Annotated in this window: 55 protein-coding genes and 1 tRNA gene (2 of these 56 cut by a window edge); 10 read left to right on the forward strand and 46 right to left on the reverse strand. The window is 63.6% G+C overall.

The window, feature by feature from the left end:
- The 12 genes from KZO83_RS07190 to def form a co-directional block, all read right to left on the reverse strand.
- Positions 1–575, reverse strand: partial view of a LysE family translocator gene (locus KZO83_RS07190; protein WP_247620288.1) — the 5' portion only. Its footprint begins 139 nt before the window's first position; only the first 575 of its 714 coding nucleotides appear in the window; the start codon lies at positions 573–575; the stop codon falls past the left edge of the window.
- Positions 576–641: 66 nt separating this feature from the next.
- Positions 642–1,232, reverse strand: a complete 591-nt coding sequence (locus KZO83_RS07195; protein ID WP_247620289.1) for a SagB/ThcOx family dehydrogenase — start codon at positions 1,230–1,232, stop codon at positions 642–644.
- A 128-nt stretch (positions 1,233–1,360) separates the two neighbouring features.
- On the reverse strand, positions 1,361–2,518 hold the full coding sequence (locus tag KZO83_RS07200; protein ID WP_247620290.1) for a GGDEF domain-containing protein: 1,158 nt from the start codon (positions 2,516–2,518) through the stop codon (positions 1,361–1,363).
- A 309-nt stretch (positions 2,519–2,827) separates the two neighbouring features.
- The gene (locus KZO83_RS07205) at positions 2,828–4,042 is read right to left on the reverse strand and encodes a TraB/GumN family protein (protein WP_247620291.1); all 1,215 of its coding nucleotides are present in this window, start codon (positions 4,040–4,042) and stop codon (positions 2,828–2,830) included.
- A 109-nt stretch (positions 4,043–4,151) separates the two neighbouring features.
- On the reverse strand, positions 4,152–5,363 hold the full coding sequence (gene sstT, locus KZO83_RS07210) for a serine/threonine transporter SstT (RefSeq protein ID WP_247620292.1): 1,212 nt from the start codon (positions 5,361–5,363) through the stop codon (positions 4,152–4,154).
- A 220-nt stretch (positions 5,364–5,583) separates the two neighbouring features.
- Positions 5,584–7,032 carry a TrkH family potassium uptake protein gene (locus KZO83_RS07215; RefSeq protein WP_247620293.1) on the reverse strand — a complete coding sequence of 483 codons (1,449 nt, stop codon included), beginning with the start codon at positions 7,030–7,032 and terminating at the stop codon, positions 5,584–5,586.
- Between the two features lie 46 nt (positions 7,033–7,078).
- Positions 7,079–8,452: a Trk system potassium transporter TrkA gene (gene trkA, locus KZO83_RS07220; protein ID WP_247620294.1), complete on the reverse strand. Its 1,374-nt coding sequence runs from the start codon at positions 8,450–8,452 to the stop codon at positions 7,079–7,081.
- A gap of 100 nt (positions 8,453–8,552) precedes the next feature.
- Positions 8,553–8,759: a dodecin gene (locus KZO83_RS07225; RefSeq protein ID WP_040242962.1), complete on the reverse strand. Its 207-nt coding sequence runs from the start codon at positions 8,757–8,759 to the stop codon at positions 8,553–8,555.
- Between the two features lie 36 nt (positions 8,760–8,795).
- Entirely contained in the window at positions 8,796–9,443 is a 648-nt protein-coding gene (locus tag KZO83_RS07230) for a nicotinamidase (protein WP_247620295.1), read from the reverse strand.
- An 82-nt stretch (positions 9,444–9,525) separates the two neighbouring features.
- Entirely contained in the window at positions 9,526–10,842 is a 1,317-nt protein-coding gene (rsmB, locus tag KZO83_RS07235) for a 16S rRNA (cytosine(967)-C(5))-methyltransferase RsmB (protein ID WP_247620296.1), read from the reverse strand.
- On the reverse strand, positions 10,839–11,813 hold the full coding sequence (gene fmt, locus KZO83_RS07240; RefSeq protein ID WP_247620297.1) for a methionyl-tRNA formyltransferase: 975 nt from the start codon (positions 11,811–11,813) through the stop codon (positions 10,839–10,841). Before fmt ends, rsmB begins: the two co-directional genes overlap by 4 nt.
- A gap of 99 nt (positions 11,814–11,912) precedes the next feature.
- Positions 11,913–12,425, reverse strand: coding sequence for a peptide deformylase (gene def / locus KZO83_RS07245; RefSeq protein WP_040242959.1), 513 nt, complete (start codon positions 12,423–12,425; stop codon positions 11,913–11,915).
- Between the two features lie 250 nt (positions 12,426–12,675).
- Here def and KZO83_RS07250 point away from each other — a divergent pair, with 250 nt between their 5' ends.
- The 5 genes from KZO83_RS07250 to aroE all read left to right on the forward strand — a co-directional run bounded on the left by KZO83_RS07250 (position 12,676) and on the right by aroE (position 17,203).
- Positions 12,676–13,578, forward strand: a complete 903-nt coding sequence (locus tag KZO83_RS07250) for a peptidoglycan-binding protein (RefSeq protein WP_247620298.1) — start codon at positions 12,676–12,678, stop codon at positions 13,576–13,578.
- A gap of 11 nt (positions 13,579–13,589) precedes the next feature.
- A complete protein-coding gene (gene dprA, locus KZO83_RS07255) occupies positions 13,590–14,729 on the forward strand; it encodes a DNA-processing protein DprA (protein ID WP_083632685.1) in 1,140 nt (379 codons plus the stop codon).
- 87 nt (positions 14,730–14,816) lie between these two features.
- Positions 14,817–15,374, forward strand: coding sequence for an L-threonylcarbamoyladenylate synthase type 1 TsaC (gene tsaC / locus KZO83_RS07260; protein ID WP_247620299.1), 558 nt, complete (start codon positions 14,817–14,819; stop codon positions 15,372–15,374).
- An 81-nt stretch (positions 15,375–15,455) separates the two neighbouring features.
- Positions 15,456–16,376, forward strand: a complete 921-nt coding sequence (hemF, locus tag KZO83_RS07265; protein WP_040243329.1) for an oxygen-dependent coproporphyrinogen oxidase — start codon at positions 15,456–15,458, stop codon at positions 16,374–16,376.
- Positions 16,373–17,203 (forward strand): shikimate dehydrogenase, encoded by an 831-nt coding sequence (gene aroE, locus KZO83_RS07270; protein ID WP_075368335.1) that lies wholly within the window; start codon positions 16,373–16,375, stop codon positions 17,201–17,203. The genes hemF and aroE overlap by 4 nt, the downstream gene beginning before the upstream one ends.
- 111 nt (positions 17,204–17,314) lie before the next feature.
- Here the strand turns inward: aroE and KZO83_RS07275 are convergent, their stop codons facing one another.
- Positions 17,315–18,130, reverse strand: a complete 816-nt coding sequence (locus KZO83_RS07275; RefSeq protein WP_075368334.1) for a M48 family metallopeptidase — start codon at positions 18,128–18,130, stop codon at positions 17,315–17,317.
- A gap of 123 nt (positions 18,131–18,253) precedes the next feature.
- Between KZO83_RS07275 and KZO83_RS07280 the strand changes: the two genes are divergently transcribed.
- A complete protein-coding gene (locus tag KZO83_RS07280; RefSeq protein ID WP_075368333.1) occupies positions 18,254–19,123 on the forward strand; it encodes an ATP-binding protein in 870 nt (289 codons plus the stop codon).
- A gap of 44 nt (positions 19,124–19,167) precedes the next feature.
- Positions 19,168–20,784: a diguanylate cyclase gene (locus tag KZO83_RS07285; protein ID WP_247620300.1), complete on the forward strand. Its 1,617-nt coding sequence runs from the start codon at positions 19,168–19,170 to the stop codon at positions 20,782–20,784.
- A gap of 6 nt (positions 20,785–20,790) precedes the next feature.
- Here the strand turns inward: KZO83_RS07285 and der are convergent, their stop codons facing one another.
- The 13 genes from der to KZO83_RS07350 form a co-directional block, all read right to left on the reverse strand.
- Positions 20,791–22,194: a ribosome biogenesis GTPase Der gene (gene der, locus KZO83_RS07290; RefSeq protein WP_075368330.1), complete on the reverse strand. Its 1,404-nt coding sequence runs from the start codon at positions 22,192–22,194 to the stop codon at positions 20,791–20,793.
- A gap of 190 nt (positions 22,195–22,384) precedes the next feature.
- The gene (bamB, locus tag KZO83_RS07295; RefSeq protein WP_247620301.1) at positions 22,385–23,548 is read right to left on the reverse strand and encodes an outer membrane protein assembly factor BamB; all 1,164 of its coding nucleotides are present in this window, start codon (positions 23,546–23,548) and stop codon (positions 22,385–22,387) included.
- Positions 23,548–24,207 (reverse strand): YfgM family protein, encoded by a 660-nt coding sequence (locus KZO83_RS07300; protein WP_247620302.1) that lies wholly within the window; start codon positions 24,205–24,207, stop codon positions 23,548–23,550. Before KZO83_RS07300 ends, bamB begins: the two co-directional genes overlap by 1 nt.
- Before the next feature lie 60 nt (positions 24,208–24,267).
- The gene (hisS, locus tag KZO83_RS07305; protein ID WP_247620303.1) at positions 24,268–25,554 is read right to left on the reverse strand and encodes a histidine--tRNA ligase; all 1,287 of its coding nucleotides are present in this window, start codon (positions 25,552–25,554) and stop codon (positions 24,268–24,270) included.
- A 40-nt stretch (positions 25,555–25,594) separates the two neighbouring features.
- The gene (gene ispG / locus KZO83_RS07310) at positions 25,595–26,710 is read right to left on the reverse strand and encodes a flavodoxin-dependent (E)-4-hydroxy-3-methylbut-2-enyl-diphosphate synthase (protein ID WP_247620304.1); all 1,116 of its coding nucleotides are present in this window, start codon (positions 26,708–26,710) and stop codon (positions 25,595–25,597) included.
- A 7-nt stretch (positions 26,711–26,717) separates the two neighbouring features.
- The gene (locus KZO83_RS07315; protein ID WP_247620305.1) at positions 26,718–27,797 is read right to left on the reverse strand and encodes a RodZ domain-containing protein; all 1,080 of its coding nucleotides are present in this window, start codon (positions 27,795–27,797) and stop codon (positions 26,718–26,720) included.
- 41 nt (positions 27,798–27,838) lie between these two features.
- Positions 27,839–28,579: a type IV pilus biogenesis/stability protein PilW gene (pilW, locus tag KZO83_RS07320; RefSeq protein WP_247620306.1), complete on the reverse strand. Its 741-nt coding sequence runs from the start codon at positions 28,577–28,579 to the stop codon at positions 27,839–27,841.
- A gap of 104 nt (positions 28,580–28,683) precedes the next feature.
- On the reverse strand, positions 28,684–29,808 hold the full coding sequence (gene rlmN / locus KZO83_RS07325; protein ID WP_247620307.1) for a dual-specificity RNA methyltransferase RlmN: 1,125 nt from the start codon (positions 29,806–29,808) through the stop codon (positions 28,684–28,686).
- A 60-nt stretch (positions 29,809–29,868) separates the two neighbouring features.
- Entirely contained in the window at positions 29,869–30,294 is a 426-nt protein-coding gene (ndk, locus tag KZO83_RS07330; RefSeq protein ID WP_040242939.1) for a nucleoside-diphosphate kinase, read from the reverse strand.
- Between the two features lie 156 nt (positions 30,295–30,450).
- Positions 30,451–30,777, reverse strand: coding sequence for a HesB/IscA family protein (locus tag KZO83_RS07335; protein WP_040242937.1), 327 nt, complete (start codon positions 30,775–30,777; stop codon positions 30,451–30,453).
- A gap of 47 nt (positions 30,778–30,824) precedes the next feature.
- The gene (locus KZO83_RS07340; RefSeq protein ID WP_247620308.1) at positions 30,825–31,973 is read right to left on the reverse strand and encodes an aminotransferase class V-fold PLP-dependent enzyme; all 1,149 of its coding nucleotides are present in this window, start codon (positions 31,971–31,973) and stop codon (positions 30,825–30,827) included.
- A 46-nt stretch (positions 31,974–32,019) separates the two neighbouring features.
- Positions 32,020–32,502, reverse strand: coding sequence for a Fe-S cluster assembly transcriptional regulator IscR (gene iscR / locus KZO83_RS07345; protein ID WP_178999640.1), 483 nt, complete (start codon positions 32,500–32,502; stop codon positions 32,020–32,022).
- A 113-nt stretch (positions 32,503–32,615) separates the two neighbouring features.
- Entirely contained in the window at positions 32,616–33,392 is a 777-nt protein-coding gene (locus KZO83_RS07350; protein WP_247620309.1) for an RNA methyltransferase, read from the reverse strand.
- A 133-nt stretch (positions 33,393–33,525) separates the two neighbouring features.
- Between KZO83_RS07350 and KZO83_RS07355 the strand changes: the two genes are divergently transcribed.
- Positions 33,526–34,320, forward strand: a complete 795-nt coding sequence (locus KZO83_RS07355) for an inositol monophosphatase family protein (RefSeq protein WP_246940041.1) — start codon at positions 33,526–33,528, stop codon at positions 34,318–34,320.
- Between the two features lie 80 nt (positions 34,321–34,400).
- On the opposite strand, the gene KZO83_RS07360 is transcribed toward KZO83_RS07355, so the two are convergent.
- The 7 genes from KZO83_RS07360 to speB all read right to left on the reverse strand — a co-directional run bounded on the left by KZO83_RS07360 (position 34,401) and on the right by speB (position 42,830).
- Positions 34,401–35,849, reverse strand: coding sequence for an aldehyde dehydrogenase family protein (locus KZO83_RS07360; protein WP_247620310.1), 1,449 nt, complete (start codon positions 35,847–35,849; stop codon positions 34,401–34,403).
- Positions 35,850–35,859: 10 nt separating this feature from the next.
- A complete protein-coding gene (locus tag KZO83_RS07365; RefSeq protein ID WP_247620311.1) occupies positions 35,860–36,603 on the reverse strand; it encodes an MBL fold metallo-hydrolase in 744 nt (247 codons plus the stop codon).
- Positions 36,600–37,382 (reverse strand): carbon-nitrogen hydrolase family protein, encoded by a 783-nt coding sequence (locus tag KZO83_RS07370; RefSeq protein ID WP_247620670.1) that lies wholly within the window; start codon positions 37,380–37,382, stop codon positions 36,600–36,602. Before KZO83_RS07370 ends, KZO83_RS07365 begins: the two co-directional genes overlap by 4 nt.
- A 5-nt stretch (positions 37,383–37,387) precedes the next feature.
- A complete protein-coding gene (locus KZO83_RS07375) occupies positions 37,388–38,722 on the reverse strand; it encodes a purine-cytosine permease family protein (protein WP_247620312.1) in 1,335 nt (444 codons plus the stop codon).
- 68 nt (positions 38,723–38,790) lie between these two features.
- Positions 38,791–40,413, reverse strand: coding sequence for a 5-guanidino-2-oxopentanoate decarboxylase (locus tag KZO83_RS07380; protein ID WP_247620313.1), 1,623 nt, complete (start codon positions 40,411–40,413; stop codon positions 38,791–38,793).
- Positions 40,414–40,423: 10 nt separating this feature from the next.
- Positions 40,424–41,818, reverse strand: coding sequence for a YjiH family protein (locus KZO83_RS07385; protein WP_247620314.1), 1,395 nt, complete (start codon positions 41,816–41,818; stop codon positions 40,424–40,426).
- Between the two features lie 49 nt (positions 41,819–41,867).
- The gene (gene speB / locus KZO83_RS07390; protein WP_247620315.1) at positions 41,868–42,830 is read right to left on the reverse strand and encodes an agmatinase; all 963 of its coding nucleotides are present in this window, start codon (positions 42,828–42,830) and stop codon (positions 41,868–41,870) included.
- Between the two features lie 194 nt (positions 42,831–43,024).
- Between speB and KZO83_RS07395 the strand changes: the two genes are divergently transcribed.
- On the forward strand, positions 43,025–44,440 hold the full coding sequence (locus tag KZO83_RS07395) for a sigma-54 interaction domain-containing protein (RefSeq protein WP_178999610.1): 1,416 nt from the start codon (positions 43,025–43,027) through the stop codon (positions 44,438–44,440).
- 85 nt (positions 44,441–44,525) lie between these two features.
- Here the strand turns inward: KZO83_RS07395 and secF are convergent, their stop codons facing one another.
- The 5 genes from secF to queA all read right to left on the reverse strand — a co-directional run bounded on the left by secF (position 44,526) and on the right by queA (position 50,052).
- On the reverse strand, positions 44,526–45,434 hold the full coding sequence (gene secF, locus KZO83_RS07400; protein WP_247620316.1) for a protein translocase subunit SecF: 909 nt from the start codon (positions 45,432–45,434) through the stop codon (positions 44,526–44,528).
- A 12-nt stretch (positions 45,435–45,446) separates the two neighbouring features.
- On the reverse strand, positions 45,447–47,297 hold the full coding sequence (secD, locus tag KZO83_RS07405; protein ID WP_246940062.1) for a protein translocase subunit SecD: 1,851 nt from the start codon (positions 47,295–47,297) through the stop codon (positions 45,447–45,449).
- 100 nt (positions 47,298–47,397) lie between these two features.
- A complete protein-coding gene (gene yajC / locus KZO83_RS07410; RefSeq protein ID WP_040242920.1) occupies positions 47,398–47,727 on the reverse strand; it encodes a preprotein translocase subunit YajC in 330 nt (109 codons plus the stop codon).
- Between the two features lie 69 nt (positions 47,728–47,796).
- Positions 47,797–48,915, reverse strand: a complete 1,119-nt coding sequence (gene tgt, locus KZO83_RS07415) for a tRNA guanosine(34) transglycosylase Tgt (RefSeq protein WP_247620671.1) — start codon at positions 48,913–48,915, stop codon at positions 47,797–47,799.
- Between the two features lie 66 nt (positions 48,916–48,981).
- Positions 48,982–50,052, reverse strand: coding sequence for a tRNA preQ1(34) S-adenosylmethionine ribosyltransferase-isomerase QueA (gene queA / locus KZO83_RS07420; protein WP_247620317.1), 1,071 nt, complete (start codon positions 50,050–50,052; stop codon positions 48,982–48,984).
- Between the two features lie 159 nt (positions 50,053–50,211).
- Between queA and KZO83_RS07425 the strand changes: the two genes are divergently transcribed.
- Positions 50,212–50,298, forward strand: a tRNA-Leu gene (locus KZO83_RS07425).
- 52 nt (positions 50,299–50,350) lie between these two features.
- On the opposite strand, the gene KZO83_RS07430 is transcribed toward KZO83_RS07425, so the two are convergent.
- The 8 genes from KZO83_RS07430 to rdgC all read right to left on the reverse strand — a co-directional run.
- Positions 50,351–51,127: a site-specific integrase gene (locus KZO83_RS07430; protein WP_247620318.1), complete on the reverse strand. Its 777-nt coding sequence runs from the start codon at positions 51,125–51,127 to the stop codon at positions 50,351–50,353.
- An 89-nt stretch (positions 51,128–51,216) separates the two neighbouring features.
- A complete protein-coding gene (locus tag KZO83_RS07435) occupies positions 51,217–51,549 on the reverse strand; it encodes a helix-turn-helix domain-containing protein (RefSeq protein ID WP_247620319.1) in 333 nt (110 codons plus the stop codon).
- Positions 51,550–51,592: 43 nt separating this feature from the next.
- Positions 51,593–52,102 (reverse strand): hypothetical protein, encoded by a 510-nt coding sequence (locus tag KZO83_RS07440; RefSeq protein ID WP_247620320.1) that lies wholly within the window; start codon positions 52,100–52,102, stop codon positions 51,593–51,595.
- Positions 52,099–52,740 carry a hypothetical protein gene (locus tag KZO83_RS07445; RefSeq protein WP_247620321.1) on the reverse strand — a complete coding sequence of 214 codons (642 nt, stop codon included), beginning with the start codon at positions 52,738–52,740 and terminating at the stop codon, positions 52,099–52,101. The genes KZO83_RS07440 and KZO83_RS07445 overlap by 4 nt, the downstream gene beginning before the upstream one ends.
- 27 nt (positions 52,741–52,767) lie before the next feature.
- Entirely contained in the window at positions 52,768–54,489 is a 1,722-nt protein-coding gene (locus KZO83_RS07450) for a DNA cytosine methyltransferase (RefSeq protein ID WP_247620322.1), read from the reverse strand.
- Between the two features lie 59 nt (positions 54,490–54,548).
- Entirely contained in the window at positions 54,549–54,824 is a 276-nt protein-coding gene (locus KZO83_RS07455) for an ArsR/SmtB family transcription factor (protein WP_247620323.1), read from the reverse strand.
- A 54-nt stretch (positions 54,825–54,878) separates the two neighbouring features.
- Positions 54,879–55,505: a hypothetical protein gene (locus tag KZO83_RS07460; RefSeq protein ID WP_247620324.1), complete on the reverse strand. Its 627-nt coding sequence runs from the start codon at positions 55,503–55,505 to the stop codon at positions 54,879–54,881.
- A 17-nt stretch (positions 55,506–55,522) separates the two neighbouring features.
- A protein-coding gene (gene rdgC, locus KZO83_RS07470; RefSeq protein ID WP_336296571.1) for a recombination-associated protein RdgC crosses the window boundary here: on the reverse strand, positions 55,523–56,167 show its 3' portion. It continues 573 nt past the right edge of the window; 645 of the gene's 1,218 nt are visible here — the last part of the coding sequence; the start codon falls outside the window, past its right edge — the gene reads right to left on this strand; its stop codon occupies positions 55,523–55,525.

Genomic DNA, 56,167 nt, shown 5'->3' on the forward strand with positions numbered 1-56,167 from the left:
GCGCAAACGAACTCGATCAAGATATAAGCCAGCCCCGCCAGCATGATGGCCGGTGCGAACGAGACGCTATCGGCATGCAAAAACTGCGGCAGGAAGAGCGCAAACAGCACATATGCCTTGGGGTTGGAGAATGCGACCAGCGCTTCCCGGCGTAGCAGCGGCCAGGCCTGTGCGGCCTCGATGTTCTCGCTCGGCGCTACCGCTTTGGGCTTCCAGGCCGTTAGCAATGACCGCACTCCGAGATATGACAGATACGCCACGCCAATCCACTTGAGCACGTTGAAGAAGATCGCCGACGTTGCCAGCCAATGCCCCAGCCCTACGGCGACACCGATCACCATGAGCACGAAGGCCGCGAACCGCCCGCAGGCCGCCGTCATGGCAGGCGCGACACCGACATGGAAACCATTGGAAAGCGATAAGAGCTGATTGGCGCCAGGCGTTAAAGCCATGACTATGGACGCACCGATCAGTAGCGCCCAGTCGATGGAGGTAACCGCACCCGGGAACGCCTGTGTCATGACCACGATGATCAGCGCCATCAGGCCACTGCAGAATAATGGGACGCGGATCATGGTCACTCCTTCCTTGGTGGAAAACTGTCAGTGGCTCTCGGACATCGTTTATTCCGTCGGGACCCGTTACTGCTTAGCAGCCGGCCAACCGAAGCACAAATGGATTAGCGGCGTTACAGGCGCTTCGAGGGCCAGTGCTTCTAGCGTAGCCTCGTCGCGGAAACCGGCGACGAGCACGCTGCCCAGTCCCTCGGCCGTTGCCTGCAACTGAATGTTTTGAGCTGCGGCGCCTGCCTCGATCCAGGCGTAGCGTTGGCCGCGTGATCCATAGGGCGGTTGATCGGCGAATGTTTGGGTTGCGACGCTCATGTCGGCACAGATCGTGATAATGCCGGCCGCCTGGCCGATCCAGGGTTGATCCTCGAGTGCCGTGTGCTGGAGTGCCTCGCGTATGTCGTGGTCGAGGTGCGTTTTCAGCCTGCAGCTTTCGGGATCGAAGATGTAGGTCGCCGCGTCCAGGTCGCGAATGCGCCCGGCTATCGCTAACAGCTTGAGGGGGTAGAGAGAACTCGCCGAAGGCACGCTGCGTTTGCCATCGGCATGGGTAATTCCCTGAGCGGTCTTCAGCAGTCTGTCGAGGAGTGCGCGAGGAACCGTTTGCGGGCTGAAATCACGACAGCTATAACGCGACCGGATGGTGTGCTCGAACGAGGCCACATTTCTCTCCTTGGTTTGCATGGATTAGGCGATGTGCAGCTCTGCCCGAGGGTGATGCCGACAGTTCGGATCGTCCAAGACTAATAGCCGAATATGTCGGATCGCTAGGTCAGGGCACTTTTGCTGGCTCAGGCCTGCTCGGTCAGTTCCTGAAAGCATCCCTTGCCTTGCCGCTTGGCTTGGTAGAGGGATTGATCCGCCTGGGCGACCAGGCGCTCCAGACGGTCGCGATCCATGCCTCGCCAATCCTGGCAATGCACGAGTCCGATGCTCAGCCCTATTCCCGGATAGGCGTGCCCGATGTCGGCGATGGTGTCGACCAGTCGCTGCGCGATCATGCGACTCGCCTCTGGACCGGTGCCCGGCAGCAGAATCACGAATTCATCGCCGCCCCAGCGCGCGAGAATGTCGTCGTGGCGCAGGATCTCGCTCATGGCGGTGGCTACGTGGCGCAGAAGATCATCGCCTGCCATGTGGCCGTAGGTGTCGTTGATGTACTTGAAACCGTCGAGATCCGAAAAGAGCAGGCTGACGGGAAGTGGCGCGCGCCCCGGTCCACGAATCGACAGGGCCTCGCGGAACCAGCCTTCCCGGTTGAACAGCTCGGTCAGCGGGTCGAGGCTGGCCCGTCGCTGACTGTAATACTCGCCGAGCAGGGCTTGAATCGACATGTCGTCGAGAGCGCGAATGATCCTGTACAACCCCATCCAGAAGAAGGGACCTTGCAACACGAATATCCAGAACCAGGGTTCGGGCTGGAAGGGGACCGCGAGCTTGAGCGGTAGATCCAGTAGTAGGACCTGCAGCATGGCATAGCGAGGCGTGCCATGAGAAAAGCACGCGGCGAGGGAGGCAAAGACGACCATTGAGGGAATGACCAGCACTTGCAGGACGGTGTCGCCGCTGAGCAGGCAAAGCGCGGTTCCCAGCCCGGTCGTGGCACACCAGAGCAGGTTGACCAAGTAAATCTGGTCGGCGGGGTTGGCGATGCGTTGGCGCCATTGTTGCCGGATCTGATAATGCAGCCCAACTCGGTAAATCGTGAGCGTGAGGGTGACCAGAAACCAGAGCCAGAATAACGGTGTTGGATGACGATAGAGCCCGACCAGCGTGAGCAGGAGTGTCGAGAGCGTCCCGGACCACATGGTGGCTGTCTGAATATTGGGGCCCGAGATCAAGCGTCGCTGAATTTGTAGGGGCAGGCGTTCGTTGCAGAGAAGCCAGCGAAAGAAACGCCAGCTCGGAATGGAATACGTGTTGTGGTGCATGTAACGCTTGTCTGGCATACGGGCTGCCCTCATCGGTAAAACGGCCTTGCGTGGCGACGGGGCTACCGCATGCTGCAAAACGTCGCCGCTTTCGTCATCAAGGCCGAGCGTGCCTGCGTTATGTTCGAGACTCCAATAATTTTATCGGCAAGGAACGCGATTTTCGTAGGCCATGTCCGGATGATGCCTACGCGTTCGTCTAACCCGTGCATGCGCTTGTTGATGTGTTAGACGGAGCGGGGTGACTCATGGTGGATGACCGGCCGGCCATCGGCCGGTCGAGGTGCCCCGCGAGCAGTGCCTGTGGGCAATGGGGTGGAAGTGTCCTTACCCGAACAGTTGCCCGGCGATACGCAGCCCGGCGATCCAGGTGCCGGCGGCGGAACCCAGCGTGGCAAGCAAAAAGACCAGCAGCGTACGGGCGACACGGTTCTTCCACCAGCCGCGCGGTGAGCTGACGTCGCGGCGCAGGCGCGAGAAGTCACCCACCGTGGGGCGGCGCAGGGCCAGTTCGACGCCGGCGGCGACAAAACCGGCGCCGATGGTCGGGTTGAGCGACGTCAAGGGCGCGGCGATGAAGGTCGCGATGATGGTCAGTGGATGGGCCAGTGCAATGGCGGTGCCCAGTGCCGAGAGCGCGCCGTTGATCAGGAACCATTCACCGACCAGCGACCAGCCGAGGCCGGTATCGCGGGAAAAGCCGATGGCGAAGCCGGTCAGTACCAGCGCGACGATGACCCACGGCAGCACCTTCCAAAGCTTGGGGCGGGCCGGGGTGACTTCCAGTGAGCGCCGCTCCTCGTCGATGGCTTCGGCATCGGGCGGTTGTTGCCCCAGCGTTTGGAGATGCTCTCCCAGCCCCTTCATGTGACCGGCGCCGACGACCACCAGGATATGCCGTGGCGCTTTCCCGGCGACTTCCTCGCGTAGGCGCAGCGCCATGTAGCGATCGCGCTCGCGGATCAACGGCGTGTACAGCGACTCCGACTGTTCGGCGAACTCGGCGAAGGTCGATTCGAGTACATCGCCTTCCTTGAGGCGCTCGATCTCCTCGCTGGAGACTTTCTTGCGCGAGACCACGCTGCCCAGCAGCCCTGAAATCAGGCTCATGCGTTGCCACCAAGGCACGTTGTGATAGATGCGCTTGAGGGTCACGCCGATTTCGCGATCGACGAGATATAGCGGCAAGTCCGCACGCTGGGTCTCCTTGATCGCCATCTGCATCTCGGCCCCCGGCGTCACGCCGGACTGCTCGGCGACGCGTTGCTGGAAAGCACCCAGTGCGAGGCTGGCGGCGACCATGCCAGCCTTGCCCTGGCGCAGGACCTGGAAGAGATCCATCTTGGCCATGGCGTCGGGCTGAGTGGCGCTCTGGTGGCGCGTGGGGCACAACTCGATGGCGACGGCGTCGAAGTCGCCGGAGCGGATCAGCTCGCGGACCTCATCGGCGCTGGCGCGCGAGACGTGGGCGGTACCCAGGAGGGTATAACGGGTCTCGCCCTGATCGATGACCTGGCGAGGGCCGGCGGGAGTATCGGGCATGCGGCGTTTCGCTTCGGTGGCGGAAAAGCTCGATTATCCACGATGGCAGGGGGCGGGCCAAACCCGGCCCCGCTCGATGATGCGGCGAGCGGGGCGTCGAGTGCACGAATCAGCGCTTGGCACGGCACGCCGCGGCGGTGAACAACACGTCGGTGGACGAGTTCAACGCGGTCTCCGTGGCGTCCTGCACGACGCTGATGACGAAGCCGATGGCGACGACCTGCATGGCCACGTCATTGGATATGCCGAAGAGGCTGGCGGCCATCGGGATGAGCAGCAGAGAACCGCCGGCTACACCGGAAACGCCGCAGGCAGCGAGCGAGGCGACGATACACAGCAACAGGGCCGAGGCGAAGTCTACGCCGATCCCTAAGGTATGGGCGGCTGCCAAGGTGATCACCGAGATGGTGATGGCGGCGCCGGCCATGTTGATGGTCGCGCCTAGCGGAATCGAGATCGAATAGGTGTCGGCGTCCAGGTCGAGGCGCTCGCAAAGCTCCATATTGACGGGAATGTTGGCGGCGCTGCTGCGTGTGAAAAACGCCGTGATGGCACTGCCACGTAGGCAAGCGAACACCAGTGGGTAGGGGTTGCGTCGGGTGGCCAGGAACACGATCAAGGGATTGGTGATCAATGCCACGAATACCATGCAGCCGACGATGACGGCGAGCAGGTGGGCGTAGTCGAGCAGGGCATTCATGCCGGTATCCGCGAGCGTGCCTGCGACCAGCCCGAAGATGCCCAGCGGTGCGCAGCGGATCACCAAGCGTACGATGTTGGAGACAGCATCGGAAAAGGCGTTGAGCATCCCGAGCGTGGTCTCCGAGGAGCCGCGCAGCATCATGCCCAGCCCGATCGCCCAGGCCAGAATACCCACGAAGTTGGCATTCATCAGCGCATGGATGGGATTGTCCACGACGTTGAGCAGCAGGTTGCGCAGGATCTCGGCGATACCGCCCGGCGGTTCGCCGCTCGCCTGGGGCGCGTCGATGATCAACGTGGTGGGAAGTGCGAAACTGGCGACGACGGCCACCAAGGCAGCGCACAGGGTGCCGACCACGTATAGCAGCAGCACGCCGCGAATATGCGTGGGCTGACCGCGGCGATGATTGGCAATGGCCGCCATGACCAGCAGGAAAACCAGCACTGGTGCCACTGCTTTCAGGGCGGAGATGAACACCTCACCCAGAAGCGATATCGAGGTGGCGACATCGGGCCAGGTGGTGGCCACGACGATGCCAAGCACGATACCGATGATGATTTGTGGGATGAGCCCTAGGCGGGCTACCGCACGTATAGGGCTTGCGAGGCTGGTAGACATGACGCTTTCTCGAGGCTGAATAACGGATAAAGGCCCGTCGCGGTGGGCCGGGAAGCGCGCATGGTAGCATTGCCACCATCGCGATACCCGACGAATCGGCCTCGTTGTTCTTAGTCTTTAGTGAAGAGAGGGTGTGAAATGTCGCCCTTCTAGCATGAATAGTGGGGATTTCGACAATTCATGGTGAATAGTAATTCATGGTGAAGAGTGCCGTATTGGCTCAGCGTCGCCAGAAGGCGGGCGTGAACAGCACCAGGATGGTGAAGATTTCCAGGCGCCCAAACATCATCGCCATCACCAGGGTCCACTTGGCGAGATCCGGCATGTCACCGTAGTGTGTGGCCACGCCGCCCAGCCCTGGGCCTAGGTTGTTGAGGGCCGAGCCCACCGCCGACCAAGCCGTCACCTGATCCAACCCGGTGGCGAGCAGAATCAACAGCATCAGCACGAAAAGCAGCATATAGGCGGAGAAGAATCCCCATACCGCTTCGGCCACCCCCCCGGAGATACGCATCTTGCCGACCTTGACCGAAAACACCGCATTGGGGTGAATCAGGCGGTGAATCTCGCGCAGGCCCTGTTTGAGGATCAACAGGATGCGGATCACCTTCATGCCCCCGCCGGCGGAGCCTGAGCAGGCACCGACGAAAGCGGCGATGAACAGCATGAACGGCAAAACCCCCGGCCACGCAGTGAAGTCGGCGACCCCGAAACCGGTGGTGGTAGCCACCGACACCACCTCGAACAAGCCATGGCGCAATCCCAGGGTGTCGTCGTAGGTACCGCTCAGCATGAGCGTGGCGATGGTGACGCTGACCAGCAGCGCGAGGAAGATCACGAAAAAGCGGAATTCGGGATCGAGCAAATAATGGCTCAGACGCTTCTCGCGCCACACCGCGAAGTGGAGCCCGAAGCTCAGCGACGAGACGATCATGAAGAACACGCAAATCAGCTCGATGGTCGCGCTGTCGAAATAACCGATGCTGGCGTCGTGGGTCGAGAAGCCACCGACGGCGACGGTCGAGAAGCTGTGCCCGATGGCGTCGAACCAGCTCATGCCCGCCAGCCAATACGCCAAGAAACACGTCAGGGTCAGGGCGGCATAGATGTACCACAGGGCCTTGGCGGTTTCGGTGATACGCGGCGTCAGCTTGGAGTCCTTGAGCGGTCCGGGAATCTCGGTGCGGTAAAGCTGCATGCCACCGATGCCCAGCGTCGGCAGGATCGCCACCGCCAGCACTACGATCCCCATGCCGCCTAGCCATTGCAGCTGCTGGCGATAGAAGCGGATCGACTCGGGCAGCAGGTCGATGCCGGTGAGGATGGTGGCACCGGTAGTGGTGAGGCCGGAAAACGATTCGAATACGGCGTCGGTGAACGATAGTGACGGGTCTGCGGCAAGCATCAGCGGCAGCGAACCGAACAGCCCCAGTACGCTCCAGAACATCACGGTGATCAAAAAACCATCGCGGGTACGCAGTTCGCGGCGCGCATTGCGCGCAGGCCAGTAAAGCAGCGCTCCGGTAAGGAAGGTGATGCCTAGCCCGATGACGAAGGCATCCCAGGTGGCGTCGTCGAAAATCAACGAAATCACCACCGGTGGCACCATGGTCAGGCTGAACAGCATGAGCAATAGCCCGACGATCCTCAGGATCACCAGAAAGCTCATGGTAGTCGCCTTGTAGAAACGGAAGCCGTGGGTAACCGGTTACTCATCAGAAGAACGTCAGCCCTACCTGGAAAAGGCGTTCGACGTCGCGGATGCGGCGCTTGTCGATGACGAAGAGAATCACGTGGTCGCCGCTTTCCACCACGACATCGTCGTGGGCGATGAGGACCTCCTTACCGCGCACGATAGCGCCGATGGTGGTGCCGTTGGGCAAGTCGATCTCGTCGATGGTGCGTCCCACCACCTTGGAGGAACGCGAATCGCCGTGGGCGATGGCCTCGATGGCCTCGGCGGCACCACGCCGCAGTGAGTGCACGTTGACGATGTCGCCGCGCCGCACATGCGTGAGCAAACCACCGATGGTGGCCTGCTGCGGCGAGATGGCGATATCGATCTCGCCGCCCTGGACGAGATCCACGTAGGCGGCATTGTTGATCAGCGTCAGTACTTTCTTGGCCCCCAGGCGTTTGGCCAGCATCGACGACATGATGTTGACCTCGTCATCGTTGGTCAGCGCGCAGAAAATATCGCAGTCCTCGATGTTCTCTTCCAGCAACAAGCGCTTGCTGGTCGCGCTGCCGTGCAGGACCACGGTGCGGTCGAGACGTTCCGAGAGCACCGTGCAGCGTTCCAGCTCATGCTCGATGATTTTCACCTGATGGCTGTGCTCGAGCGTCTCGGCAAGGCGTTCGCCGATGTTGCCGCCACCGGCGATGATTACCCGACGGAAGTCACGGTCGACCTTGCGCAACTCGCTCATCACCGCGCGAATATCCTTGCGCGCGGCGATGAAGAACACCTCGTCGTCGGCCTCGATGACGGTGTCGCCGTGAGGAATGAGTGCTCGGTTGCGGCGGTAGATCGCCGCCACGCGGGTATCCACGTTGGGCATGTGACGGCGCAGGAAGCCCAGTTCCTGACCCACCAACGGTCCACCGTAGTAAGCCTTGACCGCCACCAACTGGGCTAGGCTGCCGGCGAAGTCGAGCACCTGCAGGGCGCCGGGATATTCGATCAAGCGGCGAATATGGTCGGTAACGACCTGTTCGGGACTGATCAGCACATCGACGGGAATCGCATCGTGGGAAAACAGCCCCTTGCGCGTCAGATAGGCGGTGGCGCGGACGCGGGCGATCTTGGTCGGCGTGCGAAACAGCGTATGCGCGACCTGGCAGGCGATCATGTTGACTTCGTCGGAGTTGGTCACCGCGATCAGCATGTCGGCGTCCTCGCCCCCGGCCTGGCGTAGCACCATGGGGTAGGAGGCCGTGCCGACGACCGTGCGGATATCCAGACGGTTGTGCAGCTCGCGCAGACGCTTGGTATCGATATCGACGACGGTGATGTCGTTTTCTTCGCTGGCCAGGTGTTCGGCCAGTGTGCCGCCGACCTGGCCGGCGCCGAGTATGATGATCTTCATGCGAGGGAATCCGCGCTCAATGACTGGCGCGTAGCATAAACCAGGCGGCGCCTCCAATGACAGGGGCGCCAAGGCGTCGTGCCATGGCGCCCGGTGACGTTCAATCGAGGGCTAGGCCAACCTTGAGCGTGACCTGCCAGTGGCCCACGCGTCCGTCCTCGAGATGGCCGCGAGTATCGGTGATCTCGAACCAGCGCATGCCGTGCAGCGTCTCGCGGGCCTTTTCCAAAGCATTGTTCACGGCTTGCTCGATGCCGTGCGGCGAGGAGCCGGTCAGCTCGATGTGCTTGTAGACGTGATCGCTCATGGCGTTCTCCTTACGCTTGTCGTGCGATGGGTTGGCTCAAGCGCCGATGATCTCGACGCCGAGCCGAGTGAGACGCTGCCGCGTGGCGGCGTCCGTGTCGTGGGTGACCGGGCGAGTCAGCGGCCACAGAAAGCATGTCTTGAACCCCGCGGCGACGGCATCCTCGGCGCTCCACAACACGCATACGTCACGCGCCAGGCCGCAGAGATAGACGCTGTCGACGCCGCGTTCGCGTAGCCAACCGGCTAGCCCCGTGGTGGGGCGTGTGCCATCGGGCGCCAGGTTGTTGCGAAAGGCGCTGTAGGAATCGATACGGGGGTCGCATCCCTTGCGCACGATGAGATCCACCGGTGCCCAGTCGAGCTCGGGATGCAGCCGGGCGCCGGGTGTGTTCTGCACGCAGTGATCGGGCCACAGGGTCTGCGGCTCGCCGTAGAGGTCGAGAGTGTCGAAGGGTTGATAGCCCGCATGCTCGCTGGCGAAAGAGACGTGCCGAGCGGGATGCCAGTCCTGGGTCGCCACGACGTGCGCGAATCGTCGCTCGCTGAGCAATTGGCTCAACCCCGGCAGGATGGCATCGCCATCGGCGCAGGCTAGCGCCCCGCCAGGCATGAAGTCGCCTTGCACGTCGACGACGAGCAGGGCACAACGCGTATCGATGATCTCGAGGGCATCCTGCAACACGAGGGCTCCACACGTGGGTGAGATACCCTCAGTATCGAAGTCTCCGGCGCCCCTGGCAAGGGGCGCCGATGGGGGGGGCGGGTTACGTGGACTGCTTGCGCAAACGGGCGTAGAAGAAGCCATCGTGGCCGTCGATGCGTGGCAGAAGCTGGCGTCCGGCGCCGGCGGGGCGGCCCCAGTCGACGTCGAGTTTGTCGGCGCTGGCGTCCGGGGTGCGGGCAAGGAAGGCCGCGACCTGATCCACATTCTCTTCGGGCATTACCGAGCAGGTGGCATAGAGCAACGTGCCGCCAGGGGCGAGGGTGGTCCACAGCGTGTCGAGCAGGCGGGCCTGCAGCGCGGCGAGTTCGCGGATATCGTTGGGACGACGCAGGCGCTTGATATCCGGGTGGCGACGAATGACACCAGTGCCCGAGCAGGGCGCGTCGAGCAGCACGGCATCGAAAGTGTGTTCATCCCACCACTCGAGGCGGCTGGCGTCGGCGGTCAACGTGGTGGCCTCGAGCCCGAGGCGCGCCAGGGTGGCGTCGACGCGGCTGAGTCGCTCGGCATCGCTATCCAACGCGGTGAGTTCGAGATCGAAGGCTTCGAGCAGGTGCGCGGTCTTGCCGCCGGGAGCGCTGCAGGCATCCAGCACACGAGCGCCGGGCGTCGTGGCCAGAGCCGGTGCGAGTAATGGTGCGGTCAACTGGGCGGCCTCGTCCTGCACGCTCACCGCGCCCTCACTGAAGCCGGGTAGGGCGCGAACGTCGCAGGCTTCGTGCAAGGTCACGCCATCCGGCGCGTACGGCGTAGGGTCGGCGGCCAGCCCGGCATCCCGCAAGCGGGCCAAGTACGTTTCGCGATCTACGTGGCGACGATTGACGCGCAGGGTCATGGGGCCGGGCTGATTGTTGGCCTTGGCCAGCTCGCGCCAGTCGTCGGGCCAGGCCTCGCGCCAACGCGTGAGCATCCATTCGGGATGCAGCAGCGCGATGCTCGGGTCACGATCGACCTGCGCTTGAAGCGTCTGAGTATCGCGCTGAAAGCGGCGCAGGCAGCCATTGAGCACACGCGTGGCCCAGCCCTTGCCCAGCGCGCGGGCGGCCCCGGCGGTTTCCCCCACGGCGGCGTGCGCGGGGACACGCATGTACAAGAGCTGATAGAGGCCGAGCAACAACAACGCCTGGATGTCCTGGTCGCGGCGCTTGAAGGACTGGCGCAGTAGAATCTTGGACAGCGCCTCGAGGCGCGGCAACGTGCGGCAGACACCGAAACACAGCGCCTTGGCCAGGCCGCGATCGCGACCCTCGACGCCAGCGGATTCCAAGATGCTATCGAGCGCGTTCAGCGATCCCTTGCCGTCGAGCACGGGGGCCAGAGCGGAGGCGCAGACGGCGCGAATGTCCGGTGTGCTCATGAGGTGGTCTCCTGACCCAGTAGCTGTCCCGGAGCAAAGCGCTCGCCACGGGCGTTGAGCAGATCGCGCACCGCGAGCGGCTTGCCGCCGGGCAGTTGGGCGCGGGTGATGCGCAGCACCTGGGTGCCATCGGGGCCGCAGGCGATGCGCAGCGCATCCGGGGCGCTCTCCAGCAGGGTGCCGGGGGCCGTGGCGGTATCGGACTCAGCGTCGGGCTCGGCCAGCCACAGGCGCAGTGTGTCGCCCGCGAGGCGCGTCCAGGCCACGGGCCAGGGGTTGAAGGCACGCACACGGGTGGCGAGTTCGGCGGCGGGGCACGTGAAATCGAGCTCGGCCTCGGCCTTGCTGAGCTTGGTGGCGTAGGTGATGCCCTCTGCCGGTTGGGGGGTCGCTGTCAGGCCCGTGTCCGCCAGGGCATCGAGCGCCTCGACGATGGCCTTTCCGCCCAATGTGGCAAGGCGGTCGTGCAGCTCGCCGCTGGTGGTCGTCGCGGTGATCGGCGTGTCGCGTACCAGCAGCATGTCGCCGGTATCGAGGCCGGCGTCCATCTGCATGATGGTCACTCCGCTACGCGTGTCGCCGGCTTCGATGGCGCGCTGAATGGGCGCCGCGCCGCGCCAACGGGGCAACAGCGAGGCATGCACGTTGAGGCAACCCAGGCGCGGGATATCCAGTACTGCTTGCGGGAGTATCAATCCATAGGCGACCACGACCAGTACGTCGGCGTTGTCATCGGTGAGTGCCTGACGGGCGACGGGGTCCTTGAGCGTGGTCGGCTGATGGACGGGCAGCGCGTGTTCGAGCGCCAGTGCCTTGACCGGGCTGGGCGTGAGCTTGCGCCCGCGTCCCGCGCCACGGTCGGGCTGGGTATGCACCGAGACCACTTCGTGGCGGCTTTCGAGCAGCGCCGCGAGGCTGGCGGCGGCGAAATCGGGCGTGCCGGCGAATGCGACGCGCAGAGACTGGGACATCGGGCGGACTTCCGTAACGGCTTGCGGGACCTGGATGAATGCCACGGACCGGCAAGTGCCGGCCCGTTTGGCGAGTGCGAGGCGAGAGGGGGCGTAGCCTCAGGCGTCCTGCATGGCCTTGTGGCGTTTCTGCATCTTTTTCATGATTCGGTCGCGCTTGAGCGGCGAGAGATAGTCGACGAACAGCGTGCCTTCGAGATGATCGCACTCATGCTGGATGCAGTGGGCGAGCAGGCCATCGGCCTCCAATTCGTAAGGCGTGCCATCGCGATCCAGCGCCTTGAGCGATACCCGCAACGCACGCGGCACCTCGGCGTAATGGTCGGGAATCGACAAGCAGCCTTCCTGCATGGGCTCGCGCTCGTCACCCAGGGGGGTGTATTCGGGGTTGATCAGTACGCGGGGCTGCGAGCGATCGTCACTGACATCCATGACGATGACGCGGCGGTGCACGTCGACCTGGGTCGCGGCCAGGCCGATGCCCTGGGCGTCGTACATGGTGTCGAGCATGTCGTCGACCAGCGTACGGATCTCGTCGTCGACGGTCTCGACGGGCGCCGCCTTGTTGCGCAGGCGTCCATCGGGAAATTCGAGAATGGTCAGCTTGGCCATGGCGTTAAGAAAACCGTTATGCTGTCACGTGAAATTTGTCCGCTAGTGTAATGCGCCGCTGGCGGGAACGGAACCGAAAGGACGCCGATGCCCCCGATAGCGAATCACTAGGCGGTGCGCCGCCGGCAGCGTTAAAGCAGGGCGACGGAACATGTGAATAGTATAGCAGTGCGTCCTGACGCATGCCGAGGGCCCAGGGCATCGGTGCGGTGGCACGTTGACGTGCGAGCAATCAGAAGAAGAGACGATCATGAGGGCAGGATATGGTGGGAGCGCTGCCGGGTGGTGGCGCGGCGGTATGCGAGTAGGACTCGGGCTGGCACTGGTCGCTATTGTCGGCGCGGTCTATGCCGCCGAGGAACCGCGTGAGGTCGTGCATTTGTCCCCACGTGTGCGTGAACTGCCGCCGAGCGAAGCGGCTCCCACCCTCGAGCGCCAGACGGTGGCGCCCTTCATGAACGAATATCGCCTCATCGACTCGCGAGCCGCGCTGGACGATACGCCCTACGTCGTTGCGGGCGAGGAGGGGCATCAATTGGTTGGGAGTGGCGACCGGATTTATGTCCGTACAGGCGAGGAGGCCGCACGCTCGCGTGACGCGCGGCGCGTCATCTATCGCCCCGGCACGATCTACCATGATCCGGACAGCGACGCGTTGCTGGGCATCGAGCTGCGTGCCGTGGGCGAGGCCCGCTGGGTGAAGCGCGAAGGCGACCTGGATGTCTTCGAGGTGCGCCGGGCGCGTCAGGAAATACGCCCCGGCGATCGCCTGCTGCCGTATCGTGAAGAGCCGCTTTCCCTGACGTTGTCCCCTCATGTGCCAGACCATGCCGTCGATGGCGAAATTCTGGGCGTGCCCGAGGGTGTGAGCTATGTCGGCCGGCACAGCATCGTGGCGATCGACCTGGGGCGCAGGAATGACGTGACGCCGGGGACCGTACTGGCCTTGGATGCCCCGCCGGTGCAGGTGAATGATCCACTCGAAGGTGGCACCTTACGTTTGCCGGGTGAGCCCGGCGGCATGGCAATGGTGTTCGAGAGTTTCGAGCGGGTCAGCTACGCGCTGGTCATTAAGGCCTCGCGGCCGCTGGAAGTGGGCGATGGCGTGAGCACGGCCGAGCGGAGTGTGTTGACGTCATTCGAAGCCCGGTGAGGAAGTCGTACATGATGACAGCAAGAGAGTGGTGTGCCCTGGCGCATCTCCCCAAACTCGGCGCACGGCGTTTGGCGGTCATTCGCCGTGAACTGGCCGCGCAAGGCTTGGCCGATGACTGGCCCGAGGCTTGGCTGGCGGCAATGCCTGCCGGGCCGCGTGACACGCTGCGGTACTGGCTCGATCATCCTGCGAAGAGCCCTTTGGAGACACCGGTCACGGCGGCTCTGGCGTGGGAGGCGAGCCAGCCATCGCATCATCTCTTGTATCCCGGTCATCCGGCCTGGCCCGCTTTGCTCGATGAAATCGTCGATCCGCCGGCGCTGTTATGGGCCAAGGGCGATTTGGCCGCGCTCGATCTGCCGGGGCTGGGCATGGTTGGCACGCGGCGCCCGACCCGCGAAGGCAGCGACAACGCGGCCTTCTTCGCCCGCGAACTCGTCGAGGCGGGCTTCTCCATCGTCAGCGGCATGGCGCTGGGTGTCGATGGCGTGGCTCAGCGGGCGGCGTTGGATGCCGGCGGTCGCAGCGTCGCGGTACTCGGCTGCGGTGTGGATGTGATCTACCCGCCCCGTCATGCTGGCCTTTATCGCCGTCTGCTCGATGAAGGTGGTCTACTCCTCTCCGAGCACCCCGCTGAAACGCGGGCGCATGCGCGCTATTTCCCGCGCCGCAATCGCATCATCACTGGGCTATCGTTGGGCGTTTTGGTCGTCGAGGCGGCCGAGAAGAGCGGTTCGCTGGTCAGCGCGCGGCTGGCGATGGAGCAGAACCGCGAGGTCTTCGCGATTCCCGGCTCGCTGCACAATGTGCAGGCACGCGGCAACCTGGGGTTGATCCGCGACGGCGCCTGCCTGGTACGCGGACGCGACGATATTCTCGAGCAGCTCGGCCATTGGCAGGCATTGAACGCGACGTCACCCGAGGCCGACACGGCGACGCCTTCGATGCGTGCGGAGGCACCGGCGCCCTCCGATGTGCCCCAGGATCCGTTACTGGCGTTGTTGGACACGGCCCCCACGCCGCTGGACGTGCTCGTCGAGCGCAGCGAACTGGATGTCGGCGGATGCCAGATGCGCCTGCTGGAACTGGAGCTCGACGGTCAGGCTGCGCAGGTTAGCGGGGGGTGGGTGCGCCGTGCCACGCGCTAGGCCTGCGACAGCTTGGCGCGGCGTCTTCCCCCACGTGCATGATAAGATGGCTATACCTTGTATTGCCGTGAAGCGACATCCTGCGCCATGTCAGAGACCTCCGACACTCTCAGTCACGCCGTGGCGGCATTGCGCCGTGGTGGCATCGTGGCTTACCCCACCGAAGCGGTGTGGGGGCTGGGCTGCGACCCCGATGACGATACCGCGCTGGCGCGGCTGATCGAACTCAAGCAACGCGATCCTGCCAAGGGTCTGATCCTGATCGCCGGGGACGTGTCTCAATTGGCCCCCTGGCTGGAAGGGCTCGACGCGACGCAGCGCGCGCGTCTGGCGGCCAGCCACACGGTGCCCACCACCTGGCTGATACCCGACAACGGGCAGGCACGCCCGTTGTTGCGCGGCGAGCACGCCACCTTGGCGGTGCGTGTCAGCGACCATCCTCTGGTACAGACATTGTGCGATGCCTTCGGCGGGCCGCTGGTCTCGACCTCGGCCAATCGTGCCGGAGAATCGCCTGCGATGAGCGCCGACGATATACGTGCGGCCTTCGGCGAGTCGGTGACGCTCGTCGAGGGGGCGCTGGGCGGCTATGCGCGGCCGAGCACGATCCGTGATCTGGAAAGCGGCGAGGTCCTGCGCGATTGAGGCGTGCCGGTGTATGCACGCGCTTGCGCCATGGCCGAGTGCTACATGAGTCAAACCAACCGACAACCCGAGGAGCGTGACGTGGCACATCCCCATCTCGACAAGGTGAAGGAGTATCTACTCGACTTGCAGGAACGTCTCTGTGAAGGCTTGGCTGCCGAGGATGGCGCGGCCTTCCGTGAAGATAGCTGGACACGCGAGTCGGGCGGTGGCGGTCGCTCGCGGGTGATCGAGAACGGCCATGTGTTCGAGAAGGGTGGGGTCAATTTCTCGCACGTCTTCGGCGAGCGCCTGCCGGCTTCGGCCTCGGCCGCGCGGCCCGAATTGGCTGGGCGCAGCTTTCATGCCGTGGGTGTGTCTTGGGTACTGCATCCGCGCAATCCACACGTGCCCACGGCGCATGGCAACGTGCGCTTCTTCATCGCCGAAAAAGACGATGCCGATCCCGTCTGGTGGTTCGGCGGCGGTTTCGACCTGACGCCGTTTTATCCGGTGTTCGAGGACGTGGTCCACTGGCACCGCGTGGCCCGCGATACTTGCCAGCCGTTCGGTGATGATGTCTACCCGCGCTTCAAGCAGTGGTGCGACGATTATTTTAAGCTCCATCATCGCGGCGAAACGCGCGGCGTCGGCGGGTTGTTCTTCGATGATCTCAACGAATGGGACTTCGAGCACTGCTTCGCGTTCCAGCAGGCGGTGGGCGATGCCTTCCTCGACGCTTATCTACCCATCGTGCGGGGGCGGCGCGAGACGCCCTACGGCGAGCGTGAACGCGACTTTCAGGCGTTCCGGCGCGGCCGTTACGTCGAGTTCAATCTGGTCTGGGATCGCGGCACCCTGTTCGGACTGCAAAGCGGTGGGCGCACCGAGTCGATCCTGATGTCGATGCCGCCGCTGGCTCAGTGGCAATATTGTTGGGAGCCCGAGCCGGGAAGCGATGAGGCGCGCCTGGGCGATGAATTTCTGCACCCACGCGAATGGCTCGAGGAGGCCGAGGCATGAGCGAGCGTTACTGTGTCTTCGGCAACCCCATCGCGCATTCGCGCTCACCGCGCATTCATGCGCTATTCGCCGAGCAGTGTGGCCAGGCCATGACCTACGAGGCCATCGAGGCGCCGCGCGAGGACTTCGCTGGCGCCTGGCAGGCCTTCGTGGCGGCTGGCGGATGTGGCGCCAATGTCACCGTGCCGTTCAAGGAAGAGGCGTATCGCCTGGCGGACGTGCTCAGTCAGCGCGCGCGTAGAGCGGGAGCCGTCAATACGCTGGTACACGGCCGCGATGGGCGCACCTATGGCGATACCACCGACGGTGTGGGTCTGGTGCGTGACCTCGAGGCGCACGGCGTGACGCTCGATGACGCGCGCGTTCTCGTGCTCGGTGCGGGCGGGGCGGTGCGCGGCGTACTCGATCCGTTGCTGGCGGCGGGGCCGCGGTCCCTGCATATTGCCAACCGTACGGCTGAGAAGGCCGTCAGCCTGGCCGCTGACGTTCACTCGCAAGAACGTGGGCAGCAACAGGCGTGCGTGACGGGCGGCGGTTATGACGCCCTGGAAGGCCCTTTCGATGTGGTCATCAATGGCACCAGTGCCTCGCTGGGCGGCGATTTGCCCCCTCTGCCCGACACGCTGCTCACCGATACGGGCGTCGCCTACGATATGATGTACGCCGCCGATCCGACCGTCTTCCTGCAATGGGCGGGCACTCGCGGCGCGCGCACGATCGATGGCTTGGGCATGTTAATCGAACAGGCTGCAGAGTCGTTCTTCTTGTGGCGGCATGTGCGCCCCGATACTGGGCCGGTACGCGATACGTTACGCCACGAACTTTGACGTTCCGCAGGCACCTGAGGTCAGGCGCCGGTGTGGGAGCGAATTCATTCGCGATGGAAGTGGCTGACATCATCGGGAACAAGTTCCCTCCCACTGGCTTTCAGGGAACGATCAGCGTTGGCAATTGGGGCGCTTTCCGTTAGCCCGGGCCTGCTCGTAGAGCGGCTTGGCTTCATCGAGACGATCTTGCAAGCCTTGAATGCGTGACTGGTTGCTGGGGTGGGTGGAAAGCCATTCCGGGGGTGCGCCCTGGCTTTGCGAGGCCATGTTCTGCCATAGGTCGATGCTGGCACTGGGGTTGAAGCCGGCCTCGGCCATCAAGTCCAGGCCCAGCTTGTCGGCTTCCGATTCGTGCTTGCGCGAGAAGGGCAGGATCACGCCATATTGAGCGCCCGCACCGAGAAGCCCCATGAGCTGTTCGCCGGTAGCGCCTTCCAGCCCCGCGGCCGATTGCAGGATCGAGAGTCCGGTCTGCGTGGCGGCTTGCGTCGATACACGCTCGTTGGCGTGATGCGCGAGGACGTGTGCTACCTCGTGGCCGATGACAGCGGCCAGTTGGTCCTGGCCCTCGGCGATATCCAGCAGGCCGCTATTGACCCCGATGTATCCCCCCGGCAGGGCGAAGGCGTTGGCCGAGTCGTCCTTGAAGACCTTGACCTCCCAATCGTCGACCTGCGCATCGGCGGGCACCTCGGCGGTGATGGCGTTGGCCACGCACTGCACGTAATCGTGCGTGGCGCCACCGACCTCGGGCAATTTTTCCTGATACTGGGCGAAGCTTTGCTGCCCCATCTGCTCGAGCTCATCGTTGGAAAACAGCGCCAATTGGCTTCGGCCCAAGGGCGATGTGCTGCAGGCGGCAAGCGTGAGGCCGGCCATGGCGATGGCGAGCGGCGTGCGTAGGCGAGACGGCAACGTCCTTTTCATGAGGATCTCCTGATGGGTTCTGGACCCGGCAACCAAACGGCTCCAAGATACCTTGATGCCCCGCTGGGTCAACCAGCTATATATAGGCGGGATTCTGGAATGAGCAATGATAGGAGGAGCAGGATGGATGCCGATCTAGCGCAACGTCTGCACAAGGTGCTGGACCGGGTCGAGGCATGGCTACCGCCGGAGCCCGAGACCGTCGATTGGGCGCGAGATGTGGCGGCAATCTGGCAGCGTAACGCGCTGGGCGGACAATTGATCCCGGTGGCTGCGCGCGATAGCGTCGGCATGGACGACCTGGTCGGCATCGAGCGCCAGAAGACGGCGCTTTTGCGCAACACGCGCGCTTTCTTGCACGGGCGCCCGGCGAATCATGCGCTGCTCTGGGGCGCACGCGGCAGCGGCAAGTCGTCGATGGTCAGGGCCTTGCTCAACACGCTGGCACCGGAAGGGCTGCGCTTGATTCAGGTCGATCGCCACGATCTGGTGGGTCTACCAGGATTGGTGCAACGGCTGCGAGGCTCGGCGCATCGCTTCATCGTATACTGCGACGATCTCTCCTTCGAGGGCCACGACGACGCCTATAAAGCGCTCAAGAGCGTGCTCGACGGTACCTTGACCGGTCCGCCCGAGAATGTGCTGCTATATGCCACATCCAACCGGCGTCACTTACTGCCTGAGTCGCTCGCCGACAACCAGGACACTCGACTGGTCGATGGTGAGCTCCATCATGGTGACGCAGTGGAGGAGCGTATCTCGCTATCCGACCGCTTCGGGCTGTGGCTGGCCTTCCATCCTTTCAATCAGGATGCGTATCTGACGGCATGCCGGCATTGGGTACACTATCTGGGTGGGGAGGCCGCCTGGAGCGATGCGGCCCGCGAGGACGCAGTGCGCTTTGCCACCTTGCGCGGGGTGAGAAGCGGGCGCGCCGCCTGGCAGTTTGCCTGCCAGTGGGTGGGTGCGACGCAAGAGGCGCAAGAGTCGTAATATTCAGTGCTGAGAGGCGGACTTACGGTCAGGGAGAGGGCGGTATGCAAGAGAGCGAACGCAGTCGGCGCCTCGAGGCATTACGCGTGCAATACGTCGAGCGATTGCATGACGACTTGCAGGCGGTAATGGCGCAAGTCGAGGAGATGAGTACCCGCGATCATGCTGCATCGGCGGTGGAACTGGAGGCAGTCTGCGAGGCTCTTCAGCGTATTGCGGATTCCGCCGGTAGCTTTGGTTATGACGCCTTGAGCGAGACATGCGGCGAGGTGGCACATCAGGTGCGCCAGTGGCTCGGTGGGGGCGTGCTGCCTGCTCCCTACACACTGGCGGCGCTGCAACCGCGTCTGCGATACGGGACAGAGCAACTGCCCAGTCTCGACGACCTGCGTCCCGCACACGCTACGCTGGCCCAGCCAGAGACCGCGTCGGTGCGCATCGCCTTGCTCGGTGACGAGCCACTACGGCGACGTGCGCTGGGCGAGGCCTTGAGCGCGTTGGGATATGTGTGTCACGAGTATGCCATGCGTGATGTCGACGCCCTGGTGGCGTGGCAGCCCGACGCCGTGCTGATCGATGAGAGTAGTGTGACGCGTTCTCGTTGGAGCGCCTGGTGGGGCGGGTGGCCGTCTGCGCCCCACCTTCTGATATTCGGCGATGAGGACGATTTTACGGCGAGGCTCTCGGCGATTCGCCATGGCGCGGTGGGTTACTTCGTGCCACCGCTTGACGCCTCGCTGATCGATAGATGCCTGGATCGCCTGATGCCGGGCCCCACGCCGGAACCGCTGCGTGTGCTGATCGTCGATGATGATGTCGAACTGGCCGAACACTACCACCTCGTGCTGGACGGTGCGGGGATCGACTCATGGGTGGTCAATGTGCCGGCCGAGACCCTGGTCGCACTGCGCGATTATCGCCCCGATCTGGCCTTGGTGGACACGCGCTTGCCTACGTGCACAGGGCGCGAAATGGCCAACGTGATGCGCCTCGACGACACCTGGCGGGACTTGCCCGTGGTTTATCTGGCGGCCGGCGATGACGTGCGTGATCAAGCCTTGACGCGCAGCGGTGACGCTTTTCTTGGCAAGCCGGTCGATGACGATGCCCTGGTGGCCACGGTGTTGTCACACGCCCACCGAGCGCGTAGCTCGCGGCGCTGGGTGGCGCGCGATGGCATGACTGGCGTGCTTACCCCCGCCGCCTTGCAGGAGCTGTTGGAAGTCGAATTCGCCCGTGCCCAGCGTAGCGGTACCCCCACTAGCCTGGCGCTGATCGATATCGATCATGTCGGGGCGTTGAATGCTCACCATGGGCATGCCAGTGGCGACTACGTGATCCGCCTCCTCGCTGAGCACTTGACGCAGCAACTGCGTTTCATCGACCACGTGGGACGTTACGCCGGTGGGGCGTTTTGTGTCGTGTTGCCGCACTGTAGCCCCGAGGACGCGCAACATGCGATCGAACGCATACGCCTGCAGTTCCAATCGCAGACGCAGATGATCAATGACCGTGGCGATCTCGGGGTGACGTTTTCCGCCGGGGTGGCGGGTCTGCATGATGCGCCCAGCGTCGAGGCGGGCCTCGACGCCATCGATCAAAGGCTCTACCGCGCCAAGCTGGCGGGGCGCAATCGAGTGCTCGGCAATGGCGACGAGTGACGCATCTCAGCGGCGATTCTTGCGCGCTTCGCGCGTGCGGTTCAGTTCGCGCTTCTTGGCCTTCTCACGGTCGCTGGCGCCGGCATTTTCGTCGTAGGGGTTGTCGCCCGAGCGGAACTCGAAGCGCATCGGCGTGCCGCGTACCTTGAGCACCTTGCGGAAGGTGTTGATCAGGTACCGCTTGTACGCCTCGGGCAGTGAGCCAGTCTGATTGCCGTGAACCACGATGATGGGCGGGTTGCTGCCGCCCTGGTGGGCCATCCGCAACTTGATACGGCGACCGTGGACCAACGGTGGCTGATGCTCGCTGACCGCATCCTGCAAGAGGGTGGTCAAGCGATTGGTCGACCAGTGACTGTTGGCCGAATCGAAGGCTCGCGTGATGGAGGGGTAAAGATCGCCTACTGCGGTACCGTGTAGCGCGGAGATGAAATGCATCTCGGCGTAATCGGCGAAGCCGAGACGACGCTTGATGGCGGCGCGCATCTTGTCCTTGGCTTCTTGCTCGAGGCCGTCCCATTTGTTGACCGCTAGTACCAGCGCGCGCCCACTACTCAGGACATAGTCGAGCAGGTGCATATCCTGTTCGACCAAGCCGCTGCGCGCGTCAAGCACCATGATCGCCACATGGCAGTCCTTGATGGCTTCGAGTGTCTTGATGATCGAGAACTTCTCGGCGGTTTCCTTGACGTTCTTGCGTCGCCGCACGCCGGCGGTGTCGACCAGCACATAGGGCTTGCCGCGGCGTTCGAAGGGGATCTCTATGGCATCACGCGTGGTGCCGGCCTCATCGAAGACGATGACGCGCTCTTCGCCCAGCAGGCGGTTGACCAGCGTCGACTTGCCGACATTGGGGCGACCGATGACGCCGATGCGAATGCCGTTGCTGAGATCCGGTGGCGCGGCGTTGGCCTCGCGCGGAGGAAAAGGCGCAAGCACCTCGTCGATCAAGGCGGTTACGTTGCGCCCATGCGCGGCGGCGATCGGGCGTGGATCGCCCAGGCCGAGCTGCCAGAAGTCCGCCGAAGCCGAGTGCTCTTCGAGCCCATCGGTCTTGTTGACCACCAGCCAGGTCTTCTTCTGGTTGACGCGTAGGTGATTGGCGATGGCTTCATCGGCGGCGGTGAGGCCGCTACGCCCGTCGACCATGAACAGCACGATGTCGGCTTCGTCGATGGCCAGCAGCGACTGCTCGGCCATGGCGGCGTCGATGCCTTCTTCATTGCCGCTGATGCCGCCGGTGTCGATGACCGTGTAGGTTTTGTCGCCGAGCGCGCCGTTGCCGTACTTGCGGTCACGGGTCAGGCCCGCAAAGTCGGCGACCAGCGCATCACGCGTGCGAGTCAGGCGATTGAAGAGGGTCGATTTGCCGACATTGGGTCGGCCTACCAGGGCGATGACAGGATTCATGTTGTCTCGTAAACCGGCGCACAAAAGCGTTGAGTGAGGCTGGACATGCGACGTGGTCGCTTCAAAGAGGACATGACGCACGCGTCACGTTGTCGTGGCGTGATTCTAGCATTGCTGATCGGTAAGGGCCCACAAATGACGCGGGCACCTCATCGCGAGGTGCCCGCTCACAAGCTCAAGTGCGGCCCACTCAATCGTCGCTTGCGTCGATATCGTAGGCGGCCAGTTCGCCGTCGTTGGTGAGGGTGTAGAGCCGTTGATCATCGGCCAGTAACGGCAGGCTGATGCCATCGCCGCCGAGTTCCGTGCGGCCCACGAGTTCGCCATCGCTGGCGTTGAGCAGATGGACATACCCTTGATAGTCGCCTAACGCCAGCTTGCCGTCGACGAAGGTGGGTGCGGTCAAGTCACGGCCTTCGAGGGCGTCGGATTCCCACAGTACGCTGCCACTATCGACGTCGAGCGCCAGGACATGGCTGGCTTCGTTGACGGTGAAGAGATAATTGCCGACGCGCAGCGGGGTCAGATAGCTGGATTCGTCACGCGACCAGAGGACTTCGCCGCTGGTGGCTTCCAGCGCCATGACGCGGCCGTTGTAGCTGGTCACGAACAGGCGACCGTCCTGAGATAGCACCGGCTGGCCGTCGAGGTCGACGAGCTGTTCCACTTCGGTACGCCCTTGGGGTACGGCGACACGCATGTCCCATAGCGGTTGGCCACTACGATTGTCGAGTGTCACCAGTCGGCCATTGGCAAAGCCAACGAACGAGACGGGGTCGATGACACGCGGCGTGCCCGTGCCGCGCAGGGTCAAGGAAGGCTGACTGCTACTGTAGGTCCATTCTTCCTGTCCGGAGGTACGGTCCAGGGCGGTCACCGTGCCGTCGACACTCTGCACGACGACCAGCTGGCTGTTGACCTGGGGAGTGGCCAACACTTCGCTGGAGACCTTGGAGCGCCAGGCTTCGCTGCCGTCGTCACGGTCGATGGCGACGACGGAACCGTTGCGCGTACCGGCATATAAACGCGTACCATCGCGGGACATGCCGCTGGAAAGCGGTGTGTCGAAGCGCACTTCCCATTGGGTGTCGCCATTATCGGCGTCGAGCGCGCGCAACAGGCCGCTTGCGTCGGCGGCATAGAGAGTGCCGTCGGCGAGTAGGGGCATCAAGGGGTAACGTGCCCGCCCGAGACCGTCGCCGACCGAGGTAGACCAGCGCTCGTCGAGGGTCGCCGAGGCTGAGAAATCCTTGAGTTCCTTGGGCGGATACTGTGGCTCGACGTCGCCAGCGCAGCCCACCAGCAAGGTAGATAGGGTGAGCGCGGCCGGTAACAGTAGGTGGTTCAATTTCATCAGCTGGCGTCCTCTACACCGAGATTGTCGAGCTTGAGCCGTACGCCGGAAAGCGGTTGATCCTGCTCTTCGGCGCGGGCGAGCGCGTCCTGATAGGCTTGGCGTGCTTCATCGGGTTGGCCTAGCGCGGCGTGGGCATCGCCGCTGATCTCGGCGGCTTGTGCCTCGAGCGCGGTAGGAATATCGCCCTCGAGCGTCGTCAGGGCGCCCTCGGCGTTCTCCAGAGCGATCTGCACGCGTGCCAAATTGAGGCGCGCGAGGCCGCTGAGATACGCATGTTCGCTGCCATCGATGAAGGACGACAGCGTATCGCGGGCACCCTCCAAGTCATCGGCGTCGACCGCCAGGCGTGCACGCATCAGCTCGGCAAGCTCGGCATACAAGGTGCCACCGTGCTCGCTTTCCAAGCCATCGATCATGGTCGTGGCCTGTTCGCGTTGCTCGGCGCTCATCTGCGGTTGCTGCATCAGCATCGTGAGCTGTTGATAGCGTTGCGACGCGGCTGCTGCTTGAGAGGCTTGATAATCCTGCCAAGCGTTCCAGGCGAAAACGCCAGCGCCAGCCAGTACGATGCCGGCGATAACCGCCTTGCCGTACTCTTTCCACCAGCGCTTGAGCGTCTCAAGCTGTTCATCTTCGCTAGTAATAAGCTCCGCCACGGGCGGTCTCCTTCAATGGCTGTTCGTACGAAACGGCGCGTCGTTCTTCAAGTCCGTTCTTCAAGCCTCCGCGAGAAGCGTCTTGAGACGCGCCGCGAGCGCATCGAGGGCAACGCTTTCTTGATCACGCTCTTCACGCAGGAATTTGATCCCTACCTGGCCGCTCGCCAGTTCATCCTCGCCGAGTATCAGCGCCATGCGGGCCCCGCTCTTGTCGGCTTTCTTGATCTGGCTCTTGAAGCTGCCGCCGCCGCAATGGAGCTGCAGATGCATGTCGGGCAGATCGCTACGCAGGCGTTCGCCCAGCAGCATCGCTTCGCGGCTAGCGGCATCGCCCATGGCTGTCAGATAGACGTCGGTGCGCGGTCGCGCAGTATCAGGGATCAGATCGAGCGTTTCGAGTAGCAGAATCAGCCGCTCGACGCCCATGGCAAACCCTACGCCAGGCGTAGGCTTGCCGCCCAGCTGCTCGACCAGGCCATCGTAGCGACCGCCAGCGCATACCGTGCCCTGGCTGCCCAGCGCTTGGGTGGTCCACTCGAACACGGTTCGACTGTAATAGTCCAGTCCCCGCACCAGGCGCGGATTGATGACGTAGTCGATGCCGGCCGCCTCGAGCATGGTGGTGAGCTCGGCGAAGTGAACACGCGACTCTTCGTCGAGGTGATCCATCAAGCGCGGCGCGTCGGCGAGCATCGCCGCCATGTCGGGATTCTTGGAGTCCAGGATACGCAGCGGGTTGGTGTTCAGGCGACGCCGAGAATCCTCGTCAAGGACATCGGAATGCGCCTCGAAGTAGGCGACCAGCGCATCGCGGTAGGCGGCACGCGCCTCGTTGGAGCCCAGCGAGTTGAGTTCCAGTTGGACGTGGGGCATCAAGCCGAGCGCTTCCCATAGGCGGGCGCTGAGCAGGATCATCTCGACGTCGATGTCCGGTCCGTACATGCCATAGGCTTCCACACCGACCTGGTGGAACTGGCGATAGCGCCCCTTTTGCGGACGTTCGTGGCGGAACATCGGGCCCTGATACCACAGACGCTGGGTCTGGTTGTACAGCAGGCCATTTTCCAGTGCGGCGCGGACGCAGCTGGCGGTACCTTCGGGCCGCAGCGTGAGGCTGTCACCGTTGCGATCATCGAAGGTATACATCTCCTTCTCGACGATATCGGTGACTTCGCCGATCGACCGCTTGAACAGTGCTGTCTGCTCGATGATGGGCGTGCGGATTTCGCTATACCCATAGCGCTGCATGAGATGCTGGATCTGACGCTCGAAGTATTGCCAAACAGGCGACTGCTCCGGTAGCAGATCGTTCATGCCACGGATGGCCTGGATCTTGTTGCTCAATGCTGACTCCTGAACCGGTACGGGGCGCGCGAGTGGCGCTTTATGCCTCGCGGGCGATGGTATCGCGTTCGCGGGCCTCTTTTTCGCGGACCTTATCGCGGATCAGCGCTTCCAGATCGTCGACCAAGTGGTCGTTGCGAAGCTTGCTGGCCGGCTTGCCGTCGATATACACGAGGTTGGCCGGGTCGCCGCCGGTGAGGCCGATATCGCTTTCCTTGGCCTCGCCGGGGCCATTGACCACGCAGCCGATGACCGATACGTCGAGGGGCGTCATGATGTCGTCGAGGCGTTCCTCGAGAGCGTTCATGGTGCCGATGACGTCGAAATTCTGACGCGAGCAACTCGGGCAGGCGATGAAGTTGATGCCCTTGCTGCGCAGGCGCAGGCTCTTGAGCATGTCATAGCCGACCTTGATTTCTTCGACGGGGTCGGCGGCCAACGAGACGCGAATGGTGTCGCCGATGCCTTCCATCAACAGCATGCCAAGCCCAATCGAGGACTTCACGGTCCCTGAACGTAAACCACCGGCCTCGGTGATACCGAGGTGCAGGGGCTGGTCGATGCGCTGGGCGAGCTGGCGATAGGCGGCCACTGCCATGAACACGTCCGATGCCTTGACGCTGACCTTGAAGTCCTGGAAATCGAGGCGATCGAGATGCTCGATATGCCGCATGGCGGATTCCACCAGCGCCTCCGGCGTCGGTTCGCCGTATTTCTTCTGCAGGTCCTTTTCCAGCGACCCAGCGTTGACGCCGATGCGGATGGGAATGCCGTGATGCCGCGCGGCATCGACCACTGCACGCACGCGGTCTTCGCGACCGATGTTGCCGGGGTTGATGCGCAGACAGTCGACGCCCAGTTCGGCCACGCGCAGGGCGATCTTGTAATCGAAGTGGATGTCGGCCACCAGCGGTACCGAGACCTGGCGCTTGATCTGGCCGAAGGCCTCGGCGGCGTCCATGGTGGGCACCGAGACACGCACGATGTCCGCGCCCGCCGCTTCGAGCTGACGAATCTGCGCGACGGTGGCATCGACATCCAGCGTGTCGGTATTGGTCATGCTTTGCACGGCGATGGGGGCGTCCCCACCGACGGGGACGTGCCCGACATGAATCTGGCGCGACTTACGCCGTTGGATCGGAGATTGCATATGCATGGGCGTATCACTCTCCCAAGGTGAAGCGGGCGACGTTGTTGCCGCCGGTATGCTGGCTCAGGTCGATATTCTCGTCCTGATAGCGGAGCTCGACGCCGGTGGCGTTGCCAATGGTCAGGCGAAACGGCGGCGTGCCTTCTAGCTGGGTATTGGTGCCGGGGTCTTGCAGCCCGGCCAGCAGGCGTTGGTCGTCGGCATCATAGATCTCGGTCCATGACTGTTCGTTGAAAGTCAGTGTCAGGCTGTTAGCGCTGGCCGCGTCGCTGGCGCCATCGCGGTCGTCGTCCTGCGTGGCGGATGCGGTATCCGACGAGGTGTCGCTGGCGGCGACATTCGTCCCCTGTGCATCGACATCGTCGCGGGTAGCGCCATCGTTCGAGAGGTCGTCAGCGCTCGCGTCGTCGCTGTCGACCAGGCCCAAACTGTCATCCTCTTCGGGTAGCGGCGGCAGGTTGTCCTGTTCGCTCGCGTCGCCTTGTGCGCCCGTACCTTCCTGCGAGGCGACACCGTCGCGTTGTGCCTCGTTGCTTGGGGAGGCACCCTCGTTGAGGGCAGCGTCGTCTGCCATGGCCGCATTTCCCGCACTGTTCCCGGTGGTGCTACCGCCATCCGCACTTTCCATGGCGGCGGGTTCATCGCCCAAGCCGAAGAACTCGTTACCCTCACGGCTTTGCCACCAGAGCAGCGTCAAGCCGATCAGGCCCACGATGATGATGAGCGTGACCAGCTTGAAGACCCAAGCGCCGATTCGTGAGGGCGGTTGCGAGCGATACGATGGGGGTGTGACTTTGCGGTCGAGGTCGTCACGGCCATGTAGGGCATCGTAGTCCTGCGCCACACGCGTGTCGTCGAGCCCTAGCAACTTGGCGTAGGCACGTAGATAACCCCGCCGATAGGTGGCGATGGGGACTTGATCGTAGCGGTCTTCTTCCAGGCCGGTGACCACGGCGGGCCGGAGGTTGAGCTGCTCGGCGACTTCTTCTAGCGACAGTCCTTGTCGCTCGCGCTCGCGCCTCAGCCGAGTGCCCGGAGGTTCGTGACCCTCGTTGGGAGCGGGAGAGATGTGTTGTTCGTGAGTGTCGCTCATACCAGAGCATCCTTCTCGAATTCGTGTGGTCGGATCATGCCTCAGGAATCGTCATGCTGCCGATGATAAAAGGCTGCGGCTTCCTCGTCGCCCCGTGCGCGAGCGATATCGCTCGCCAATTCGAGACTTTCCGGAGTCGCCTCGGCCAAGGTGAAGAAACGCTGCACGCGTTCCCAGGCACGTTCATCATGACCCTGCGTATGGTCGAGTCTCGCCAGCAAGAGCAGGCTTTGTGTATCGCGTGAGTCGGACGCGATGGCCTGTTCCAGCGGACGTCGCGCGGCATCGAGATCGCCTTGCTCGAACCGGCATCGGCCCAGATTGGCAAGCAATTGGGCGCGATTATTATACGTGGTGTCTTGTGCGGCTTGCTGTAGTTGCGTACAAGCGGCGTCCAGCTTGCCCTCATCGTACAGAAAAGCAGCATAGTTGTTGCGCGCGCGAGTATAATCGCCGTCGGCATCCAGCGCACGTTCGAAGTATTCTTCGGCGAGTGCCGGCTCATCCTGACGTTGATAGAGAAGTGCCATGCTTTCCAGCGCCCGTGGATCATCGGGACCCAGTTCCAAGGCGTGTTCCAATGCATCGCGGGCGCGCGTCAAGTTATCGCGTTTGAGATAGGCCAACCCCAGCTCGGTATATGCCGACACCGCTTGACCGTTGTCCGGCGACGCGTAGGGGGAGTTACTTTCGACCTGGACGGCGCAACCGCTCAATAGCCAGACGAGCGACATCGCGGCACTCAACGAGCGGATCGAAGGTGGACGATGGCGGCGCGTCATGGAGCCCTCTCGAAACAATGGCGTCAATCGATGCGATGAGACGGTATTCGTCGTCTTAAGGTGTCCCATCAAAGCGCCGCACCTCAATGAAGTCAAGGTGAGGCTCAATCGGCGTCGATCTGAATGGACTGAATGTAACGCTCATGACGCTTGGTGCGGTCCTTGACGCGTCCCACCAGTTGGCCACAGGCAGCATCGATATCATCGCCGCGTGTCATGCGGACGGGGGCGGTATGGCCCAACTCTTCGAGCCAGTGCTGAAAGCGCATGACCTGATTGCGTGAGGGCTTCTCGTAGCCCGAGTGCGGGAACGGGTTGAAGGGAATCAGGTTGATCTTGCACGGCAGGTCTCCGAGCAGCGTTGCCAGCTCCTGGGCGTGGCGCTGCTGATCGTTGACGTCCTTCATTAGCGTGTACTCGATGGTCAGCATGCGTGTGTCATCACACTTATCGAGATAGCGCCGGCAGGAGTCGAGCAGCGTGGCGATGTTGTACTTGCGATTCAGCGGGACCAGTTCGTTGCGCAGCTCGTCGTTGGCGGCATGCAGCGAAATCGCCAGACTCACGTCGAGCTCGTCGCCGAGCTTGTCGATCATCGGTACCACGCCGGAGGTGGAGAGCGTGACGCGGCGCTTGGAAAGGCCGTAACCGTTGTCGTCGAGCATCAGCTTCATGGCCGGCACGACGGCATTGTAGTTCATCAGCGGCTCGCCCATGCCCATCATCACCACGTTGGTGACCGGGCGGTTGGTATCACGTCGCGCGCCGAAGCTGTTGCTGGCCACCCACACCTGGCCGATAACCTCGGCGCTGGTGAGGTTGCGCTGAAAACCTTGCTTGCCGGTGGAGCAGAAACTGCAATCCAACGAGCAACCGACCTGAGACGACACGCAGAGCGTGCGGCGTTTGCCTCCCTCGGCGGGAATCAGCACGGTTTCCACGTAGCTGCCGTCTTCCACTTCGAGGACCCACTTGCGCGTGCCATCCTCCGAGGTGCCCTCGTAGACCACGCGTGGTCCACGTACTTCGGCGAGTTCCTCGAGGCGCGTGCGCAGTGCCTTCGAGAGATTGGTCATCGACTCGAAGTCGTCGCAGCCTTCGTGGTGAATCCACTTCATCACCTGGGCGGCGCGAAATTTCTTCTCGCCCAATGAGACGAAGAAGGTTTCCATCTCCTCGCGCGTAAGGCCGAGAAGGTTGGTACGGGGCGTGGCGGTATCGAGGGTCATGGTGGGTCGTACGCTCGGTGGATGGCGGTGCGAGGGCCTTGCGGCCCCCGCGGGAAGCGATCAGCGTGCGCAGATCTCTTCGTTGCCGAAGAAGTAAGCGATCTCGCGCTCGGCGGATTCCGGCGAGTCGGAGCCGTGCACGGCGTTGGCGTCGATGGACTGCGCGAAGTCGGCGCGGATGGTGCCGGCCTCGGCTTCCTTGGGATTGGTAGCGCCCATCAGATCACGATTGGCGGCGATGGCATTGTCGCCTTCCAGAACTTGCACGACCACCGGGCCGGACGTCATGAAGCCGACCAGATCGCCGAAGAAGGAACGTTCCTTGTGCTCAGCGTAGAAGCCTTCGGCCTGGGCCTGGGAAAGCTGAAGCATCTTGGCGGCGACGATCTTGAGGCCGGCCTTCTCGAAACGGCTTTCGATCTCGCCGATGACGTTCTTGGCGACGGCGTCGGGTTTGATGATGGACAGGGTGCGTTCGTTGGCCATGAGGTCAATGTCTCCGTGACTGAAATCGAGGGTCTTGATCGATACGTCAACGCGCCGCTCGAGGCGACGCGTTGCATGAAACTCGACGGATGTCGAAAAAAGCGCGCCATTGTAGCGTGTCGCCGGACGTGGCGCACGCCCGGCGGATGGACGCCGTTAGACGCTGAAGCTTTCCCCGCAGCCACATTGGTCGGTGGCGTTGGGGTTATTGAAGCGAAAGTAACGGTTAAGCCCTTCGCTGACGTAGTCCACCTCGGTGCCGTCGAGCATGGTCAAGGCCTCCTTATCGACGAGCACCTTGACGCCGTGATCCTCGAAGGGCACGTCGTTGGCGCCCACCTCGTCGGCGATATCCAGCACGTAGCTGTAGCCGGAGCAGCCGCTGGGCTTGACCGCTACGCGCAGGCCAAGGCCATTGCCGCGCTCGGCGAGCACATGCTGAATCTGTTCGGCAGCAGCGGAACTGATACTTATATTAGCCATGTTGACCTCCTTGCTGGGGTCGCGACGCGCAGTGCGGCGACCTCGAATCATTGGCGTAGGGCGCCGAGTGCATGTCTGAGCTCGGCGCTTGCGGTGTCGATGTCCGCCTCGGTAGTGAAGCGGCCGAAACTGAAGCGAATGGACGCCAAGGCGCGAATGCGATCGGTGCCGATGGCCTTCAAGACATAGGATGGCTCGACACTGGCTGAGTTGCACGCCGAGCCGGTCGATACCGCCAGCGCACGCAGCGCCATCAGCAGTGACTCGCCGTCGACGTCGTCGAACGCCAGATTGACGATCATGGGCACCGAGACGTCGAGCGTCGTATTGCAGTGCACGCCTTCGCACGCCGCGAGGCCGTCGAGAAAGCGCTGGCGCATGGCCAGGCCATGGGCGTGATCGGCTTCCTGCGCGTCGGCCGCCAGGGCGAAGGCTTCGCCCATGCCCGCGATCTGGTGCGTGGGCAGGGTGCCTGAGCGCATGCCGCGCTCGTGGCCGCCGCCGTGGATCAGCGCGTCAAGGCGAATGTCGGGGCTGCGGCGTACATAGAGCGCGCCCACGCCCTTGGGGCCGTAGGTCTTGTGCGCCGACATCGACATCAGGTCGATGCCCATGGCGTTGACATCCAGCGCGATCTTGCCGGTGGCCTGAGCGGCATCGACATGGAAGACCGCGCCGGCGGCATGGACGATCTCGGCGAGTGCGGCCAGATCATGAATGCTGCCCAGTTCGTTATTGACGGCCATCAGCGAGACCAGCACGGTATCCTCGCGCATGGCGTCGTTGAGCTGTGTGGGTGTCACGCGGCCATCCGCGCCGGGCGTCAACCAGGTGACGTCGAAACCTTCGGCCTCGAGCGCGATAGCGGTATCGACGACAGCCTTATGTTCGATACGCGAGGTGACCAGATGCCGACCGCGGGCCCGGTTGGCGCGCATGAAGCCGATCAACGCAAGGTTGTCGGCCTCGGTAGCGCCGCTGGTCCAGACGATTTCACGCGGATCGGCGGCGATCAGGTCGGCGACCTGGCGGCGTGCGCTTTCTACCGCTTGTTCGGCTAGCCAGCCGGGCATGTGGCTGCGCGAGGCGGGATTGGCGTAGACGCCATCGAGTGTCAGGTGACGCGCCATCACCTCCGCGACGCGTGGGTCGGCGGGGGTGGTGGCAGCATAGTCAAGATACACGGGTGAGGTCATGACGGCTCGTATCGATGATGGCGCTGACGCCTACTGCTCCGCACGGTCATTGCGGCGCAATGCTGATGGTATCGGTGCTGATCGTTTCCTGCGCGACGCGCTGCTGGCGGGCGGCGATATCGCGGACTTCCTGGCGTTCCACCAGCTCGGCGAGCGTGATGGCGTCGAGGAAGCCATGAATCTTGTCCGACAGATCGCACCACAGATGGTGCGTCAGGCAGGTATCGCCCTGCTGGCAGTCCGAGAGCCCCTGGCAGCGCGTCGCGTCTACGGACTCATCCACCGCGCCGATGACCGACGCCACCGAAATGGCGTTGGACGCATGCGCGAGCATGTAACCGCCGCCCGGGCCACGTACGCTATTGACCAGTTCGGCACGCTTGAGCCGCGCGAATAACTGTTCCAGATAGGACAGTGAGATCGCTTGGCGTTTGGAAATGTCGGCGAGACTGATGGGGCCGGCATCATCATGCAGCGCCAAATCCAGCATCGCGGTGACGGCATAGCGTCCCTTGGTCGTCAAGCGCATAAGTCGAGGTAATCGGGCGTCGGTGATGAAGCGATTGACCAGGCAGGACATGCAATCCATATGGACTGTTTGCCTGAAACGTGTCCGTATTATGGGAAAACCCAGTAACGCGGTCAACCATTCCCGTCGTGGCTCTCCTGGCGGGCCAACGCCCGGCTTTGCTTGTTCACGGCCCCGAGAATGCCGCGCAAGATATTCATTTCCATGCTGTCGATGTGGCTACGCATGAAGAGTCGGCGCAGGCGTGCCATCAACTGACGCGGGTTCTCGGGGTCGTGAAAGTCGACCTCGGTCAGCGTTCGCTCGAGGTGGGCGAAGAAGCGCTCCAGATCTTCATGACTGGCCGGCGGATTGTCCCATTCGACGCCGAAGGGTGTATCCGGGGCGTCGTCCGCGCCCAGTGCCGCCAGTCGACATTCATAGGCCAGCACCTGGACCGCGGCGGCCAGGTTGAGCGAGCTGAAGTCGGGATTGGTGGGGATGTGCACATGGGCATGGCAGCGCTGCAGCTCGCCGTTGGTCATGCCGCTGTCCTCGCGCCCAAAAACCAGCGCGGCCCGGGCGGTCTCGGGCGCGCACTCGCCGGGGAGGCGTTCGCCTAGCGCGCGCGGGGTGAGCATGGGCCAGGGCAGGTGGCGGACACGGGCACTGGCGCCGACCACGAAGGTGCAGTCGCTGACGGCTTCCTCAAGGGTGGCATGCACGCGGGCGTTGCTGACCAGCGCGTCGGCGCCGGAGGCACGCGCGTGGGATTCGGAGCCGTATACCTCGCAGCGTGGCGCGACGAGGACAAGATCGGCAAGGCCCATGTTATGCATGGCGCGGGCGGTGCCGCCGATGTTGCCGGGATGGCTGGTGCCGATGAGAACGATACGCAGTTTGTCGAGCATGATGATAGGGCGCGCGGCTGAGAAACGAACGGCGAGTCTATCATGGCTTGAGGCCGCGAAACTTCCCGTCGTGGGCGCCTTCTGCTAGGATGCGCGACGTTCTTTAACAGTTTCCGAGATTCAGGCCCGTATCATGCATCCCATGGTTCAATTCGCACTGCGCGCCGCGCGTAGTGCCGCCGAGCAGTTCGTGCGTGCTCGCGACCGCATCGAAGTCGCGCGTGGCGACCAGCAGCTCGATCAGCTGCTGGCAGATACCGCGCGTAACGCCGAAACGCTCATCGACTCGCAGTTTCGTCGCAGTTATCCCCAGCATGGCCTTTCCGGTCGCTATACGGCGCACCGTGACGGCGAAGGTGAAGGCGCCGATTTCCATTGGCGCATCGAGCCGTTCCACGGTTATTCCAACCTGGCCGTGGCGTCGCCCAACTTTGCCATTTCCGTGATCTGTCTGGTCAAGGGGAAGCCCGAGCATGCGGTGATTGTCTGCCCCTTCAGCGATGATGAGTATCTCGTCAGTCGTGGGCGTGGCGCGCAGCTCAATGGGCGCCGCATTCGTGTGCCCAATCACATCTCGGTCGAGGGCGCACGCATTGCCGCCGGTTTGCCGGAGCCCTGGCTGCGTTCGCGCCATCTCCCGACGTATTTGGCCTTGGTCCAAGCCCTCGGGCCGCAGGTCGAAAACTTCCTCAGCAGCGGTAGTGGCCTCCTGGATCTCGCGCAACTCGCTGCCGGCCGTGTCGATGCCGCCTTCGTGCTGGGACTCGAAGAGCAGGATCAACTGGTCGGTAGTCTCCTCCTCAAGGAGGCCGGAGCGCTGCTGGGTGGCCCGGACGGTAGCCCTACGGTCAGTATCGAACAGAATCTCATGGCCGCTACGCCGCGCCTTTACAAGACACTGGTACAGCAGCTCAAGCCGCGGATGTAAGTCCTTTGGACTGATCCGCACGAAATACCCCGCCGACATCGCGTTCGGCGGGGTATTTTTCGTTTTGCGGCTTGTATGGGTCAGCCCGACGGCCCGATCAGGTGCTTGACTTCCAGATAGGCGGCCAGCCCCCAGGGACCGAGCTCGCGGCCGATGCCGCTGCGTCCGAAGCCGCCCCAGCTGGCCTCGGGCATGACGATCTGCTCGCTGTTGTACCAGATGTTGCCGGCGCGCAATGCACGGCCGACCCGCTGAGCGCGTTGCGGATCGCCGCTGATGACCGTGGCGGCCAGGCCGAACGCGTTGTCGTTGGCCAGGGCGATGGCATCGTCATCGGAGGCGACGCTGCGTGCGCACAGCACCGGACCGAAGACCTCCTCGCACCACAGGCGGCTGTCGGTGGGCACGTCGCGATACAGCGTCGGGGCGATGAAATAGCCCTGCGACGGCAACTGGCGATGGCGGGCGTCGCGCACCGCATCCAGACCCTCGCGCTCGGCGACGGCCAGGTAGTCGCGGACGCGATCGCGCTGACGCTGGCTGGTCATCGGTCCCATGTCGGTGTTCTCGCCCAGCGGATCGCCCAGGCGTATGGCGTCGATGCGCGTGGCCAGTGCCTCGTACAGCGCGTCGGCCAGGGTCTCGTGCACGATCAGCCGCGAGGTCGCCGAGCAAATTTGCCCGCTGTTGAAATAGATGCCGGCCATGACCCAGTCGGCGGCCTGTTCGACCTCGGCATCCTCGAGTACCAGGATCGGCGACTTGCCGCCGAGTTCCAGCGACACGCCGCGGCTCCCCTCGGCGGCGGCCTGCATGACGCGCTCGCCCACGGCGTTGCTGCCGGTGAACGACAACTTGTCGATGCCGCGATGATGCGTCAGCGGTATGCCGATGCCGTCGCCATCGCCATGCAGCAGGTTGAGTACGCCCGGCGGCAACGCGATCTCCAGGGCGATCTCGGCGAGGGCCTGTTCCGGCAGCGGCGTGACCTCGGAGGGCTTGAAGACCACCGTGCAGCCCGCCGCCAGGGCCGGCGCGATCTTCCAGGCGCTGGTCACCAGCGGGAAGTTCCACGGCGTGATCAGGCCGATCACCCCGGCGGGATCTTCGTAGCAGTGGGCGTCGACGCCCTCGATGTCGTGGGTGATGCGGCGTCCCTGCCGTGCTTCCAGGTCGCCGGCCTGGCGTGCGTAGTAGCGGTAGCAGGCGATGGCATCGTCGAGGTCGATGCCGGCCTCGGCGAGCGCTTTGCCGTTGTTGGTCGCGGACAGCTCCATCAGGGCTTCGCGGCGTGCCGTCAGGGCGTCGGCCAGCGCAGTCAGATAGGCGCCGCGACGTTCGCCGCCCAGGGCATGCCATCCGGGCAGCGCACGGCGTGCCGCCTCGACGGCCGCCTCGACGTCGCGGGCATCGCCGGCCGTGACCTCGGCGATCTGGCGCTCATGATACGGGTCCATCACCGCCAGGCGTCGAGTGCCGTGACTCGCGATCCAGCGGTTATCGATGAATTGGTGGTCGAGTGCTTGCATGGTGGCTCCTTCAGAGGGCGTGGTCGCGCAGCCAGTCATCGATCATGGCGTGCAGGCGTGCCCCGGAAAAACTGGGAAAATGACCGCCGTGAACGACGCGCGCGGGCAATTCGCGCAGACGGCGCATGCTGGCGGCGTAATCGCGGGCGTTACTGTGATAGACATCCTCGATCAGTGGCCCGTCGTAGATGAGATCGCCCGAGATCAGGATGCCGCTGACGGCTTCCCAGAGCGCGATGCCGCCGGGGGAGTGCCCCGGCGTATGGATGACCTCGAAACGGCGGTCGCCGAGGTCGATGATCTCGCCGTCCTCGAGCGTGGCGATACGCGTCGGCGGGGCGATACGGTAGCGATGATGCTCGAAGGGGGCCGGCGGCAGGGCATCGAACATGGCGTCGTCGAGAAAGGCGTCGGCCAGGGTACGCGCGTTGTCCGGATCGGCCAGGATATCGGCCTCGGCGGCGTGCACATGGCAGCAGTCGAACTCATGCGCGCTACCGATGTGATCGAAGTGGGTGTGGCTCGCCACCGCGATCAGGTCACGCTCGCTGAGCAGCGGGACCTGCCGGCGCAGCGGCACGGCACCCAGGCCGAAGTCCACCAGCAAGTCTCTCTCGCGGCCCCGCACGTGCCAGATATTGCAGCGGTAGAACGGCTTGATGGCGGGCTCGTCGATCCGCGTGATCCCGTCATCGAGCGACGTGGTGCGATACCAGCTCGCGGCATCGCCTCGAGGAAGCGAGAAACGGCTCATGCGATTGTCTCCGTCATCGGCCTGAGGTCCTGGAGGTAGTCCTGATGGGCGCGGCTTGCGTCGATGCGGCTCAGGTCGATGTCGACCACCAGGCTGCCCGCCGCGTCACCGAGGCGCCCCAGGACCTCGCCATCCGGTCCCGCTATCAGGCTGTTGCCGCAATAATGCAGTTCGGCTTCCTCGCCGGCCCGGTTGATGCAGGCGACGAAGCACTGGTTGTCGAGGGCCCGGGCCCGGATCTGCAGCGCCTGGCGTTCGGCATTGGGCACCATGTTGGCGGTGGGCGAGAGGATGACCTGAGCCCCTTGAGTGGCGAGCGCCCTGGCCACCTCGGGAAACTCGTTGTCATAGCAGATCATCAGCCCGAGGCGGCCGAGGCGCGTATCCACCACGCAGCAGTCCTCGCCGGCGGCGAAGAAGGCATGTTCGCGATCCCACAGCTGGCGCTTGTGGTAGGTGGCGATACGCTCGCCCCGGTCGTCGATCAGCACGGCGGAATTGGTCAGGCGCCCGTCGGCTTGCCGCTCGGCTAGGCCGAAGAGCAGGAACAGTTCGTGCTCGGCGGCGAGCTCGGCGGCCCGCTGGGCGATCGGGCCGCCCACCGGCTCGGCGAGTTCCTCCAGTCGCTCGAAGATGTTGTAGCCGCTCAAGGCGAGCTCGGGGAGGACCAGCAGGTCCGCACCGGCCGCCACCGCCTGCTGGCACTGGCGCGCAAGAGACGCCAGGTTGGCGGCCACGTCGCCGCACACGGGGTCGGTTTGCGCCAGCATCAGTCTCATCGGTGTCACTCTCCTGCGGTCTGTGAAGCGTTCGCGCGGGACTTGGTCAACAGCATGGCGCCGAGCCAGTAGAGGCCGCCGGTGATGACGAAGACCGGCAGCGAGGCGCCGAAGGCCAGCGGCGCGACCAGCGACCAGTAGGCGGCCAGCCCGGCGCCGATCACGTAGGCGCCGATGGCCACCGGCGCGGTGGGGCGTCCCAGCTGGTGACGCGCCTTGAGCAGTTCGGGGCTGTAACCCTCGCGACCGACCAGGTAGTAATCGACGATGATCACCGAGAAGGCCGGGATGAACAGCGCGCCTATCAATAGCAGAAAGTTCTGGAACTGGTCCAGGATGCCGGGAATCAGGGCGCCGAAGACGGTCACGACCCCGATGATCAGCGCTGGCTTCCAGAAGGCCATGCCGGGCGACACGTTCATGCAGGACAGGGTGGCGCTGTAGACGGCCATGACATTGGTGGTCATCACGGAGAAGAAGATAACCAGGGCCGCGGGCAGGCCGAAGCCGAAACCGGAGAGCAGCCGGGTCGGATCGTAGGTCTGCTGCATACCGTTGAGGACCGACAGCCCGGAAACGGCGGCGCCCAGGCCCATGGCGATCATGGCGGCCATCACGTAGCCAAGGTAGGTGCCCCAGACGGCGATGGCGCCGCTCTTGCAGTTGCGATTGTAATCCGCCGAGGACGAGATCCAGGAGAAGGCGGTGGCGATGACGATGTCGAAGGCGATGCCCAGGGTGATGCCGTTACGCGCCTCCACCGGCATGTCCAGCAGGGTCGAGACATCGTAGTGGAGGTTCAACTGGTAGAGCACCACGGCGGCCAGCGCCACCATGGCCATCGCCGCCCAGCGTTCGACCCGCTCGATGCCCAGGTGACCACGCAGCACGATGAGGACCACCACGGTCTCGCAGAGGATGGTCATCAAGGGCAGGTTGGAGTAACCGGTGGTCGCCTGGATGGCGTAGTCGAGACTCATGCCGGCGAGCAGGGCCTGGATCCAGCTCCAGGCGATCAGTACCCCCATGTTGACCAGCGAGATCAGCCGGCTGCCGAGCGGGCCATACGCGCGCCGGGTCAACGCCATGGAGGGCAGGCCGGTGCGCTGGCCCATCAGCCCGACCAGCAGGAGCGGGATGGCGCCGATCAACGAGCCGATCAGCACGCTGCCCATGGCGGTCGTGAAGGGCAGGTCGGGCACCAGGAGCATGCCGGTGAGGATGGTGGTGACCACGACGTTGGCGCCGAGCCACAGGGCGACAGTGCCGAACGCCCCAAGGCTCTTGTGCTGGTGGTCGTCGAGGGTGTCCTGACCGAGCAGACGGTGGAAAAAAGCCATGGTGTTGTCCTTGTAGTGTTATGGAAAACCGTTGTTCCCGAGACGGCTCTCGGGACGCGGTTGGCGCCTCAGTCGAGTGCCGCCTGCCAGCGTTCGGCGTCGATCTCGATCAACGTCGGCGAGGTGCGCGAGACCTTGCTGAGCGCGAGATCCAGCGCGATGGGCGACTCGACCCGATGCGAGGCGAGACCGAACCCGTCGGCCAGGCACTGGAAGTCGGGCGGCGTGGGGTCGACGCCGACGCCATGCGCATCCATGTAGCGGCGGATTTCCTCATAGCCGCTGTTGTTCCAGAGCACCACGACGACCGGTAGGCCTTCATCGACGGCCGTGGCCAGCTCGCTCAGGGTGAACATCGCGCCGCCGTCGCCGACCAGAGCCACGACCGGCGTGCCGGGAGCGGCGAGCTGGGCGCCCAGCGCCGCCGGCAAGCCGTATCCCAGGGTTCCGTAACCGGTCGAGGCGTTGAAGTAACGCCGCGGCGCCGCGCGCTCGACGAGGTGATTGCCGGCATAGACCGGCGCCGTGGAGTCGCCGACGAGAATGGCCTCCGGCAGCGCCTTGTCGAGGGCCGTGTAAAGCGGCACGAAAGGCGCCATGTCCGGGCGTTGCGGCAGGGCCAGCGCCTCGTGCACGGCGCGCACGCGGGCCGCCCCCTGGCGCGCGAGCGGCGCGGGGAAATGCGCCGTCAGTGCCTCCAGCGCGGCCTGGGCGTCGCTGACCAGCCCCAGGGCCGTCGCCTGGTTGCGCACCAGTTGCTCGGCCTCCAGGTCGATGCGGATGAGGCGACCGGTCAAGGTGAAGTCGTCGTCGAATACCACGTCGTAATCGGTTTCGCCGAGCTCCGTGCCCACGGCGAGGATGACGTCGGCATCGCGTGCCAGGGCGCGGACCTCGGGCCAGGTGGCGTTGGCGCCCAGGTCGAGGGGATGCCCGCGCCCGAGCACGCCCTTGGCATTGATCGTGGTCACGGCCGGCGCGTCGAGATGCTCGACCAGGGTGCGTGCCGCTTTTGATGCCTCCGCGCAGCCCCCGCCCAGCAGCACTAGTGGCGCCTGCGCCTGGCGCAGCCATTCGGCCGCCAGGGCGATGCCTTCGGGATGCGCGCCGGCACGGTACAGTCGTGTCCGCGAGGCGGTGTCGGGGAGGTCGATGGGGGCCTCGAAGAGATCGATGGGGATCTCGATGTGCACCGGCCCGGGTCGCGTCGACTGGAACACCGCGAAGGCGCGGGCGAGCACCTCCGGCAAGGCGCTCGGGTCGAGCAGGGTGTGGCTGAAACGGCTGACGCCCGCCAGCACGTTCTGCTGGCTGGGCAGCTCGTGCAGGCGACCCTGGCCGCGTCCCAGGGTGTCGCGGCGATTGACGCTGGAAATCACCAGCATGGGCACCGAGTCGGCGAGCGCCTGACCCATGGCGGTGGCGATATTGGTCATGCCCGGCCCGGTGATGATGAAGCACACCCCGGGCTTGCCGCTGGCGCGGGCGTAGCCGTCCGCCATGAAGCCCGCGCCCTGCTCGTGGCGCGGCGTGACATGACGCAGGCCGCCCGCCTCCAGGCCACGATAGAGCGGCACGGTATGCACGCCGGGGATCCCGAAGACGGTGTCTACGGCGTAGCGGTCACGCAGCAGCCGGACCAGAGCCTCGGCGCAGCTGATCTGGGTAGAGGCGGATGTCTCGTGTGTCATGGAGCGCTCCTTAAGCGACCAGCCAGTGGCCCATCACGACGATGATCGGCAGGGTGATGGCGGTGCGCAGCAAGAAGATGACCACCAGCTCCCAGAGCTTGAGCGGGATCTTGGACTTGAGCAGCAAGGCGCCGATTTCCGACATGTAGATCAACTGCGTCAGCGACAGGCAGGCGATCACGAAGCGAGTCAGTTCGCTCTCGATGTCGCTGGCCAGCACGGCGGGCAGGAACATGTCGGCGAAGCCCACCAGGGTCGCGGGAGCGGCCGCGGTGGCCTCGGGGATTCGCATCCACTCGAGCACCGGCACCATGGGATATGACAGCCAGGTGAACAGCGGTGTGAACTCGGCCAGGATCAGGGCCACGGTCCCGATGGCGATGACCAGAGGCAGCAGGCCGAAGAAGATGTCGGCCACGTTCAGTAGGGCATGCCGCAACAACTGACGCGGTCCCGGTGCCTTGTCGGCGCGGTCGACCGCCATGCCCAGACTGTAGCGGAACAGGCCCTTGGTGCCGGTGCGTTCCTCGGCGAGTCGGCAACCCACCGGCTCGTAGTAGGTGTCCGGCTTGCGCGAGAGTGGTGGCAGGCGTGGCACGATCACCGCCGCCACCAACCCCGCCACGACCACGGTCAGGTAAAACGGCACGAAGAGGTGGTTGATGCCGATGAAGTTGGTCACCAGCAGCGCGAAGGCAATCGAGACGATGGAGAAGTTGGTGGCGATGGCCGAAGCCTCGCGTCGATTGTAGTAGCCCTGTTCGTATTGCTGCGTGGTGATCAGCACACCCACGGTGCCTGAGCCCATCCACGAAGCGGTGGCGTCGATGGCGCTGCGTCCTGGCAGACCGAAAATCTTGCGGAATGGCGTGCGGACTAGGCTGCCGATGAACTCCATGAAGCCGAAGTCGACCAGAAAAGGCAGCAGAATGGCGGCGAAGAAGAAGAACGTCAGCAGCACGGGGGCCAGGTCGTTGAGCATTACCCCGCCGGTGAACGAAGCGGTGACGAACTCGGGACCGATCTGGAAATAGGTCATGACCGCGAAGGCGGCGCCCAGCAGGCGCATTGCCATCCATAGCGGTTCGACGTTGAACAGTTCACCCCAGGCATTCTCGCGGGCCCAGCGGGGGTTGGCGCATTTGACGAGTAGGGTCAGCACTGCCGAAGCGCATAGTACGGCGACGGCAATGGCGGGCAGGGCGTCGCCGAGCAGTGCCTTGAGGCCATCGGCGAGCAGGCCCATGCCGATATTGATGGTGTCGCCCGTCGAGAAGGGCACCAGAAACATACCGATGCCGATCAGCGAGGGGATGAGAAACTTGAAAAGCCCGCGCGGCGTCAGACGCGCGTTGTCGGGAGTTCCACCGCTAGGTGCGGTTGAATCGAGGGATGATGCAGACATAGGTGTCACCACTTGTTGTTGTATGGCCCCCGGTATCGGGGGCATGGGCTTAGCGGCGCTTGACGCCGGGCAGCACGCAGAGCATTTCATAGAGCAACGTGGCGCCCATCAGCGCGGTGTTGCCGCTGGTGTCGTAGGGCGGTGCGACTTCGACCAGGTCGCCGCCGACCATGTTGAGGCCCTGGATGCCGCGCACGATCTCGAGCCCTTGCGGCATGGTCAGGCCGGCGGCCTCGACGGTGCCGGTGCCGGGCGCCACCGATGGGTCGAGCCCGTCGATATCGAAGGACACGTACACCGGGCCATCGCCCATCTGCTCGCGGACTTCGGCCATCAGGGGTTCCAGCGACTTATGCCAGCATTGCTCGGCGGTCACGACGCGGAAGCCTTGCTCACGGCACCAGTCGAAGTCGTCGGCGGCGTAGCCGGTGCCCCGCAGGCCGATCTGCACCACGCGCTGGCTGTCCAGTAGGCCTTCTTCCTGGGCGCGGCGGAACGGGCAGCCGTGGGCGACTTCCTCGCCGAACATGTGCTCGTTGACGTCGGCGTGGGCGTCGATGTGGATCAGGCCGACGGGGCCGTGCTTGCGAGCCATGGCGCGCAGGATCGGCCAGGTCAGGGTGTGGTCGCCGCCGAGGGTCAGCGGTACGGCGTCGTGCGAGAGCAGTTCGTGGTAGAAGTTCTCGATGATGCCGATGCTTTTCTTGAGATCGAAGGTGTTGATCGGGACATCGCCGATATCGGCGACCTGCAGGCTGTCGAATGGGGCCGCCCGAGTGGCCATGTTGTAGGGACGCAGCATGCGCGATTCATCGCGAATCTGGCGCGGTCCGAGGCGGGTGCCGGGACGGTTCGAGGTGCCGATGTCCATGGGGATGCCCACGAAGGCGGCGTCGAGTCCCTGGGCGCTTTCCTGCGTCGGTAGGCGCATCATGCTGGCGGGACCGCCGAAGCGTGGCATGTCGTTGCCACCTAGCGGTTGGTTGAAACGCGGGGTGTCGTGCTCGCTCATGCATCTCTCCTGGCAGTCAGCGCGGTTTTTTGTGGCACTTGCCTGTACTCCAGTATGAAGTAGCACGAAACATGCCAAGTCTCGCTAACGAAAAATCAATGGGTTAGCACGAAAGGTGATGCAAAAATGTATTGTTATCGTGCCTTGAGTGATTCACTATCGAATTACGATGCAATACTGAATCGAGAGGTGACATGCCCGACCACGATATCGAGGCCCAGACTCTAAAGGCGCTGGTGCACACCGGGCACGATCATGTCTTCATCGTCGATGTCGATGGCCAGGTGCTGGATGTCAGCCCGGGAAGTGCCGCCGTCTACGGCATGAGCCGTGAGGCGCTGTGTGCGACCACGGTGTACGAGCTGGAGGCGCGTGGCGTGCTATCGCCCTCGGTCTCGCTCGAGGTGATCCGCACCGGTCAGCCGGCGCAGGTCATGCAGCGCACCGGCACGGGACGCCAGGTCATCGCCGAGGCATACCCGGTGTATTCATCCGGGCGCTTAGTGCGCGTCATCAGTCGCTCCATGGACATGACCGACCTGCGGTTGCTGCAGGACGAATATGCATTGCTCCAGCGGCGCTTCAACGAACACCTCAAGCGTGGTGGCGCTCCGGCATCGGGAGACGCGTTAGAGCTGGAGTCGCTGGAGGTCCGCAGCCAGGTCATGCATGAGGTAGCGCAGCTCATCAAACGGGTGGCGCCGACCGATGCCACGGTACTGATGCTCGGCGAGTCGGGGGTTGGCAAGACAGCCTTCGCGCGCCAGCTCCATCGTTGGAGCCAGCGGTGCGATGGCGCCTTCGTGGACGTCAATTGCGCGGCGATCCCCGAGTCGCTGTTCGAATCCGAGATGTTTGGCTATCAACCCGGCGCGTTCAGCGGTGCTGCGCGCATGGGCAAGGCCGGGCTCCTGGAGCAGGCCCACAAGGGCACGCTATTTCTCGACGAGATCGGCGAGTTGCCCCTGGCCATGCAAAGCAAACTGCTGAAGGTGATCCAGGACGGTTACCTGACACGGCTGGGGGATACGCGCTCGCGGCGAGTGGATTTTCGCCTGGTGGTCGCCACCAACCAGGACTTGGCGCAACGCGTGGAGGAGGGGCGTTTTCGCCTCGACCTCTACTATCGGCTCAATGTGATCCCCGTCACGCTGCCGCCCTTGCGCGAGCGTCGCGAAGATATTCCCGGCCTGGCGGAACGCCAGCTCGCTCGGCTCAACGAGCGCTATGGCATGGATAAGGTGCTGCATCCTCGCGTGTGGCCGGAGTTGATGGGGGGCGACTGGCTGGGAAACGTTCGCGAGCTGGAAAACTGGCTCGAACGCGCCTGGTTATCGGCCGAGGGCGGTGTCATCGGCGCGCCAATGGAAGAACGTGACGTGGCGCCAGCACGCGTGAGCACATCGACACGCGTCGCTAGTCCGCTGGCGACGCTAGAAGAAGGGCGCTCCCTACGCGAGACACTGGAGACCGTCGAGGCCGAGATCCTTGGCGAGTTGGCGATGCGGGTGTCGAGTACCTACGCCATGGCCGAGCGCCTGGGTATCAGCCAGCCTAGCGTGGTGCGCAAGCTGCGCCGTCATGGGCTGAAGATCGTCCCGCGCGACTAGCCTCTAGCGCAAAAAAGTCCACCCAACGCAATACGCCTCCCCGGAGGGAGGCGTATCGGATACTGAACGGCTAGGCCGACGAGTTCTAAGGCAGTTCTTCTTCCTCGTCGTTTTCCTTCTTCGATGGAATCAGGTCCTGGCGCTGCAGTTTGATGGCCAGCAGCAACGCGGCGGCCACGTATACCGACGAGAAGGTCCCCGCCACGACGCCGAGTATCAAGGCGATCGAGAAGTTGTGGATCATGTCCCCACCGAGGAAGAACAGGGCCAGAAGTACCAGCAATGTCGTTCCCGATGTCGCCATGGTGCGCGCCAGGGTCTGGTTGATCGACTCGTTGAATATCTGCGCCATGTCGTCGATTTGCGACTTGCGTATATTCTCGCGTATTCGGTCGTAGACGATGATGGTGTCGTTGAGCGAGTAACCGATCACCGCCAATATGGCGGCCAGCACCGTCAAATCGAAATCCAGCCCGAACAGCGCGAAGATGCCGAGTATGATCACCACGTCATGGCCGAGAGAGATCAAGGCGCCGAGCGCGAACTTGTACTGGAAGCGGAACGCCACGTACACCATGACCACCGCCAGGGCCAGCAGCATGCCCATGCCGCTCTGATCGCGTAGCTGATCACCGACCTGCGCGCCAACGAACTCGGCGCGAACCAGGTCGACCGGATTCGCCTCGCTGTCCAGAATACCCACGACGCGTTGCCCGACATCATTGTCGAATGTCTGCTGCAGGCGCACGAGGATGTCATTGGAGGTGCCGAAGGTTTGCACCTGGGCATCCTCGAAGCCTTGGTCGCCCAACTGGCTGCGTAGGTCGTCGAGGGCTGGGGCCTGCTCATAGCGGACTTCCACCAACGTGCCGCCAGTGAAGTCCAAGCCCAGGTTGAGGCCTTTGAGCGCCAGGGCACCGATCGCAACGACCGCGAGCAGCACGGAAACGGCGAAGGCTATGCGGCGTTTGCCCATGAAGTCTAACTGTCGCATCGCTCGCTCTCCTCAGATCCAGATTTTCTTCAGCGGGCGTCCGCCGATGGTGAGGTTGATCAGGGCACGTGAGACCAGGATGGCGGTAAACATCGAGGTCAGAATGCCCAGCGACAGCGTGACGGCGAAGCCTTTGACCGGCCCGGTGCCGATCGAGAACAGGATGACCGCCACCAGCAGGGTGGTGATGTTGGCGTCGACGATCGAGGTGAAGGCGCGCTCGAAGCCAGCGTGTATGGCCTGCTGCGCCGGCATTTTGGCCCTGATCTCTTCACGTATTCGTTCGAATATCAAGACGTTGGCGTCCACCGCCATGCCCAGGGTCAGCACGATCCCGGCGATCCCGGGGAGCGTCAGCGTGGCACCGAGCATCGACATCGCGGCAACCAGCAGCACCAGGTTGAGCCCCAGCGCGATGTTGGCGACGACGCCGAAGGCCTTGTAGCGCGCCAGCATGAACAGCACCACGAGCAACAGCCCGAGTTCTACCGAGAGAATGCCCTGGTTGATGTTCTGGGCACCCAGGCTGGGCCCAATGGTGCGCTCTTGGGCGAAGTAGATGGGGGCTGCCAGCGAGCCGGAGCGCAGCAGCAAGGCGAGGTCTGCCGCCTCGCTCGAGGAATCGAGGCCGGTGATGCGGAAACGATTGCTCAAGGCGCTTTGTATGGTCGCCAGGCTGATGATGCCGCGCTCGGTATAGGCCTCGCGCTTTTCGACCTCTTCGCCGTCTTCCATCACCGTGTGCGTACGGGTCTTGTGCTCGATGAAGACGACCGCCATGTTGCGCCCGATATTGGAGCGCGTGGCGCGACTCATCATCGAGCCACCGGTGCCATCGAGGTTGATGTTGACCTGCGGACGGTTGTTTTGGTCGAAGCTGCGGCTAGCGCTGGAGACATGATCGCCGGTGACGATGACGTCACGCATCAACTCTGCGCTGCGGTTTTCGTCATTGCGAAAGTTGAGCGTTTCGACCTCGCGATCGGGTGTATCCGGGCGGGCTTCCAGGCGGAACTCCAGGTTCGCCGTGGCCCCTACGATACGCTTGGCGGCGGCGGTGTCCTGCACGCCGGGCAGCTCGACGACGATGCGGCTGGGGCCCTGGCGTTGCACCAGTGGTTCCGAGACGCCCAGCTCGTTGACGCGGTTGCGGATCGTCGTCAGGTTCTGATTGACGGCATAGTCCTGCAGCGCCTGAACGGCCTGTTCGGTGAAGGTCATTGTCAGAGCCGCACCACTACTGCCGTCTTCGTTCTCGTAGTCGAAGTCAGGGAACTGGTCGGCGATCAAATCGCGCGCAGCGTTGCGATCCTCCTCGCTAGCGAACTGGAAGGTAATCGTGCGGTCGCCGATCTCGGTATCACGGTAACGGATACGCTCGTCACGCAGGATGTCGCGGACGGCGCTGGCATTCGCTTCCAGGCGTTGCTGGACGGCGGCGTCCATGTCGACCTGCAGCAGAAAGTGCACTCCGCCCTGGAGGTCGAGGCCGAGCTTCATGGGGGTGGCGGAAAGACCGGCCAACCAGTCGGGCGTCGCATCGGCGAGGTTGAGCGCCACGGTATAGGCGTCGCCCAATTGGTCGTCGAGAATGTCACGGGCAGCGATTTGCTGATCGGCCTCGTCGAGTCGAATCAGCGCGCTGTTGCCATCCAGTTCGCTTTGCTTGACGTCGATGCCTTCGTCTTCGAGCGCTTGGGTCAAGCGGTCGAGACGTTCTTGATCGAGTGCGGTGCCGCTGGCGGTACTGCTGATCTGAACGGCGGGGTCGGCGGGGTAAAGATTGGGTAACGCGTAGATGACGCCGACGAGAAGTACGATGAGTATCAGCAGATACTTCCACAGGGGATAACGGTTGAGCATGGAAGCCCTGTCCTTGTTGCTGACGCAGAAGACAACCACCGACCATAAAGCATGGCCGGTGGCGTTGAGGAGGGGCGGTTTCGCGCCTCCTGATAGGAGATCAGATGGACTTCAGGGTGCCCTTGGGCAATACCGCGGCGACGGAGTTCTTCTGAACGTTCACCTCGGTGCCTTCGGCGATTTCCAAGCTGATGAAATCGTCGCCGACATTAGTGACACGTCCCATCAGGCCGCCGCCGATGACGATCTCATCGCCCTTGGCCAGATTGCTGATCAGTTGTTTGTGCTGCTTCGCACGCTTGGACTGCGGGCGCCATAGCAGAAAGTAGAAGATCAGCACGAAGCCGACTAGCATGACGATCTGGGCAATGCCGCCGCCCGCGGGGGAAGCATCCTGCGCGTGAGCTGCGGGAATGAAAAACTCCAGCATGGATTGTTATCTCCGGATGGTAGTTGGGGGTGAACCTGGACCCGAGAGCGTATCCCGGATGGCCTTGGATTACGCTGACAGCGGCGGCACCGGCATGCCGCGCCGTGCGTAGAAGTCCTCGACAAAGGCAGTCAATGTACCCGCTTCAATGGCAGTGCGCAAACCAGCCATGACGCGCTGGTAATAGCGTAGATTGTGCACGGTATTGAGCATCGCACCGAGCATTTCGCCACAACGGTCCAGGTGGTGCAGATAGCTGCGCGTGAAGTGCTGGCACGTATGACAATCGCAATCCGCTTCAAGTGCCTGCGTGGAGTGGCGATGCTGGGCGTTACGGATCTTGACGGTACCTTCGGCAGTGAACAGATGGCCATTGCGCGCGTTGCGTGTGGGCATCACGCAGTCGAACATGTCCACCCCGCGCCGCACGCCTTCGACCAAGTCTTCCGGTTTGCCGACACCCATCAGGTAGCGCGGCTTGTCGTCCGGCATCCAGCCCGGCAAATAGTCGAGTACCTTGAGCATCTCTTCCTTGGGTTCACCCACCGATAAACCGCCGATGGCGAGCCCGTCGAAGCCGATGTCCAAAAGCCCCTTCAGGGAGCGCTCGCGAAGCTCGGGATACATGCCGCCCTGAATGATGCCGAACAGCGCCGAGGGCGAGTCGCCATGCGCGATGCGCGAGCGCTCGGCCCAGCGCAGCGACATCTCCATCGAGCGCTTGGCTTCTTCCTCGGTGGCCGGGTAGGGCGTGCACTCATCGAAGATCATCACGATGTCCGAGCCCAGGGAACGCTGCACGGCCATCGATTCCTCAGGCCCCATGAAGACCTTGGCGCCATCCACGGGCGAGCGGAAATGCACGCCTTCCTCGGTGATCTTGCGCATATCGCCCAGCGAAAAGACCTGGAAACCGCCCGAGTCGGTAAGGATCGGCTTTTGCCATTGGGCGAAGTCATGCAGGTCGCCGTGCGTCTCGATGACCTCGGTCCCCGGCCGCAACCAGAGATGAAAGGTGTTGCCGAGAATGATTTCGGCGCCGATCTGCTCGACCGACTCGGGCGTCATGCCCTTGACCGTGCCGTAGGTGCCCACCGGCATGAAGGCGGGCGTTTCTACGCTGCCGCGAGGGAAGCTCAAACGGCCGCGTCGTGCCATGCCGTCTTCGGCGAGGCGCTCGAAACGCATGAAGCTTTCGTTACGCATGGGAAGTCTCGTTACGCATGGGAAGTCTCGTTACGCATGGGTGTCTCGTTACGCATGAGGAGTCTCGGGGAAAGGGTGCGACGTCTCGGTCCGGCTGAGGAACATGGCATCGCCATAACTGAAGAAGGCGTAGCGCTCGGCGACGGCTTCGCGGTAGGCATGCATCACCTGGCGATAGCCAGCGAATGCCGAGACCAGCATCAACAGGGTCGATTCGGGCAAGTGGAAGTTGGTGATCAACGCATCGACGCAGCGCCAGGCGTAACCGGGGTAGATGAAGATATCGGTATCGCCACGGTAAGGCGCGATGCGGCCGTCGTCGCGGCCCTGGCTGGCGGTTTCCAGGCAGCGCACGCTGGTCGTGCCCACGGCGATGACGCGTTTGCCGCGTGCCCGGGTGGCCTCGACCTGGCGACAGAGTGTCTCGTCGACTTCCAGCCATTCGCTGTGCATATGGTGCTCGCGAATATCGTCCACGCGTACCGGTTGGAAGGTACCCGCGCCCACATGCAGGGTGACATAGCCCATCTCCACACCACGCTCGCGCAGCGCCGCCATCAGCGCCTCGTCGAAATGCAGGCCGGCGGTGGGCGCCGCCACCGCGCCCTCACGTCGGGCGTAGACGGTTTGGTAGCGCTCACGATCGTCGAGCTCATCCTCGCGGTCGATATAAGGCGGCAGGGGCATATGTCCGTGACGTTCGAGCAATTCGATCATCGGCGTCTCGCCCAGGAAGCGCAGCTCGAACAAGCCCTCATGGCGCTCTTCGACCACCGCGTGGATGTCGCCCTCGAAAATCAGCTCGGTGCCGGGCTTGGGAGCTTTGCTGGCGCGCAGATGCGCCAGGCCCCGATGCGCATCCAGCGGGCGTTCGAGGAGCATCTCCACGCGCCCGCCGCTGGATTTTTGCCCGAATAGTCGCGCGGGAATCACACGGGTGTCGTTGAACACCAGTAGATCGCCGGGCTCGAGGTGCGTCAGCAGGTCGGTGAAACGGCGGTGCTGGACCTCGCCGCTCTCATCGTCCAGGCACAGCAGACGGCAATCGCTGCGCGTCTCGGATGGGTAACGAGCGATCAGCTCATCGGGGAGATCGAAATGGAAATCGGCGCGCTGCATGGCGTTGGAGAGAACGACCTAGAATCGAAAAACTGAAACGGAGATGAGGCACGCACGGCGTGCGCTCGACGAAGGCGGCCTATGATAATCGAGACAGGCGACGAAGTCAGGCCCGAATGATTGACGTCGCCAATCTGCTCCGTATAATACGTCTCCGCTGCCCGGGTGGCGAAATTGGTAGACGCAGGGGATTCAAAATCCCCCGGTGGCAACACCGTGTCGGTTCGAGTCCGACCCCGGGCACCACAATCAAAACAGTCGCTTACGTGCGGCTGTTTTGCGTTTCACCCCCTCCCTTTTAGTGCTTGGTCGCAGTTTGGTCGCAGAATGCCGCATTCAAGCTCGGCAGTCGCGCACCAACGTCATCTAGCCCATGGTCGAACATGTGGGCATAACGGCTGGTGACGATCAGACTCGAATGCCCCAGCAGGTCCCGCACCGTTGTCATGCTCTCGCCCGCCTGAGCCAACAGGCTGGCATAGCTGTGACGCAGATCGTGGAATCGAAGGTCATTACGTCCCACTGCCGCGCGAGCCGTTTCCCAAACCCGGCGGAGTCTCGCGTAGGTCGTTGGAAACGGCAGCTCCTCAAGCCATGGTCTGGCGTCTTCTGGTACCGGCACGACTCGCGCCTTGCCGGATTTCGTCTGGTCCGGTCGCAGCAATATGCGACCACCGTGGACGTTGCTACGTTCGAGGCTGAGCAGCTCGCCCTGACGCAGCCCTGTCAATGCGGCCAGTGCGATCACCTTCTTCTCGACGGTGTGCTGGTCAGGGATCTGCGCTAGCAGCTTGCTGAGATCTTCGGTCGACAGGTAGACGTGCCGTTCGTTCTTCGGCGTGCGCTTCGCTATCTTGTCGCCCAGCGGGCGATCGAGCCATCCCCATTCCCGGTACGCCAGGTTGAGCACTCGCTTGACCACCTGCAGGTTGTTGTTGATCGTGCTCTGGGCGCGACCATCCTTGCGGAGGTCGCGCGCCATGAGTCGAGCCTTATCAACACACTCCTGGCCGAGCAGCACGCTGTCCCCCATGTATGACGCGACCGGCCGGATCGCGTTCACTTGGGTGGACACATCGTACTCATCGATCCACCTCGCCAAACCTTCCGCAAATGTCCGCCGAGGCTGGCGGCCCATCACCTCGCCATGAAACTGAGCGTCGTTCAGTTCAGTCTGGCGGGCCGCGAGGTACTCGCGCGCTTGCTTTTCCCCTTCCCGAGATCCGTCAAACGTTCGTTGATATCGCTGACCGTTGTGCGTTTCCGTGACAACCCAGCGGTTCCTCGCTTCTCTGTATCGCAGAGTGATTCCCATGTCTTGCGTTCCCCGTTGCTGGGGCCGCGCTTGCAGCGACCAGCATATTCCTCGACGTCGGTGCGCTCAAATCGCACGGCCGTCCCGAATTGGAGATAGCCGATGCGATGCTTGTTCTCGTAGACCCAGCTCAGGCTCATGCCGAGCTCGTCGGCGACCTCTTGCGGTGCCATACGTGCCATCGCTGCCTCCCGTTCTTATCTCGCGCGGACCCCATACAGTCGCTCAATCTCCCGTATATCGCTGGCCGCCGGGGCCGTGCCCTGGGCTGTTGCGCCACTCGCTTTCCTGCCGTGCGATCGTGTCGGTCTGGCCGCGCTCGCGCGCTGCCTGTATTGCCTCTCTCACCTCGGGCATAGCCATGGCCTGGCGTCGCTGTACCAGCTCTTGCTGCTGGCGGCGAATGAGCCCGAGGGCGATGTCGGCAACTTCCCAGCGGTCGGCGGGCGTCTCGCCGTCGCTTCGGACTTTGCCGAGTCCGAAGCACCCGCCGCACGGGTTGCTGCGATTCCCCTTTATCTGGTCGGTGCCAGTGCCCAGACAGATGGAGCAGTCGTCGGCGTCGATCGCGCGCCAGTGCTGTTGCCAATCGTCGAGCGTGGTGACGCTCTGCACGTCCCGGTCGAGGTCGTGATAGACGACCAGCGCCTGACCTTCGAGTGGCCCGGCGCCCGTACTCTCGCTGACCAGGGCATACCGGCCACCGTGCTGGCGGTGTGTGTGGCTCGCTTTCAATGCTCGCTCCCATCGGTCGTGCGCTGGCGGATTTCGTGCATCTGTTCCTCGACGTCTTCGGCCTGACGCTGAAGGCGCTCAATTTCAGCGAGTGTGAGAGCACCGGCCTTTTCGAGGTTGCGGCGGGCCGTGCCTGGCTTCCACCAGGAGTCATGCCAGGGCCAGAATGCCGGCGGGGGTGCGCACTCCATCCCCTTTAAGCCGTGCATTGCGTAAAAAGCCCCTGCCGTTGCCAAGATGCCTGGTGCATGGGAATTGTCATGCTCGGGCGTCCATCCTTCTGACTCGACCTGCCGCCGGCGCTCCGTGGCGATTGCGGCGAGGGGGGTGGCCGTCTCCTCTTGCGCCAGCAAAAGCTCTGCGAGGGCGGTGGTGGGCTTGACCGCAACCATGACGATCTCGCAGTCCTCAGTGTCGAAGCGGGCAAGCTCCGTGAAGCCTTCCGGCACCTCGAACGTGAGCGCCGCCATGTAGGCTTCGGGACTGGCCTCGAAACGCTCAGTATTCTCCGGCTCTTCATCGCGATCCGGTGTCTCTTGGCACTCGACGTGAACCTCGAACCCAAGCGGCTCAAGGATTCGCTTAACGCATTGCTCTTCGAAAAGTGGGTGTTCGAGCAGTTGGTCGATGAGTCGCATGATTCCTCCTTGTGGTCAGCAATGCCCTCAGTGGGCGACGGGCTGATCGGGTCGGCTTAGGGATAGGCCGGCGGCAGCCTGGCGCACCCATATCGGTGTGGAGCCCAGGGCGAATGTCTCGCCGGTCCATGCCAGCAGCAGGGTGGTGCCCATCACGCCAGCGATGGCCTCCGATGCCGGGGGCGGGACAGCGTTGCCGATGCGTTCGCGCCAGTCGCTATCGCTCAGGCCTGCCAGCTCAAGGTGCTCGGTGGGCTCGATGAGACCCTGTAGCGCGGCCAGTTCCAGCGTGGTGAAAGGGCGATGCCATGTGCCGTCCAGTGCGCGGATCACTGCGACAAGCTTTTGTGCTGCCGCTGGCAGGTATTCGCCTTCAAGCGTGCTTCTCGCGAGCCTCGGGTCAGCTACCGACCAGAAGCCGTTGTCCTGGCGGGCTGATGCCGAAACCGCCCCGCAACTCGAGGACCAGGGAACGACGCCGTAGTGGCCACCAGTCAGGTAGTTGTCACCACGCGACCGGCGCATGCCCGGGCGAGGATCGGCGACGGCATAGGCCCCCTGGCCAGTGGTGCTGCCGGAAATGACGGTGCCAGCGTGCTCGTCCCAGCGGGTGACCATGTACTTGCCGAAGGAGGGCCCGGCCTGACGAGGATCCGCGACAGCGAAAGCTCCTTGTCCTGGCGACTTCTGGCTGGTGATTGCGCCTGTGGGCCCATCCCAGCGCCGGACGCCGTAGGCTTGGCCATCTTTCCATTTGGCCGACTGGTCGAAGCGAGGATCCGCGACCGAGAACTTCCCATTTCCGGGGCGGCTGGCACCGGCTACGGTGCCGGCTGCCTCCTGCCAGTCATGAACGCCCAGATAGCCGTTATTCCTGCCCTCGGGGACGATGAGGTAGTCGCGCAGGTTTCCGTCTTCCACGGCCAGTTTGTTGAGCGATCGCCAGTCACTGCCGGCCTCGACGAACGCCAAGCGCACCCAGGTCTTCCACTGCAGGCGGGGGACACGGTGCATCGCCCCGGCCAGCTCATCGCCGGGCAGCGGCATATCGCCCAGTACGTCGCCCACGGCGCGTAGTGGGCGCTTCACCGGTTCGTACAGGAAGGGCGGCACCTTCTCGGCATGGCGGGCGACCAGCAGGAAACGCTTGCGGGATTGCGCCAGGCCTCCCAGCTCGCCGCAGTCGTGCGTGGTCTCCGCGACGTGATAGCCGTAGTGCTCGAGCATGGCCACGATTTGGTCGAGCAGCGGCCGGCCCCGGTTGGCGATGCGCGGCACGTTTTCGAAGATGATCAGCTCCGGCGGGTCGTCGGCGAATGCTTCCAGGGCCAGCCACATGCCGCGCAATGTCAGGCGATTAAGGGCCTGGTACTTGGGCGTGGTGCTCCGGCTCTGGCTCAGCAGGCCGGAGAAGCCCTTGCAGGGGGCCGACAGAAACACGATGTGCGGGTTCTCGTTGCCAGCCGCTGCTTGAATGTCGGCGGGCGTGGACTCGCGCCAGTCCGCCGGCGGCTCCTTTCCGTGAAAGGCGATGTACTGATCCCGGTCGAACATGTCGAGCACGGTGCCGGGAGTGCCTGCCAGGCGGCCGAAATCGGCGATTGCAGCAGGGTCCACGTCCACGCCGCCGATGCAGCGAAACCGTGCTTCCAGGTTGCCCACCCGGGCGTGGCCGCGATTGAAGCCCTTGGCCCCGGCACCCAGGCCGCAGAATAGATGAAAGTGCCGAATCTCTCGGTGCTCGAGCATGCTTTTCTCCCTGGCATAAAAACGCCGGCTCATGGCCGGCGTGGTGGTGATCGGTTTGTCTAGCGGCGGTGTCGTCGCCGCCACTCGATGAGTTCTCGCACCGCTGGGTCATCCGCGACGCGGTAGTAGATCGTTTGCGAAGCGCGTCGCGTTTCCACGACCTCGGCATCACGCATGATCTTGAGGTGCTGCGACAGAGCGGACTGCGTCACTTGGCCAAGCACGTCATTGATGGCGTTGACGCTCATCTCGCCGCGCGACTCGAGCATGTCGAGTACGTAGGCGCGGCGCGGGCTGGCAAAGACGCGAAGCAGTTGATCGGAGGTGCTGGGCATGGCCACGCCTCTTTTTAAGGTTTGCTGCATATTATACGCGGGGGCGGGGTAGAGCTATGCCGCCTTTGCCTCCTTCGCTTTGTCGTACACGCCTATACCCCAGACGATGGCCCAGCAGCACCAGAGGTAGTGGAAGGTGTACTTAGTGCAGCGGACCTCGAAGAAGTCTGTGAACTCGAAGTCGTTGTGCTGGAATTCCATCGCGTTGCGCATGGCCACGGCTTCGAGGTCTGTTTCCTCAAGCACCTCGTCCTCGATTTCCGACCAGAGCTCGGCGGCGGCGGCTTCGTCGAGCTCCTCGTCTTCGACGTAATCATCGAAGCGCTTGCGGATCTCGGCGCGGAAGTCTTCCTCATCCCACTCTGTGCAAATTTCGCGCGCTCCCTCGCTGCCTGCGCCGGCCTGAACCTTCTCCATCCAGTAGCCAGGGTTTATCCCGAGTTGGCCGTCTTCGCAGCGGAAGAACCCGAACATGTCTCGCGTACGCGAGAACACGAAATCGCCCATATCGCCGGTGATCGCCAGGTATCCCGGCCAAGTGGTGATGTTGAAGTGGTAGGCGCTGGAGCCGCCCCGCGAAAAGCGCAGGTGGCGGTACAGTCCGTCATCGTGCAGGACTTCCATTTCGTGGCTGGCGACGTCTTTCTGGAACCGTTCGAGGATCTCGAGGATCGGGTGCATAGCTCCCTCCGTTTTCGTTATGGGGTGGTGATCACCCGCCGGCGGCCTTGGTTGTCCATCGGCGTAACGATGCCGGCCGCCTCCATCGCCTCGACCAGGTGGCAGGCGCGGTTGTAGCCGATCTTGAAGTGGCGCTGTATGCCTGACACCGAGGTTTTGCTCAACTCTCCGGCATGGCGCACCGCTTCGGGGTAGAGCGGGTCGTTCTGATAGCCAAACGGTTGTGGCTCTGCGCTAATGCCGCTGCCGCCGATGCCTTCCACTCGTCCATCGTGATTGATACGCACCGTCCACTGATCGCTCAACCCTTCGGTAGCCGGATCGGCCTCGCCGCCAAGCCCGTCGATGAGTTGCTCGATGCACTCGCGCAACGCCCCGGTCATCAGGGCGAAGTCGGTCTCGAGACGCATGATCGGGTCGTCGTCGTCCTCGACCTGTGAGGCCTCGTCGAGCAGGGCGTCGGCGAAGCGGATCGACTTGAGCGTCAGGTCGTCGTGCAGCATCGCCGTTACCCGCTCGTCGATCTCGATCTGCAGGCGCGTGACCTGGCGGCCTGGCGCGAGGACGCTTTGCGTGTCGTCGGCGTCGATATCGATGCCCGATGCGGACCACTTCCCATCGTCACCATGGCTATCTTCGAGTACGGCTTTTTCACCGATGCG

Source organism: Chromohalobacter moromii (assembly GCF_023091865.1).
In the GTDB taxonomy this organism is placed as follows: Bacteria; Pseudomonadota; Gammaproteobacteria; order Pseudomonadales; family Halomonadaceae; genus Chromohalobacter; species Chromohalobacter moromii.

What these genes read in the sequence shown, in the direction of transcription:
- KZO83_RS07200 (WP_247620290.1), bottom strand. Translation starts at nt 2,518, where the DNA reads ATGCCAGACAAGCGTTACATGCACCACAACACGTATTCCATTCCGAGC.
- KZO83_RS07205 (WP_247620291.1), bottom strand. Translation starts at nt 4,042, where the DNA reads ATGCCCGATACTCCCGCCGGCCCTCGCCAGGTCATCGATCAGGGCGAG.
- sstT (WP_247620292.1), bottom strand. Translation starts at nt 5,363, where the DNA reads ATGTCTACCAGCCTCGCAAGCCCTATACGTGCGGTAGCCCGCCTAGGG.
- KZO83_RS07215 (WP_247620293.1), bottom strand. Translation starts at nt 7,032, where the DNA reads ATGAGCTTTCTGGTGATCCTGAGGATCGTCGGGCTATTGCTCATGCTG.
- trkA (WP_247620294.1), bottom strand. Translation starts at nt 8,452, where the DNA reads ATGAAGATCATCATACTCGGCGCCGGCCAGGTCGGCGGCACACTGGCC.
- KZO83_RS07225 (WP_040242962.1), bottom strand. Translation starts at nt 8,759, where the DNA reads ATGAGCGATCACGTCTACAAGCACATCGAGCTGACCGGCTCCTCGCCG.
- rsmB (WP_247620296.1), bottom strand. Translation starts at nt 10,842, where the DNA reads ATGAGCACACCGGACATTCGCGCCGTCTGCGCCTCCGCTCTGGCCCCC.
- fmt (WP_247620297.1), bottom strand. Translation starts at nt 11,813, where the DNA reads ATGTCCCAGTCTCTGCGCGTCGCATTCGCCGGCACGCCCGATTTCGCC.
- def (WP_040242959.1), bottom strand. Translation starts at nt 12,425, where the DNA reads ATGGCCAAGCTGACCATTCTCGAATTTCCCGATGGACGCCTGCGCAAC.
- KZO83_RS07250 (WP_247620298.1), top strand. Translation starts at nt 12,676, where the DNA reads ATGAGGGCAGGATATGGTGGGAGCGCTGCCGGGTGGTGGCGCGGCGGT.
- dprA (WP_083632685.1), top strand. Translation starts at nt 13,590, where the DNA reads ATGATGACAGCAAGAGAGTGGTGTGCCCTGGCGCATCTCCCCAAACTC.
- tsaC (WP_247620299.1), top strand. Translation starts at nt 14,817, where the DNA reads ATGTCAGAGACCTCCGACACTCTCAGTCACGCCGTGGCGGCATTGCGC.
- aroE (WP_075368335.1), top strand. Translation starts at nt 16,373, where the DNA reads ATGAGCGAGCGTTACTGTGTCTTCGGCAACCCCATCGCGCATTCGCGC.
- KZO83_RS07275 (WP_075368334.1), bottom strand. Translation starts at nt 18,130, where the DNA reads ATGAAAAGGACGTTGCCGTCTCGCCTACGCACGCCGCTCGCCATCGCC.
- KZO83_RS07280 (WP_075368333.1), top strand. Translation starts at nt 18,254, where the DNA reads ATGGATGCCGATCTAGCGCAACGTCTGCACAAGGTGCTGGACCGGGTC.
- KZO83_RS07285 (WP_247620300.1), top strand. Translation starts at nt 19,168, where the DNA reads ATGCAAGAGAGCGAACGCAGTCGGCGCCTCGAGGCATTACGCGTGCAA.
- der (WP_075368330.1), bottom strand. Translation starts at nt 22,194, where the DNA reads ATGAATCCTGTCATCGCCCTGGTAGGCCGACCCAATGTCGGCAAATCG.
- bamB (WP_247620301.1), bottom strand. Translation starts at nt 23,548, where the DNA reads ATGAAATTGAACCACCTACTGTTACCGGCCGCGCTCACCCTATCTACC.
- ispG (WP_247620304.1), bottom strand. Translation starts at nt 26,710, where the DNA reads ATGCATATGCAATCTCCGATCCAACGGCGTAAGTCGCGCCAGATTCAT.
- KZO83_RS07315 (WP_247620305.1), bottom strand. Translation starts at nt 27,797, where the DNA reads ATGAGCGACACTCACGAACAACACATCTCTCCCGCTCCCAACGAGGGT.
- pilW (WP_247620306.1), bottom strand. Translation starts at nt 28,579, where the DNA reads ATGACGCGCCGCCATCGTCCACCTTCGATCCGCTCGTTGAGTGCCGCG.
- rlmN (WP_247620307.1), bottom strand. Translation starts at nt 29,808, where the DNA reads ATGACCCTCGATACCGCCACGCCCCGTACCAACCTTCTCGGCCTTACG.
- ndk (WP_040242939.1), bottom strand. Translation starts at nt 30,294, where the DNA reads ATGGCCAACGAACGCACCCTGTCCATCATCAAACCCGACGCCGTCGCC.
- KZO83_RS07335 (WP_040242937.1), bottom strand. Translation starts at nt 30,777, where the DNA reads ATGGCTAATATAAGTATCAGTTCCGCTGCTGCCGAACAGATTCAGCAT.
- KZO83_RS07340 (WP_247620308.1), bottom strand. Translation starts at nt 31,973, where the DNA reads ATGACCTCACCCGTGTATCTTGACTATGCTGCCACCACCCCCGCCGAC.
- iscR (WP_178999640.1), bottom strand. Translation starts at nt 32,502, where the DNA reads ATGCGCTTGACGACCAAGGGACGCTATGCCGTCACCGCGATGCTGGAT.
- KZO83_RS07350 (WP_247620309.1), bottom strand. Translation starts at nt 33,392, where the DNA reads ATGCTCGACAAACTGCGTATCGTTCTCATCGGCACCAGCCATCCCGGC.
- KZO83_RS07355 (WP_246940041.1), top strand. Translation starts at nt 33,526, where the DNA reads ATGCATCCCATGGTTCAATTCGCACTGCGCGCCGCGCGTAGTGCCGCC.
- KZO83_RS07360 (WP_247620310.1), bottom strand. Translation starts at nt 35,849, where the DNA reads ATGCAAGCACTCGACCACCAATTCATCGATAACCGCTGGATCGCGAGT.
- KZO83_RS07365 (WP_247620311.1), bottom strand. Translation starts at nt 36,603, where the DNA reads ATGAGCCGTTTCTCGCTTCCTCGAGGCGATGCCGCGAGCTGGTATCGC.
- KZO83_RS07370 (WP_247620670.1), bottom strand. Translation starts at nt 37,382, where the DNA reads ATGAGACTGATGCTGGCGCAAACCGACCCCGTGTGCGGCGACGTGGCC.
- KZO83_RS07375 (WP_247620312.1), bottom strand. Translation starts at nt 38,722, where the DNA reads ATGGCTTTTTTCCACCGTCTGCTCGGTCAGGACACCCTCGACGACCAC.
- KZO83_RS07380 (WP_247620313.1), bottom strand. Translation starts at nt 40,413, where the DNA reads ATGACACACGAGACATCCGCCTCTACCCAGATCAGCTGCGCCGAGGCT.
- KZO83_RS07385 (WP_247620314.1), bottom strand. Translation starts at nt 41,818, where the DNA reads ATGTCTGCATCATCCCTCGATTCAACCGCACCTAGCGGTGGAACTCCC.
- speB (WP_247620315.1), bottom strand. Translation starts at nt 42,830, where the DNA reads ATGAGCGAGCACGACACCCCGCGTTTCAACCAACCGCTAGGTGGCAAC.
- KZO83_RS07395 (WP_178999610.1), top strand. Translation starts at nt 43,025, where the DNA reads ATGCCCGACCACGATATCGAGGCCCAGACTCTAAAGGCGCTGGTGCAC.
- secF (WP_247620316.1), bottom strand. Translation starts at nt 45,434, where the DNA reads ATGCGACAGTTAGACTTCATGGGCAAACGCCGCATAGCCTTCGCCGTT.
- secD (WP_246940062.1), bottom strand. Translation starts at nt 47,297, where the DNA reads ATGCTCAACCGTTATCCCCTGTGGAAGTATCTGCTGATACTCATCGTA.
- yajC (WP_040242920.1), bottom strand. Translation starts at nt 47,727, where the DNA reads ATGCTGGAGTTTTTCATTCCCGCAGCTCACGCGCAGGATGCTTCCCCC.
- tgt (WP_247620671.1), bottom strand. Translation starts at nt 48,915, where the DNA reads ATGCGTTTCGAGCGCCTCGCCGAAGACGGCATGGCACGACGCGGCCGT.
- queA (WP_247620317.1), bottom strand. Translation starts at nt 50,052, where the DNA reads ATGCAGCGCGCCGATTTCCATTTCGATCTCCCCGATGAGCTGATCGCT.
- KZO83_RS07435 (WP_247620319.1), bottom strand. Translation starts at nt 51,549, where the DNA reads ATGGCACGTATGGCACCGCAAGAGGTCGCCGACGAGCTCGGCATGAGC.
- KZO83_RS07445 (WP_247620321.1), bottom strand. Translation starts at nt 52,740, where the DNA reads ATGCGACTCATCGACCAACTGCTCGAACACCCACTTTTCGAAGAGCAA.
- KZO83_RS07450 (WP_247620322.1), bottom strand. Translation starts at nt 54,489, where the DNA reads ATGCTCGAGCACCGAGAGATTCGGCACTTTCATCTATTCTGCGGCCTG.
- KZO83_RS07455 (WP_247620323.1), bottom strand. Translation starts at nt 54,824, where the DNA reads ATGCCCAGCACCTCCGATCAACTGCTTCGCGTCTTTGCCAGCCCGCGC.
- KZO83_RS07460 (WP_247620324.1), bottom strand. Translation starts at nt 55,505, where the DNA reads ATGCACCCGATCCTCGAGATCCTCGAACGGTTCCAGAAAGACGTCGCC.